This is a genomic window from Actinoplanes xinjiangensis, assembly GCF_003148685.1.
Lineage (GTDB): Bacteria > Actinomycetota > Actinomycetes > Mycobacteriales > Micromonosporaceae > Actinoplanes > Actinoplanes xinjiangensis.
Genome location: NZ_QGGR01000022.1, coordinates 110,435 through 161,459, shown reverse-complemented (window position 1 = coordinate 161,459; position 51,025 = coordinate 110,435). Strand labels below are relative to the sequence as shown.

The 51,025-nt window shown below is 70.7% G+C and carries 42 protein-coding genes (1 of these 42 only partly in view); 25 read left to right on the top strand and 17 right to left on the bottom strand.

Annotated features, from left to right (window positions below):
• Nucleotides 1–428: 428 nt before the first annotated feature.
• Nucleotides 429–1,121, top strand: coding sequence for an HAD family hydrolase (locus BC793_RS36105; RefSeq protein ID WP_146246610.1), 693 nt, complete (start codon nucleotides 429–431; stop codon nucleotides 1,119–1,121).
• Nucleotides 1,122–1,203: 82 nt separating this feature from the next.
• Here BC793_RS36105 and BC793_RS36100 read toward each other — a convergent pair whose 3' ends face one another.
• Nucleotides 1,204–1,665 (bottom strand): hypothetical protein, encoded by a 462-nt coding sequence (locus BC793_RS36100; protein ID WP_109600838.1) that lies wholly within the window; start codon nucleotides 1,663–1,665, stop codon nucleotides 1,204–1,206.
• A gap of 64 nt (nucleotides 1,666–1,729) precedes the next feature.
• Here BC793_RS36100 and BC793_RS36095 point away from each other — a divergent pair, with 64 nt between their 5' ends.
• Entirely contained in the window at nucleotides 1,730–2,707 is a 978-nt protein-coding gene (locus tag BC793_RS36095) for a helix-turn-helix transcriptional regulator (protein ID WP_109600803.1), read from the top strand.
• A 283-nt stretch (nucleotides 2,708–2,990) separates the two neighbouring features.
• On the top strand, nucleotides 2,991–3,887 hold the full coding sequence (locus BC793_RS36090) for an alpha/beta hydrolase family protein (RefSeq protein ID WP_203896466.1): 897 nt from the start codon (nucleotides 2,991–2,993) through the stop codon (nucleotides 3,885–3,887).
• A gap of 23 nt (nucleotides 3,888–3,910) precedes the next feature.
• Here the strand turns inward: BC793_RS36090 and BC793_RS36085 are convergent, their stop codons facing one another.
• A complete protein-coding gene (locus BC793_RS36085) occupies nucleotides 3,911–4,462 on the bottom strand; it encodes a QsdR family transcriptional regulator (protein ID WP_146246609.1) in 552 nt (183 codons plus the stop codon).
• A gap of 203 nt (nucleotides 4,463–4,665) precedes the next feature.
• Nucleotides 4,666–5,190 (bottom strand): twin-arginine translocation signal domain-containing protein, encoded by a 525-nt coding sequence (locus BC793_RS36080; protein WP_109600799.1) that lies wholly within the window; start codon nucleotides 5,188–5,190, stop codon nucleotides 4,666–4,668.
• Between the two features lie 224 nt (nucleotides 5,191–5,414).
• Between BC793_RS36080 and BC793_RS36075 the strand changes: the two genes are divergently transcribed.
• Genes BC793_RS36075 through BC793_RS36065 form a run of 3 tightly spaced genes read left to right on the top strand, consistent with a single transcriptional unit; the run spans nucleotide 5,415 to nucleotide 18,381 of the window.
• Nucleotides 5,415–16,976 (top strand): LamG-like jellyroll fold domain-containing protein, encoded by an 11,562-nt coding sequence (locus BC793_RS36075; protein WP_146246608.1) that lies wholly within the window; start codon nucleotides 5,415–5,417, stop codon nucleotides 16,974–16,976.
• Nucleotides 16,960–17,463 carry an SUKH-3 domain-containing protein gene (locus BC793_RS36070; protein ID WP_109600795.1) on the top strand — a complete coding sequence of 168 codons (504 nt, stop codon included), beginning with the start codon at nucleotides 16,960–16,962 and terminating at the stop codon, nucleotides 17,461–17,463. The genes BC793_RS36075 and BC793_RS36070 overlap by 17 nt, the downstream gene beginning before the upstream one ends.
• Nucleotides 17,464–17,508: 45 nt before the next feature.
• Entirely contained in the window at nucleotides 17,509–18,381 is an 873-nt protein-coding gene (locus BC793_RS36065; RefSeq protein ID WP_109600793.1) for a TIGR03620 family F420-dependent LLM class oxidoreductase, read from the top strand.
• Here the strand turns inward: BC793_RS36065 and BC793_RS36060 are convergent.
• The gene (locus BC793_RS36060; RefSeq protein WP_109600791.1) at nucleotides 18,302–19,300 is read right to left on the bottom strand and encodes an N-acetylglucosamine kinase; all 999 of its coding nucleotides are present in this window, start codon (nucleotides 19,298–19,300) and stop codon (nucleotides 18,302–18,304) included. The two genes, BC793_RS36065 and BC793_RS36060, sit on opposite strands and share 80 nt — an antisense overlap.
• Before the next feature lie 105 nt (nucleotides 19,301–19,405).
• On the opposite strand from BC793_RS36060, the gene BC793_RS36055 reads away from it, so the two are divergent.
• From BC793_RS36055 to BC793_RS36040, 4 genes are read left to right on the top strand one after another with little or no spacing between them, the layout of a single operon-like run.
• The gene (locus BC793_RS36055; protein WP_109600789.1) at nucleotides 19,406–20,698 is read left to right on the top strand and encodes a type 2 periplasmic-binding domain-containing protein; all 1,293 of its coding nucleotides are present in this window, start codon (nucleotides 19,406–19,408) and stop codon (nucleotides 20,696–20,698) included.
• Nucleotides 20,695–21,645, top strand: coding sequence for a carbohydrate ABC transporter permease (locus BC793_RS36050; RefSeq protein WP_203896468.1), 951 nt, complete (start codon nucleotides 20,695–20,697; stop codon nucleotides 21,643–21,645). Before BC793_RS36055 ends, BC793_RS36050 begins: the two co-directional genes overlap by 4 nt.
• Nucleotides 21,642–22,448: a carbohydrate ABC transporter permease gene (locus BC793_RS36045; protein WP_239170449.1), complete on the top strand. Its 807-nt coding sequence runs from the start codon at nucleotides 21,642–21,644 to the stop codon at nucleotides 22,446–22,448. The genes BC793_RS36050 and BC793_RS36045 overlap by 4 nt, the downstream gene beginning before the upstream one ends.
• A 9-nt stretch (nucleotides 22,449–22,457) precedes the next feature.
• Nucleotides 22,458–24,086, top strand: coding sequence for a beta-N-acetylhexosaminidase (locus BC793_RS36040; protein WP_109600787.1), 1,629 nt, complete (start codon nucleotides 22,458–22,460; stop codon nucleotides 24,084–24,086).
• Nucleotides 24,087–24,572: 486 nt separating this feature from the next.
• Here BC793_RS36040 and BC793_RS51850 read toward each other — a convergent pair whose 3' ends face one another.
• Together BC793_RS51850 and BC793_RS36025 are read right to left on the bottom strand one after the other, a co-directional pair.
• The gene (locus BC793_RS51850) at nucleotides 24,573–27,695 is read right to left on the bottom strand and encodes an ABC transporter permease (RefSeq protein WP_239170450.1); all 3,123 of its coding nucleotides are present in this window, start codon (nucleotides 27,693–27,695) and stop codon (nucleotides 24,573–24,575) included.
• Nucleotides 27,689–28,426 (bottom strand): ABC transporter ATP-binding protein, encoded by a 738-nt coding sequence (locus BC793_RS36025; RefSeq protein ID WP_109600785.1) that lies wholly within the window; start codon nucleotides 28,424–28,426, stop codon nucleotides 27,689–27,691. The genes BC793_RS51850 and BC793_RS36025 overlap by 7 nt, the downstream gene beginning before the upstream one ends.
• 90 nt (nucleotides 28,427–28,516) lie before the next feature.
• Between BC793_RS36025 and BC793_RS36020 the strand changes: the two genes are divergently transcribed.
• From BC793_RS36020 to BC793_RS36005, 4 genes are all read left to right on the top strand, one after another.
• A complete protein-coding gene (locus BC793_RS36020; protein ID WP_109600783.1) occupies nucleotides 28,517–29,746 on the top strand; it encodes a sensor histidine kinase in 1,230 nt (409 codons plus the stop codon).
• Complete coding sequence (locus BC793_RS36015; protein ID WP_109600781.1) at nucleotides 29,728–30,378, top strand: LuxR C-terminal-related transcriptional regulator; 651 nt, start codon at nucleotides 29,728–29,730, stop codon at nucleotides 30,376–30,378. Before BC793_RS36020 ends, BC793_RS36015 begins: the two co-directional genes overlap by 19 nt.
• A gap of 50 nt (nucleotides 30,379–30,428) precedes the next feature.
• The gene (locus BC793_RS36010; protein ID WP_109600779.1) at nucleotides 30,429–31,385 is read left to right on the top strand and encodes an ABC transporter substrate-binding protein; all 957 of its coding nucleotides are present in this window, start codon (nucleotides 30,429–30,431) and stop codon (nucleotides 31,383–31,385) included.
• 134 nt (nucleotides 31,386–31,519) lie between these two features.
• A complete protein-coding gene (locus BC793_RS36005) occupies nucleotides 31,520–32,383 on the top strand; it encodes an intradiol ring-cleavage dioxygenase (protein ID WP_109600777.1) in 864 nt (287 codons plus the stop codon).
• Nucleotides 32,384–32,400: 17 nt separating this feature from the next.
• Here BC793_RS36005 and BC793_RS36000 read toward each other — a convergent pair whose 3' ends face one another.
• Nucleotides 32,401–33,549 (bottom strand): FAD-dependent monooxygenase, encoded by a 1,149-nt coding sequence (locus BC793_RS36000; protein ID WP_109600775.1) that lies wholly within the window; start codon nucleotides 33,547–33,549, stop codon nucleotides 32,401–32,403.
• Between the two features lie 60 nt (nucleotides 33,550–33,609).
• On the opposite strand from BC793_RS36000, the gene BC793_RS35995 reads away from it, so the two are divergent.
• Together BC793_RS35995 and BC793_RS35990 are read left to right on the top strand one after the other, a co-directional pair.
• A complete protein-coding gene (locus BC793_RS35995) occupies nucleotides 33,610–33,996 on the top strand; it encodes a nuclear transport factor 2 family protein (RefSeq protein WP_109600773.1) in 387 nt (128 codons plus the stop codon).
• 11 nt (nucleotides 33,997–34,007) lie between these two features.
• On the top strand, nucleotides 34,008–35,249 hold the full coding sequence (locus BC793_RS35990; protein ID WP_109600771.1) for a metal-dependent hydrolase: 1,242 nt from the start codon (nucleotides 34,008–34,010) through the stop codon (nucleotides 35,247–35,249).
• A 99-nt stretch (nucleotides 35,250–35,348) separates the two neighbouring features.
• On the opposite strand, the gene BC793_RS35985 is transcribed toward BC793_RS35990, so the two are convergent.
• The 3 genes from BC793_RS35985 to BC793_RS35975 form a co-directional block, all read right to left on the bottom strand.
• On the bottom strand, nucleotides 35,349–36,512 hold the full coding sequence (locus BC793_RS35985) for a glycosyl hydrolase (RefSeq protein WP_109600769.1): 1,164 nt from the start codon (nucleotides 36,510–36,512) through the stop codon (nucleotides 35,349–35,351).
• 193 nt (nucleotides 36,513–36,705) lie between these two features.
• Nucleotides 36,706–37,419: an anti-sigma factor gene (locus tag BC793_RS35980; protein ID WP_109600767.1), complete on the bottom strand. Its 714-nt coding sequence runs from the start codon at nucleotides 37,417–37,419 to the stop codon at nucleotides 36,706–36,708.
• Nucleotides 37,373–37,951 carry an RNA polymerase sigma factor gene (locus BC793_RS35975; RefSeq protein WP_109600765.1) on the bottom strand — a complete coding sequence of 193 codons (579 nt, stop codon included), beginning with the start codon at nucleotides 37,949–37,951 and terminating at the stop codon, nucleotides 37,373–37,375. The genes BC793_RS35980 and BC793_RS35975 overlap by 47 nt, the downstream gene beginning before the upstream one ends.
• 156 nt (nucleotides 37,952–38,107) lie before the next feature.
• On the opposite strand from BC793_RS35975, the gene BC793_RS35970 reads away from it, so the two are divergent.
• Together BC793_RS35970 and BC793_RS35965 are read left to right on the top strand one after the other, a co-directional pair.
• Nucleotides 38,108–38,953, top strand: coding sequence for a DUF4397 domain-containing protein (locus BC793_RS35970; RefSeq protein WP_109600763.1), 846 nt, complete (start codon nucleotides 38,108–38,110; stop codon nucleotides 38,951–38,953).
• Entirely contained in the window at nucleotides 38,950–39,645 is a 696-nt protein-coding gene (locus tag BC793_RS35965; protein WP_109600761.1) for a class F sortase, read from the top strand. The genes BC793_RS35970 and BC793_RS35965 overlap by 4 nt, the downstream gene beginning before the upstream one ends.
• A 153-nt stretch (nucleotides 39,646–39,798) precedes the next feature.
• On the opposite strand, the gene BC793_RS35960 is transcribed toward BC793_RS35965, so the two are convergent.
• Genes BC793_RS35960 through BC793_RS35945 form a run of 4 tightly spaced genes read right to left on the bottom strand, consistent with a single transcriptional unit; the run spans nucleotide 39,799 to nucleotide 42,322 of the window.
• Complete coding sequence (locus BC793_RS35960) at nucleotides 39,799–40,287, bottom strand: MarR family winged helix-turn-helix transcriptional regulator (RefSeq protein ID WP_239170451.1); 489 nt, start codon at nucleotides 40,285–40,287, stop codon at nucleotides 39,799–39,801.
• Between the two features lie 24 nt (nucleotides 40,288–40,311).
• On the bottom strand, nucleotides 40,312–41,202 hold the full coding sequence (locus tag BC793_RS35955; RefSeq protein ID WP_109600759.1) for a dioxygenase family protein: 891 nt from the start codon (nucleotides 41,200–41,202) through the stop codon (nucleotides 40,312–40,314).
• Nucleotides 41,199–41,678: a cytidine/deoxycytidylate deaminase family protein gene (locus tag BC793_RS35950; protein ID WP_109600757.1), complete on the bottom strand. Its 480-nt coding sequence runs from the start codon at nucleotides 41,676–41,678 to the stop codon at nucleotides 41,199–41,201. Before BC793_RS35950 ends, BC793_RS35955 begins: the two co-directional genes overlap by 4 nt.
• Nucleotides 41,675–42,322 (bottom strand): GTP cyclohydrolase II, encoded by a 648-nt coding sequence (locus BC793_RS35945; protein WP_109600755.1) that lies wholly within the window; start codon nucleotides 42,320–42,322, stop codon nucleotides 41,675–41,677. Before BC793_RS35945 ends, BC793_RS35950 begins: the two co-directional genes overlap by 4 nt.
• Nucleotides 42,323–42,567: 245 nt before the next feature.
• Between BC793_RS35945 and BC793_RS35940 the strand changes: the two genes are divergently transcribed.
• The 3 genes from BC793_RS35940 to BC793_RS35930 are packed head-to-tail and all read left to right on the top strand — an operon-like array spanning nucleotide 42,568 to nucleotide 43,678.
• Nucleotides 42,568–42,891: an ArsR/SmtB family transcription factor gene (locus tag BC793_RS35940; protein ID WP_109600753.1), complete on the top strand. Its 324-nt coding sequence runs from the start codon at nucleotides 42,568–42,570 to the stop codon at nucleotides 42,889–42,891.
• The gene (locus tag BC793_RS35935; protein WP_109600752.1) at nucleotides 42,888–43,325 is read left to right on the top strand and encodes an SRPBCC family protein; all 438 of its coding nucleotides are present in this window, start codon (nucleotides 42,888–42,890) and stop codon (nucleotides 43,323–43,325) included. Before BC793_RS35940 ends, BC793_RS35935 begins: the two co-directional genes overlap by 4 nt.
• Complete coding sequence (locus BC793_RS35930; protein ID WP_109600750.1) at nucleotides 43,322–43,678, top strand: nuclear transport factor 2 family protein; 357 nt, start codon at nucleotides 43,322–43,324, stop codon at nucleotides 43,676–43,678. Before BC793_RS35935 ends, BC793_RS35930 begins: the two co-directional genes overlap by 4 nt.
• A gap of 11 nt (nucleotides 43,679–43,689) precedes the next feature.
• On the opposite strand, the gene BC793_RS35925 is transcribed toward BC793_RS35930, so the two are convergent.
• From BC793_RS35925 to BC793_RS35915, 3 genes are read right to left on the bottom strand one after another with little or no spacing between them, the layout of a single operon-like run.
• Nucleotides 43,690–44,490 (bottom strand): hypothetical protein, encoded by an 801-nt coding sequence (locus BC793_RS35925; RefSeq protein ID WP_109600748.1) that lies wholly within the window; start codon nucleotides 44,488–44,490, stop codon nucleotides 43,690–43,692.
• Nucleotides 44,487–45,089, bottom strand: a complete 603-nt coding sequence (locus BC793_RS35920) for a nitroreductase family protein (protein ID WP_109600746.1) — start codon at nucleotides 45,087–45,089, stop codon at nucleotides 44,487–44,489. The genes BC793_RS35925 and BC793_RS35920 overlap by 4 nt, the downstream gene beginning before the upstream one ends.
• A 56-nt stretch (nucleotides 45,090–45,145) precedes the next feature.
• Nucleotides 45,146–45,811, bottom strand: coding sequence for a response regulator transcription factor (locus tag BC793_RS35915; RefSeq protein ID WP_109600828.1), 666 nt, complete (start codon nucleotides 45,809–45,811; stop codon nucleotides 45,146–45,148).
• A 27-nt stretch (nucleotides 45,812–45,838) separates the two neighbouring features.
• Here BC793_RS35915 and BC793_RS35910 point away from each other — a divergent pair, with 27 nt between their 5' ends.
• From BC793_RS35910 to BC793_RS35895, 4 genes are all read left to right on the top strand, one after another.
• A complete protein-coding gene (locus BC793_RS35910) occupies nucleotides 45,839–46,411 on the top strand; it encodes a hypothetical protein (protein WP_146246606.1) in 573 nt (190 codons plus the stop codon).
• A gap of 196 nt (nucleotides 46,412–46,607) precedes the next feature.
• On the top strand, nucleotides 46,608–49,493 hold the full coding sequence (locus tag BC793_RS35905) for a M28 family peptidase (RefSeq protein WP_109600742.1): 2,886 nt from the start codon (nucleotides 46,608–46,610) through the stop codon (nucleotides 49,491–49,493).
• Nucleotides 49,494–49,561: 68 nt separating this feature from the next.
• Nucleotides 49,562–50,917: a sensor histidine kinase gene (locus tag BC793_RS35900; protein WP_146246605.1), complete on the top strand. Its 1,356-nt coding sequence runs from the start codon at nucleotides 49,562–49,564 to the stop codon at nucleotides 50,915–50,917.
• 84 nt (nucleotides 50,918–51,001) lie between these two features.
• A protein-coding gene (locus BC793_RS35895; RefSeq protein ID WP_239170452.1) for a S8 family peptidase crosses the window boundary here: on the top strand, nucleotides 51,002–51,025 show its 5' end (the start). 1,161 nt of this gene lie beyond the right edge of the window; the window shows 24 of its 1,185 coding nt (coding positions 1–24); the start codon lies at nucleotides 51,002–51,004; the stop codon falls past the right edge of the window.

Genomic DNA, 51,025 nt, shown 5'->3' with positions numbered 1-51,025 from the left:
CCTGAACGCCTTCCAAACCGCCTTCGAAGGCCGGCTCGACCCGGTCATCCACTGAACAGTTCGCAACCCAGATCAGCCGTTCTCTTTACAGACCCTTGTTTCGGCGCGCTTGAGGCAGCGGTGGTGACCAGCCGGAAAGCCCCGGCTGGCTGTCACCGTTGTTTCGGCGGGCTTGAGGCAGCGGTGGGGACCAGCCCGAAACCCTCGGCTGGTTGTCACCGTTGTTTCGGCGGGTTCGAGGCAGCGGTGGGAGCCAGCCGGAGAGGCCCGGCTGGTTGTCACCGTTGTTTCGGTGGGTTTGAGGCAGCGGTGGGGGCCAGCCGGGGGTGCCTTCTTCGTGACTCTGGGCGGTGTGTGGGTGCGGTCGGTGGGGGAGAGGGGGGCGGGAAGTGGTTTTTTCATGATCACGGTTGGGTCAGGATGGGGGTGTGGATCGACGGGTATGGGTGCGGGTGCGCCCGCAGGTGGCACGGGCGGTCGCGAACGCCCGGCACGTTCTGCTCGACTTCGACGGCGTGTGTTTCGCCATGCCGGAGCTGTGCCGTCCGCGGGCGGTGCTCGACGCGATGCGGCCGCAGCCGCGGCACCGGATCGGGATTCCGGCGTACAGCGTCGCGCACGTGCTGGCGCATCTGGCCGTCCACCAGCCGGAACTGGCTGACGCGGCGGAGTCGGTGGCGTCGATCGCGGAACTGGATGCGGCGATCACCGCGCCGATGACCCGGGGCCTGCCCGAGGCGCTCGGCGCCTGCGCGGACGGTGGGCGCCGGGTGTGGGCGGTCGGCGAGTTCGACGAGGACGCGATGCGGGCGGGGCTTCGCGCCCACGGGGTGGGGCACCGGGTGGCGGTGGTGGCCGGACGGCAGGGGCTGGACGCGGACACGTTCGGGACGGTGGACGTGGCCGCTCGCGCTGCCCGGCTGCTCGGTGTGGATCCGGCGCTGTGCCTGCTGGTGAGCGGGCAGTGGGGCGTGTTGCGGGCCGCTCGGGAGTCGGGGATGGCCCTGCTGGGGGTGGTCTGCGGGCATGACAACCGCAAGTGGCTCAGTGACGGTGTTCCGGTGGTCGCCAACCTGGAGCGGCTCGCGCACGCGTTGTCCGCAGGCGGCGAGCATGGGTAGCCGTACCGGATGAGGGGTTGCCGCCGCCGGAAGGGAGGCCCGGCGGCGGCCGGCGATGCTGCGGTGACGCCCGCCGGGTGCCTCAGGCGGGTGACGCCGACCTGGTGAACTCCATGATCCAGTTGGATTCCCAGGTCTCGCCGCCGTCGATGGAGAACAGCTGTTCCCAGCGGGCGGTGTCGGCCGTGATGCCGGACCATACGAAATGTACGCGGATCGGGCGGCCCTGCCAGGTGTCGTCGCCGTAGAAGTCGCCGCGGCCGTCGGTGAAGCGCCCGACGACCGGGGGATCCAGCCGGCCGGTCCGGCTGCCGGCCCAGTACAGCGACCACTGCTCGCTGTCCGGGTCGAACAGCCGCAGCGTGAAGCCGCGCCAGCCCTGCGTCGGGAACACGATCTCGTCGCAGTTGCCGCCGCCGGCGAACACCGGGCGGCTGACCGACGTCGCGGGAAACGTCTCCCAGTCGTCGGTGCCGTCGAACATGCTGGTCCGGCGCCGGTTGACGACCGTCCACGAGCCGATGAAGAAGTCGAAGTCGTTCATGACGGTGATCATCGGAGGCTACCCCTGACATCTTCTGTCAGGGGGCGGCTGGCAGTCTGGGGCGATGCGTGCCAGCCGTCTGCTCTCGCTCATGCTGCTGCTGCAGAGCCGCGGCCGGATGAGTGCCGCCCAGCTCGCGACGGAACTCGGGGTCACCGCGCGGACCGTCTACCGCGACGTCGACGCGCTCGCCGCTGCCGGGGTGCCGATCTACGCCGAGCACGGCCCGGCCGGGGGGTACGAGTTGATGGCCGGCTTCCGGACGCGGCTGACCGGGTTCACCGCCGGGGAGGCGGAGTCGTTGCTGTTCACCGGCATGGACGGCCCGGCCGCCGACCTCGGCTTCGGTGGCCAGGTGGCGGCGGCGCAGCTCAAGCTCATGGCGGCGCTGCCGGTGGCCTACCGGGACGCTTCGATGCGGATCCGTGAGCGGTTCCACCTGGACGCGCCCGGCTGGTATCGCGAACCCGACGACGTGCCGCACCTGCACGCCGCCGCCCGGGCGCTGTGGCAGGACCGGGCCGTCGAGGTCGACTACCGGCGCTGGTCGCCGCGGCCGGGTGTGGTCCGCCGCCGTCTGCATCCGCTCGGTCTCGTCCTCAAGGCCGGTGTCTGGTATCTGGTGGCCGCCGGGGCCGGGCCGCCGCGCACCTACCGGGTCTCGTCGATCACCGGCCTGCGTACCCTCGACGAGCCGGTGACCCGGCCGGCCGGGTTCGACCTCGCCGGGTTCTGGCGCGGTCACGTCGACCGCTACGAGCAGGCCGCCGACGCCGCCGTCGCGCAGGTCCGGCTGACCGCGGCGGGGCTCGGCAGGCTCCCGGACGTGCTCGGCCCGAAGGCGTCGCGGCTGGCGCTGCGCACCTGCACCGGGCCCGACGCCGACGGCTGGCACCACGCCGTCATCCCGCTGGAGAGTGTGCCGCACGCCGCCGCGTCACTGTTGCAGCTCGGCGCGGAGGCCCGGGCGGTCGGCCCGCCCGAGTTGGTCGACCACCTGCGCGAGACGATCGGCGCGATGGCCGGCCTCTACGCCGGCTGACCGGAGACGGCGCGGCTGACCGAAGGCGCCGACTGACCGAAAGCGGTGCCGGCTGACCGAAAGCGGTGCCGGCTGACCGGAGGCGGTGCCGGTTGACCGGAGGCGGCGCCACGCCGCAGTGGTGATCTTGTATGTCACATATTCGAGGTCGTCATAATGGGAGCGCGACCATTTGTCGGCGTGCTTTGTAAGACGGCCGTCTCACAACCTCATCGGCCTATTGAGAACCGTATTCCGCGCCTTCAAGAATCGCTTGTCCGATCTGATCGACAAGGGAGACGCTTTGTCCTCGAGCACTGTGAAGAAGCGCGGCCGGATCGTTGTCGGCGCCTTGGCCGCCGTCGCGCTCAGCGTCGCCGGCATCACCCTGGTCCCGTCGGCGAACGCCGCGACCGTGGCGTTCCCGAAGGGCCCCACCCCCACCAACAGCAGCATCGAAGCGGTTCGAGGCCCGTTCACCACCGCCCAGACCAGCGTGTCGCGTCTGGCCGCCAGCGGATTCGGTGGCGGCGACATCTACTACCCGACCGACACCAGCGCCGGCACCTACGGCGCGGTCGTGATCGCCCCCGGTTACACCGCCTCCAAGTCCAGCATGGCCTGGCTCGCCCCGCGGCTCGCCTCGCAGGGTTTCGTGGTGTTCAACATCGACACCCTGACCACGTCCGACCAGCCCGACAGCCGTGGCCGTCAGCTGCTGGCCGCCGCCGACTACCTCACCGGCCGCAGCAGCGTGCGCACCCGCGTCGATGCCACCCGGGTCGCGGTCGTCGGCCACTCGATGGGCGGCGGCGGCACCCTGGAGGCGTCGCGCAGCCGGCCGTCGCTGCAGGCCGCGATCCCGCTGACCCCGTGGAACCTGACCAAGTCGTGGAGCGGCAACACCGTCCCGACCCTGGTCGTCGGTGCCGACGGTGACTCCGTGGCGTCCGTGACCACGCACGCGCAGCCGTTCTACCAGAGCCTTCCGGCCAGCCCCGGCAAGGCGTACCTGGAGCTGAACAACGCCACCCACTTCGCGCCGAACAGTGCCAACACCACGATCGCGAAGTACAGCATCGCCTGGCTGAAGCTGTTCGTCGACAACGACACCCGCTACCGGCAGTTCGTCTGCCCCGGCCCGGGTGCCGGGCTGGCCGTCCAGGAGTACCGCAGCAGCTGCGCGAACTTCACGATCTGACGGCTCGGGCCCTGCTGTTCGGCTCAACCGGGCAGCAGGGCCCGCAACGCCGGTTCGGCCAGGTCGAAATCCATCTCCGGTACGCCGAGGACCGGGCTGTACACCACCGCCTCCATCAGGCGCACATACAGGAAAGCCCGCTGCCGCATCTCCGCCGGATCGCCGCTGACCTGCGATTCCTCGAAGATCTCCAGCTGCGCCTCGATCGCCCGGTGATGCACGTCGGTGCCGTTGGTCAGCAGCACCCGGGCCGCCGTCTGCGGTTCCTCGGCGACGAACTGTTTGAGCTGCTGCGCCCCGGACACCATCTCGGCGAACAACCGTGACACGGCGATCACCCGGTCCGCGCCGGTCCCGGCGGCCTCCTGTGACGCCTCGGCCAGGAAGATCCGCCCGATCGCCCAGAACACCTCACCGAGAAGCGCATCGCGGCTGCCGGTCATCCGATAAAGGGTGGCCCGGCTGATCGCCATTTCCGTGGCCAGTAGTTCCATGTCGATCGTCGAATGTCTCAGGTAATGCATGGCCGCGCCACGCAGCAGGACATCGGGATCGATGACACGCCGAGCTGGCAATGCGAACTCCCAAATGAGCGGGAGAGGAAATGCTATCCACGTATGCGCGGGCCGCCAACCGGCGTGTGTCGCCGCCGGATTCCGTGACGTGACGCCGGGTGCCCGATTCCTGCCCGGCTCGTCCCCGGCGTACGTCTTGACGGGGGCCGTCAGCCGGATTCGCCGGTGACCGAACCGCCGTCGATTCCGGCCGTTCGGGTCGCCTATCCGGCGTCGTCGGCCAGGGTGTCGAGGTGCTCCTGGATCGTCTTCTGCAGCGCCTCGGGTGCGCCGGCGTCGAGGACCTGGATGTTGTCGGCCGTGGTGCCGCCGCCGACGGTGAGGAACCGGATGTCGCGGTGCCCGCCGGCGCTGCGGGTGACCGCCTCGATCGGTGCCGGTCCGACCGCGAGGATCGCGCCGCACCCGCCGCCGGTCATCGACGCCAGATGCGCGGCCGCGTTCTCCGCCGTCTGCGGTCCCATCACCTGAAGGTTCTGCACGCGGACCAGGCTCTTGACCGAGGCGGCCTGCATCGCCTTCCACACCGGCCGGGCCGGATCGGCCGTGACGCCCTGCTCGTCGGTCAGCAGGCAGGCCGTGGCGTCCAGGTACTCCCGCTGGCGCGGCGGCTCCGGCCACAGCGCCCACGTCAGCAGACCGGCGACGACCGCCACGCCGACACCGGCGGTGACCAGGACGGATCGCCGGGAGGTCGGGATCCATCGGGGGAGTTGCTTGGTGGACATCGGCGGAGGTTAAGCGGGTACGGGGCCCGAGAGCAACATCCGAGGTGGTCACACCCCCGGTAAACGTCATTGTGACGTACTGCACACTTCCCGTTCACCTGCGGTTTCTTGATCACGAGGCTTCCGGGGCGGCGCATCGACTTATTGAAGATCTTGTGCGGGCGTTCCTCCGTGCCTCATGCTTCGCCGCACCTTGGAACATGCTGTGAGAAACGGGGCTCACCATGCGGCGGCGGATTGCTGTCTTCACTGCTCTTGCCGTCGGGATGTCGTTGGGCATCCCACCCGAGGTGATCCCCGAGGGCGGGGGCTGGCCGGTGTCCGGTCTGCTGTCGCCGCTGCGGCAGGCACCCGGCTTCGCCGCCGTGGCCGGCCTGCCCGAACTCGACCCGGGCAACGGTGCCGCCGACGGTGAGCACTATGTGGACGCCGACCAGACGCGTGCCGACGGCGGCGCCGGCAAGGCACCCGGCCGGGGGACCGGGGTCACCGACCCCGAGCTGCCGGCCCCGCCGTCGGGCAAGGCGGGCACCACCCCGAAGAAGGGCGGTGACGCCGACAGCTTCGACCCGAAGACCAGCAAGCGGGTCGCCGCCCGGTCGACGGCCACCTACGACGAGTTCCAGAACCTCGACGGCTCCTACACCCGGCGGCTGTACGACACCCGGGTCAACTTCAAGGCCGCCGACGGCACGTACCAGCCGATCGACACCCGGCTCAACCTCGTCGGGGACCGGCTGGAGGCCGGCGCCAACTCGATCGAGGTCACCCTCGGCACGACCGGCACCGACGAGCCCGCCCCCGCGACCGCGCCGACCGCACCGACCGCGCCGGCGGCCGGCAGCCTGAAGGTCGAGTCGGCCGACGAGGCACTGGCCGCGGTGACCACCGCCGCCGGGCACACCCTGGCCTACGACCTGGCCGGCGCCGCCGACGTCACCGCCGACGTCCACGGCTCCGTGGCGACGTACCCGGAGATCCTGCCGCTCACCGACCTCGAACTGGAGTCGACCAAGAACGGCCTCAAGGAGACCATCGTTCTGGAGTCGCCCGCGGCCGGCAACGAGTGGGTGTTCCCGCTGCGGCTGGAGGGCCTCACGCCGAAGGCCAAGGCCGACGGCTCGATCGACCTGCTCGACGCCTCCGGCAGGACGGCGATGCGGATCCCGCCGGGTTACATGGAGGACTCCAAGGTCGACCCGGCCTCCGGCGACACCGCCCAGTCGTCGGACGTCGACTACGAGCTGATCACCGTCGACGGCGGCCCGGCACTGAAGGTGACCGCCGACAAGGCGTGGCTGCAGGACCCGGCCCGTCAGTACCCGGTGCGGGTCGACCCGTCGGTGACGACCCAGACCTACAACACCGGCGACGTCTACGTCGACAACAGCTCCAGCACCGTCGACCAGAACGACGAGGACCTGCCGGTCGGGACCTGGAACGGCACCAGCGCGGCCCGCTCGTTCATGCACTTCGACGAGTTCGACAACGACGGCCTGCTCAACACCCAGATCAAGTCGGCGAAGCTGAAGCTGTACCACACCTGGTCGTACAACTGCGTCGACTTCGAGCCGTTCTACGTCCGGCGTATCACCACCGCCTGGACCGTCGCGTCGCTGGAGAACAACGCCGGCCTGGCCGCCGGACCCAAGTACTCCGCACCGATCGGCACCGGCCTGATCACCAACAACGCGCCGGCCTGCAACAACCAGGCCTCCGACCCGAACGTCGGGGCGTGGCGGACGGTGACGCTCAACCCGGCCACCTTCAACGGCTGGTCGCTGGGCACCATGAAGAACTTCGGTCTGGCGCTGACCGCGTCGGAGAGCAACGCCAAGGCGTTCAAGCGGTTCACCTCCCGCAACGAGGCGGCCTACGCCCCGTACCTGGAGATCGTCTACGACGACAACGAGGCGCCGCAGGTCGACGAGATGTACCCCGGCTACGGTCAGGCCGCGACCACGCTGACGCCGACCCTGATCGCCGACGCGCACGACCCGGACAACTGGCCGACCGCGATGACGACCATGTTCCGGATCTACCCCAAGACCGGCACCACCCCCCTGGCCACCTCCGGCTGGACCACCAGGAAGACCTGGACCGTGCCCACCGGCGTCCTGAAGTGGGGCGAGTCCTACTTCTGGGAGGTGCAGGTCTCCGACACCAAGGCCGGCAACGGCGACAGTCTGTTCAAACACCTCCTGGTGACACCCGTGCCGCAGCCCGCGGCCACCGGGGCGCTGTCGCAGAACGCCGACAAGGGCTTCGACGCGGTCAGCGGCAACTACACCACCTCGGCCCGCGACGCGATGGTCAACACCGCCGGTCCGCCGCTGGAGATCAACCGGCTGTACAACAGCTCCGACCCGCGCACCGACCAGGCGTTCGGCGCCGGATGGTCCAGCGTCGTGGACACCAAGCTGGTCGAGAAGTTCGCCACCATCGGCGGCAGATCCGTGGTCAACACCGTCGTCGTGACCTACCCGACCGGCCGTGAACTGGCCTTCGGTCACAACCTCGACACCGACACCAACCCGCTCAACGACACCTACGCCTCACCGGCCGGGCGCACCACCACGCTGAGCGCCATCACCGTCGGCGCTGTCACGGGCTACCGCCTCGCCGAGAAGGACGGCACCACCTACGAGTTCCTGCAGCCGCTGGCCACCGGCAAACTGGGCCTGTCGACGATCAAGGACCTCGCCGGGCGGGAACAGACCTTCACGTACACCGACAACCTGGTCTCCACCATCACGTCGCAGTCCTCCGGCCGCGCGCTCGACCTGTACTGGACCTCGACCACCCCGAAGCGGGTCAACTACGTCGCCACCGACCCGGTCGTCCCCGGCGACTGGGACACCGCCAACACCTGGTGGTACGACTACACCGACGGCCGGCTGACCAAGGTGTGCCCGCCGACCAACTGGGGCGAGTGCCACACCTACGAGTACAACGCGTCGGCGTCGCAGCACCCGGCCGCGGTCGCCAACGCCAAGGCCCTGTCCTACTGGCGGCTCAACGAGACCGGCGGCACCACGGCCGCGAGCACCGTGCTGGACAACGGCGGCCGGGACAACGGCACCTACACCGGTGTCACCCTCGGCCAGCCCGGCCCGCTGACCGGTTCCGGATCGACGGCCGCCGCGTTCAACGGCACCAGCTCGCAGGTGTCGGTGCCGGTCAGCACCACCAGCGACACCTCGTACCAGTCGGTCAGCATGTGGTTCAAGACGTCCGGCGGCTCCGGCGTCCTCTACGGCCAGTCGTGGGACCCGATCACCAGCGCCACCACCACCGCGGCGTACAACCCGACGCTCTACCTCGGCACCGACGGCCGCCTGATGGGTGGCTTCCCGAAGGCGACCAAACCGGGTACCGCGCTCGGCAGCATCCAGTCGCAGAAACAGGGCGGCTGCATCACCGCCCCGGACTTCGAGGTCCAGGAGTTCTTCTCCGCCTACCTCGACGACTGCTCGAGCGGCGCCAACCAGCAGTGGACCTACACGGCGGCCAAGGAACTGCGGGTCACCGTCGGCGGCGCCACCCGATGCATGGCCCTCGACAACGCCGACGTCGGCAAGGGCGTCGACGTGGTCATCGAGAACTGCAACGCGCAGGACTACCAGAAGTGGGACCTCAACGGCGACGGCCAGCTCGTCAACATCTACGCCGGATCCTGCGTCCACTTCCCGCAGCGCGAGGGGGCGGGCAGCGTACACCCGCTGTTCTTCTACGCCGTGGAGATCTGGCCGTGTGACAAGAAGCTCCGCGCCGAGCAGGGCTTCTTCCCCCGCAACGGGCAGCTGCCGCTGGAGACCACGGCGAGCGTGGCCGACGGCAACTGGCACCACGTCGTGCTGTCCGCCGGCGGCAACAAGCAGGAACTGTTCCTCGACGGCAACCAGGTCGACTCCGAGACCGGTGTCACCCTCCAGGACCTGACCGCCGCCAAGTCGTACATCGGCGCCGGCTTCCTCGGCGGCGGCCGGCCCAACCAGCCGCACGGCAACGCCCGAAGTGTGGTGGGCACCCGCGACTACTTCACCGGCTCCATCGCCGAGGTCGCGCTCTGGGACACCGCGACCGACCCGGCGACCGTCAAGGAACTGCGGGCCTCCGGCCTGGCCGCCACCAAACCGATGACCAGGGCGCTGCGCCCGTCCGGCGACCCGAGCGCCACCATCGCCTACCACCCCGCCAACGGCCGGGTCAGCCAGGTGATCGACGGCAACGGCGCGACCTGGACCCCGAAGGCCCCGACCGTCACCGGTACCAGCAAGGTGTACGAGAGCGCCGTCCTCGGTGGGGCACCGACCAACTACTGGCGGATGGCCGAGGGCGCCGGGCGCAGCGACGCGGTCAACGAGGTCAACGGCAACACCGCCACCTACAACGCGGTCGGACTCGGCACCGAAGCCGGCCCGCTCGGCGCCGCCGCGGGCAGGGCCGCCACCTTCAACGGCACCACCGCGTACGTCAAACTGCCGGCCGGCACCGCCCCGGCCAAGGCCAACTCGGTGTCGATGTGGTTCAAGACCACCGCCGCCCGTACGGTCCTGCTCGGTGAGGCGGACGCCTGGACCGCCACCGCCAACCAGGTCGCCCAGCCGACCCTCTGGATCACCGCCGACGGCAAACTGCGCGGACTGGCGCCGTCGCGGACCACCACCGGCCCGGTCAACTCGATCGGCTCCGCCGGCAAGTGCATGGACGTGCCCAACAGCAACAGCGCCGACGGCACCAACATCCAGCTGTACACCTGCAACGGCAGCGCCGCGCAGAACTGGACGTTCGTCCCCACCGACGCCGCCAGCACCCTGAACTCGACGTTCTACGTCAAGGCCTTCGGCAAGTGCCTCACGCCGTACGGCGGCAGCGGCAACAGCGGCACCAAGCTGACCCTGTGGACCTGTAACGGCAACGAGTCGCAGAAGTGGTTCGCCGACGCCGGTGGCCTGACCAACAGCCACGGCTGGAGCACATGCCTGGACAACCCGGGCAACTCCAAGACCAACGGCACCATCCTGCAGCTGTACACCTGCAACGCCAGCCCCGCGCAGACGTGGCTGCCGTCGCTGACCAGCAAGGCCAAGGTCAACGACGGCAAGTGGCACCACGTGGTGCTCGCCACCGACGGCTTCACCCAGACGCTGTACGTCGACGGCACCAAGGCCCAGTCGTCGACCGGCACCGCCGAACTGGTGCCCGACCAGATCCCCACCCGCACCCTCGGCAGCGGGTACGCCAACGGCTGGATGAACAACTGGTTCTACATCGACAACAACAAGACCAGCTACTACACCGGCAGCCTCGCCGAGGTCGCCTTCTACCAGTCGGTGATCGACGAAGCGCAGGCGTCGTACCAGTTCAAGGCGCGTGACGCCGTCACCCAGTCGGCCTCCGGGCAGGTCAACTACACCGTCCAGGGGCCGGGAGGCGACGAGACCACCGTCGTGCACGACCTGATGTACGGCCGCAAGGTCGCCGACGTCGACGCCCTGCGGAACACCACCCGGTACGGCTACAGCGGCAAGGGCTTCCTGCGCTCGGTGACCGACCCGCTGGGCAACATGGTCATCAACGAACACGACGTACGCGGCAACGTCGTGGCCGTCAGCACCTGCCAGGACCGGTCGGCGAACCTGTGCTCGACCGCCTACACCTCCTACTACCCGGACGCCACCACCGAGAACCCGCCGGCCCACGCGTGGAACGACCGGCCCACCGCGCTGCGTGCCGCCGGGTCGGCGTCGGCCGGCGACAACACCTACCTGACGACGTACGCGTACGACGCCAAGGGCAACCGGATCAGCGAGACCGACCCGCTGGGCCGCAAGACGCTGGTCTCCTACACCGACGGCGGCACCGCCGGCGGATTCAACGGCGGCACCGCACCCGCCGGCCTGCCGTGGCGGGTGATCAAGCCCGGCGGCAGCATGCAGATCATCCGCTACCTGCCCAGCGGCGACGTCGCCGAGACGGTCGACCCGGCCGGTCAGATCATGCGCTACGAGTACGACGGCCTCGGCCGCGTCACCCGGGAGATCGAGATCCTCGACGCGGCCAAGGGCACCGTCGGCTCCACCACCAGCTACACCCATGACCGCCTGGACCGGGTGGTCACGGTCGCCGACACCGCGATCACCAACGCGGTCACCGGCGCCGTGCACACCCCGCTGACCACGGTGGACTACAACGTCGACGGTCTGGTCACCGCCGAGACCGTCGCCGACCTCACCGGCGGCGACGCGTCGCGCAAGGTGAGCTACGAATACGACGCGTTCGGTCGCCGTGACGCCGAGATCGACCAGAACGGCAACCGCCTGGAGATCGGCTACGACGCCTACGGCCGGGTCAACCGCCAGAAACACTCCGACGACAGTGTCGTACGCACCGACTACGACGCCAACGGCAACGAGTTGCGCACCGTCGTGGAGGGCTGGACCGGCGACCCGAACGCACCGAAGGCGCCGACCGACCTCGTGTTCCGTTCGCTGAAGTACGACGCGGCCGGCCGGGTGGCCTCGGAGACCGACGCCCTCAACGTCGAGACCGCCTACACCTACACCGACAACAACCTGCTGGTCTCGGTGACCCGCAAAGACACCACCGGCAAGTCGTTCGTGCTGGAACGCAACACCTACGACGCGACCGGCAACGTGACCACCCAGGTCACCAACAACGGGCTGACCACCACCAGACGCGAGTACGACAAGGCCGGGCGCAGCACCACCGCCACCCTCGACCCGGCCGGCCTCAACCGCAGCACCGCCTACGAGTACTCGCCCGAGGACGAGATCGTCCGCACCACCGTCAAGCAGGGCACCACGATCCTCGGCCGGTCCGACTCCACCTACGACCGGGTGGGCCGGGTCCGTCAGCAGACCTCCTACCTGACCGACGGCAGCACGCCGGCCGTCCGCTGGAAACTCGACGAGACCACCGGCACCACCACCGCCGACGCGGCGGGCAACAACATCGGCGTCCTGGGCGCCGGCGTCACCCGCTCCACCGAGCGTGGCGGCTCCGCATCGTTCAACGGCACCGCCGCCGGCATCTCGGGCCGTGCGCCGGTCGACACCACCCGCCCGTACACCCTGGGGGTCTGGGCGAAGCTGGCCGCCGAGGACGCCGACCGGCACGTCGCGGTGATCCCCGGTGACCTCGGCTCGTCGGCGCTGAAGCTCTACTACCAGCAGCAGACCGACTCCTGGCAGTACACGATGTCGGTCCGCAAGGACAACGGCGACACCGCCTGGGTCAGCAGTGCCGCCCCCAGCGGCACCGGCACCCTGGGCGCCTGGACCCACCTCGCGGTCACCGTCGACACCGTCAACCGGCGGGCCCAGCTCTACATCAACGGCGTCGCCGCCGGCGCGGCGGTCACCACCACCGAGCACCTCAACAACCGGGCCACCGGCCTGCGCCTGGGCTCCGAGACCGATGCGTCGGGCTTCTTCTCCGGGCAGATCGACGACCTCCAGATCTACCAGGACCTGCTGGACAGCACCGCGATCAGCACGGTGATGAACTCCACCACCGTCCCGTCCGCCGACGCGAAGGTCAGCCGGGTCACCTACGGGCTGACCGCCGACGGCTCGGTCACCTCGGTGACCGACCCGCGCGGGTCGACCGCCCACATGACCCTCGACGAGATCGGCCGGGCCGTGGTCACCACCACGCCCGCGGTCGGCACCGTCACCGGCGAGAACAACCCGGTCACGTCCGTCGCCACCAGCCGCGTCGGCTTCAACACCTTCGGCGAGGCCGTCGAGCAGCAGGACCCCCTCGGCAATGTGTCCGTGTCCCGCTACGACGGACTCGGTCAGATCGTCGAGAACCAGCTGCCCGACTACACCGCGCCCGGATCCAGCACCCCGATCAAGGCCAAGACCACCGTCGAGTACGACGAGGTCGGCCAGATCCTCGCCACCACCGACCCGCTCGGCGCGCGGACCACGTACCTCTACGACCAGCTCGGCCGGAACGTGCGGGTCACCGCCCCGGACGGCGGGGAGACCCGGTACGTCTACAACCTCGACGGCGACCTGCTCGAACACACCGACCCGAACGGCGCCACCGTCCGCGAGGAGTTCGACTATCTGGGCCGGACCGAGAAGTCCACCCAGATCGTCCGCGGCACGTCCGCGTCGGCGCAGCACGTGACCACCTACAAGTACGGCACCGCCGGTGAATACCCGTGGCCGACCAGCGTGGTCTCGCCCACCGGCGTGACCGGGAACATCAAGTACAACATCGCCGGCGAGCAGATCGAGATCGCCGACAGCCTCGGCAACACGACCAGGACGGCGTACGACGGGGCCGGCCGGCCGGTGCGGACCACCGCCCCGGACGGTTCGTTCACCAACGTGGCGTACGACCTCGGCGGCCGGATGATCCGTTCGGCGGACTACGCGCCGGGCGGCACGACGGCGCTGCGGACCCGTGCCCAGCACTACGACGTCGCCGGCAACACCGTCGGCATCACCGACGCCCGGGGCACCTACAAGTACTTCGAGTACGACGCGGTCGGTCAGCTCGTGATGCAGCGCGAGCCGATCAGCTCCTCCGACGCGATCGTCACGAGGTTCGGCTACGACCGCAACGGCAACCAGACCCGGTTCACCGACGGCCGCGGCAACAACTTCATCACCACCTACAACTCGTGGAACCTGCCCGAGTCGCAGATCGAACCGGCGACGACGGCCACCCCGAACCCGGCCGACCGCACCTTCACCACCGCCTACGACGCGGGCGGCCGGATGACCCGGCTCGACTCGCCGGGCGGGGTGTCGGTCACCTCCACCTACGACACGATGGGCCGGTTGGAGAAGAGCTCCGGCACCGGCGCCCAGGTCGCGACGGCGGACAAGACCTTCACCTACGACAAGGCCGGGCGTCTGACCTCGTTCACCGGGTCGGCCGGGACGAACACCGTCGCCTACGACGACCGGGGTCTGATCACCGCGATCAGCGGCGTCTCCGGCAACTCGGCCTACGAGTACAACGCCGACGGGTCGCTGACCAAGCGGGTCGACGGCGCCGGGACGACCACCTACCAGTACGACCCCCTGGGCCGTCCGGCGAACGTGCAGAACACCACCGCCGGCGTGAACATGACCTACGGGTACAACAACCTGTCGCAGGTCGAGACGATCGCCTACGGCGGAAACACCCGCACCCTCAGGTACGACACCCTCAAACGCCTGTCGTCGGATGAGCTGAAGACCTCGGCCGGGGCGAGCGTCGGCAAGATCGCCTACGAGTGGAACGCCAACGACAGCCTCACCAAGAAGACGACCACCGGCTTCAACGGGGCGTCGACCAACACCTACACCTACGACCTCGCCGACCGGATGGTCGGCTGGGACAACGGCGTCACCCCGGCGGTGTACGCGTACGACAAGTCCGGTAACCGGGTCCAGGCCGGTACCAAGACGTTCACCTACGACCAGCGCAACCAGCTGACCGTCGACTCCGACGGCACCACCTACCAGTACACCGCCCGCGGCACTCTGGCCGCCACGATCCAGAACGGCCAGACGGTCGAGACGACCACCGACGCGTTCAACCAGGTCGTCTCGCAGGGCGGCAAGAGCGGTGGCCGCAGCACCTACACCTACGACGGTCTCGGCCGGGTCATCCAGCCGAACCTGACCTACACCGGTGTCGGCAACGACGTGGCCGCCGACGGCAGCTCCGTCTACGTCCGCGACATCGCCGACCAACTCGTCGGGGTCTCCTCCTCGGCAGGCAACCGGTACGCCTGGACCGACGCCCACACCGACGTGGTCGGCGAGTTCACCGCCACCGGCGCCGCGCTCACCGGGTCGGTGTCCTACGACCCGTGGGGCAAGGTGCTCGCCTCCGGCGGCATGACCGGCCGACTGGGCTACCAGCAGGAATGGACCGACCAGACCACCGGCAAGGTCAACATGTGGTCGCGCTGGTACGACCCGGAGACCGGCGCCTTCGACAGCCGCGACACGGCCACCAACAGCCCGACACCGACGTCCGGATCAGCGAACCGGTTCGCGTACGCCGAGGGCGACCCGATGTCGAACACCGACACCACGGGCAACGCCGTCGACGGCAAGTGCGGCGAGTACGACTACGCCTGCGCGCTGAAGAAGTACCAGGCCGAACTCGCGGTCTACACGAAGCTGATGGAGCAGCGCGACCGCGACATGCAGGCGGCAGGCTCCGAGATCGCCCGCCAGGAGGCCGAATACCAGCGGTCCGAGCGGGAGAGCAACATCCCGGTCGTCGACATCCTGATGCAGGTCGCCGGCGACATGATCCTCGACATGATCGGGTACAACTCGATCGTCGGGTGTATCGCCGGCAGCCTGATGGACTGCGTCGACCTGGCGATCAGTGTGCTCGGGCCCGGCAAGGTCTGGCAGTTGGGCCGCTCCCTGTACCGGGCCCTCGACCGTGCCTTCGGCGCCTACCGCACGTGGAAGCGGATCGTCGAAGCCGCCCGCTCGGCGATGCAGACGGCCCGCAGTCTGGTCACCCAGGCGCGTAAGCACCTGAGCGACCTGATGTCGAAGAAGATCCCGAAACCCAAGCCGCCGAAGAAGAAGAAAAAGCCGCCGACAAAGAAGAAGAAGGCGGAGAAACAGCGCAAGGAAGCCAAGGCCGAGAAGAAGCCCGCCCCGTCGAAGCAGGCGAAGAAGCAGGAGCCGAGGAAGTCTCCGAAAAAGAGCGACAACGACAAGCCGAAAAAGGGCGGCAAGGCCAACAAGGACCCGAAGAGCCCGACCGGGAAGAAGGACAACTCCCCGAAGAAGAACAAGAAGTCCCAGGACGAGGAGAACGAGGCTCCGGACCAGCCGGAGACCTGCCCGACGCACAGCTTCGACCCGGCGACCCGGGTGCTGATGGCCGACGGCACGACCCGGCCGATCTCCGAGATCAACCTCGGTGACGAGGTCCGGGCCAAGGACCCGGCGACCGGTGAGGAAGGCGCGCGGCCGGTCACCCTGCTGCACTCCAACCGCGACGTCGAGCTGACCGACGTCACCGTCTCCGACCAGCCGCTGGTCACCGCCGGCAAGACGGTGAACGAGGGCAAGGGCGACCGCAGCACCCGCGGCCCGACCGGGACCGCCCTGCTGGAGACGACGGCACACCACCCGTTCTGGGACGCCACCACCGGCGCCTGGGTCAACGCGGCCGAACTGGTCGCGGGCGAATCCACGCTGGTCGGCCCGGACGGCCAGATCCAGTACGTCATCGAGGTCCGGAACCACACCGGCGCCAAGGTGATGCGCGACCTCACCGTCGACGACATCCACACCTACTACGTCGTCGCCGGTCGCCAGCCGGTCCTCGTTCACAACAACGATCCCGGATTCATCAATCTCGGGATCGAGCCGGGAGAGCAGTGTTCCCTCGATCAGCGCGACCTGCATCTGCTCGCTGAAAAGGAACGCAACAATCTAGGAGTGAAATTCGCGGCGGAGTACACCTCACCGTCAGGAAAGGTGTACCGCGACGTGAACGGCGCGGTTCCGAGCTCCAAGATCCATGGCATGCTGGCGCAGCATCTCAATAACGCACAGCACCTGAAGGGTTGTGCCGAGGTACGCTGTCTCGCTGAGGCTTTCGATAAGGAAGGGCCGAAGGGAATTCAGAAGGGGGTCATGAAGGTGATCATTTCCAAGAACAACAGCATGCCTACATCGAACCCTGTGACCCACGGCAATCCGGCTCGTCCCTGCGGTAACTGTAGAACTCTATTGGATGGTCTGAACATCAACTATGTCATGCCGAAGTGATGAGTTCGGCGCCGATCTGAAGGCCACGCTGAGCGTGGCCGGGTGGGCGCCGGACCGTAGGGTGGACGTCACTCCATGGGTCGTCCCCATGGAGCGTGAAGGCTACCGCGTTCACGATCTGGCGCGGGATGTCCTCTCCTCGCTGGGTGGACTCTCGGTTGATCCCGTAAAAAGGGAGGGCCCCAATTTCGTCAATGACGAGCCGTTCAACTTCGATCCGTTTCTGGCGGCTTCCGGCCAGCTGGAGATTGTCACACGTCTCGAGCAACTGCTGGGCGGCAGCTACTCGCCACTTGGTGAGTGGACCAACTACCTGAGCGTCTACATCGAATCGCGCGGGAGGGTAGTCATGGTCGGAGGCGGATACATATGGGAACTCGGCCGAAATCTGGAGGAGGCATTGCGGCTGGCATTGTTCGCAGAGCGGCGGCTCGTGTGTCTTCATTCTGAGCCTGAGGTCGAGCCGTGGCCTGATGCTGAAATCTGAGCGGCCTGCTCGGCGCGAGATGTCCGGATGAGCGAGTATCGAACCATGAATGAAATGGGACGGTATGGGCTGTGGGCTCCGGCGCGGATCTGGCCGGAGACCGGTGACGGCATCGCTGCGGTGGCGCGGGAGGTCGAAGGGCTCGGGTTCGGGGCCTTCTGGGTGGGCGGCAGCCCGAGCGACGACCTGGCCCTGGTCGACGCGATCCTCGGCGCCACCAGCACGCTCGTCGTCGGTACCAGCATCGTCGACATCTGGACCAGTGACGGGGACCGGCTCGCGGCGTCGCACCGGCGGATCCGTGAAGCCTTCCCCGGGCGGTTCTACCTCGGGGTCGGCTCCGGTCATGCGCCGACCGCCGCAGCCCGCGGGCAGGCCTACGTCCGGCCGCTGAGCCGGCTGAAGGAGCTGCTCACCGGCGCGCTGGCGAGCGTGCCGAAGGACGAGCGGATGATCGCCGCCCTCGGGCCGAAGACCCTGGAGGCGGCGGGGGAGCTGACCGCCGGCGCGCTGCCCTATCTGATGCCGCCGGCGCACACGGCCGAGGCGCGCCGGATTCTCGGGGACGGGCCTCTGCTCGTACCGGAACAGAAGGTCTTCCTCGGCACCGACGCCGATGTGGCGCGCCGGGCCGGGCGCCGCGCTCTGAAGCCGTATCTCGGCCTGCCGAACTACACCCGGCAGCTCGCCGCCTACGGCCTGGCCGAGGCCGACCTCGCCGACGAGGGCAGTGACCGGTTCATCGACTCGGCCCTGGTCTGGGGCGAGGACACCACCGTCCGCGCCGGGGTCGACGCGCACCTCGACGCCGGCGGCGACCATGTGGCGGTCCAGGTGCTCACCGAGGCCGGTTCGCCGCGCGAGCTGCCGCTCGCCGCATGGCGTCGTCTGGCCGGGCTGCTCGGCCTGACGTCCTGAGGCGGGCCGACAGGGGCGTGGCCGCGAAGGGGGCCGCACCCACCAGAAGCTGATGCAGGCGGTCCGGCGGCAGGGGGCTGAGCGGCCGGGCCGCCAGCCACGCGGCGCCCGCCGCCGGGTCCAGACCGACGCGCGCCTGCCGGCCACCGGCCTCCACGACCGTCAACACCCCCTGCTGTACGGGAGTCTCGCCGGCCAGCAGACCCCCGGCGAGCACGACCGGACCGTCCTGACCCAGGTCGTCGAGGGTCCGCAGCAGGCAGGTCACGGCCGCGTCGACGATGGTGCGAGCGTCCGGGTCGCCGTCGTGGGCGGCCGCGCAGACCAGCGGCGCGAGGCCGTCGATCTCGGTGAACGGCAGCGCCTGCGCCCAGTACACCAGGTCGTCGGCGCTGCCCACCCCGGCGTGGGCGGCGACGCGGGCGGCGAACGGGCCGGCCCAGTTGCGGACGGCGAAACGGATCGCCTGCAGCCCCAGCCAGCGCCCGGACCCCTCATCGCCGAGTAGCCAGCCCAGGCCGTCGCTGGTGCGTACCACCTCGTGATCGCGGACCGCGGCGGCGATGGCGCCCGTGCCGGCGATGAGCACCGCACCGGTCGCGGCCGGTGAGCCCGCCGCGAAGGCGGTGACGGCGTCGCCGACGACGGCGACCGGGCCGCCGATCCGCAGCGCGGCGGCGAACGGGCCGGTGCCGGCGGGCCCGGCGATGCCGAGGGTCGCGGCGGCGACGAGGGTGGGGGAGTGTTCGCCGAGCGCCTGCCGGACGGCGGAGGCGACCTGCGTGGCGGCCTGGTGCGGGCCGTGGGAGAGCGGGTTGCCGGGCCCGGCCAGCCCGCGGCCGACGATCTGCCCGTCGAGGGTCGCCACGACCGCCCGCGAGCGGGTCCCGCCCGCATCGACGCCCACCACCAGCTTCATGGCGAAATGGAAACATAGCCAACAGTTATTGACTAGCCCTGCGCGCGGTCGTAATTTTCATCGACAACGGGAAGCCGTGAAAAACATGACCGCCAAGGAGCGCGCATGTCACATAACCGAACCACCATCACCGCCGCACTCGGCGCCGCCCTGCTGGCGCTGACCGCCTGTAGCGGCGGGACCGGCACCACGAGCGACCCCAAGGATCAGACCCTCACCGTGTGGGTGATGGACGGCGACTACACCGACGTCACCCTCCAGGCGATCAACAGCCGGTTCACCGCGGCCACCGGCGCCACGGTGGACCTGCAGATCCAGCAGTGGGAGGGCATCACCACCAAGATCAGTACGGCGCTGTCCACCAGCGGCACCCCCGACGTGCTGGACCTCGGCAACACCCAGGTGCCCGGCTTCGCCGCCAACGGTGGCCTGCTCGACCTCACCGCGCACAAGGCCGACCTGCAGCAGGGCCGCACCTGGCTGGCCGGCCTGGAGAACCCGGCCACCGTCGACGGCGCCCTCTACGGCGTGCCGGGCTTCGCCGGTGCCCGCGCCGTCATCTACCACAAGACGACCTGGGCCGCCGCCGGTGTCACCACCGTGCCCAAGACCTACCCGGAACTGACCGGCGCGCTCGACAAGATCAAGGCCAAGAACCCGGCCGCCGACTTCGCCCCGTTCTACCTCCCCGGCCAGTACTGGTTCGCCGGGCTCCAGTTCCTCTGGGACGCCGGCGGCGAGATCGCCACGGCCGAGGGCAAGACCTGGAAGGGTGGCTTCTCCACACCGGCCGGGCAGAAGGGCCTGACCGAGTTCAAGACGTTCCAGAACACCTACTCCACCGCGGCGTCGCGGACCCTGGACACCATCACCCCCGACCAGACCCAGCTGTTCGCCGACGGCAAGACCTCCGCGATCCTGGCCACCAGCGGCTCGATCGGCCTGATCCAGAAGGCCAACCCGCAGATAAAGGCCGACGACCTGGGCACCTTCCCGTTCCCCGGCACGTCCGGCAGACCCCAGCCGGTCATGCTCGGCGGCTCCGACTGGGGCATCGCCGCCAAGAGCGACGCCCACGACCTGGCCCTGCAATGGGTGAAGATCGCCGCAAGCCCGGCGGTGCAGGACGAGTTCGTGTACGGCAAGGACGGCTGGATCCCGAACAGCGCCGAAGGCATCCAGGCCGCCCAGGCCAAGGGGCTCACCGAACAGCAGCAGGGCTTCTTCGGCGGTGCCCTGTCGTCCAAGGCCACCCCGGCCGCCGCGCAATGGTCCACCATCGAGGGCGACCGCAGCATCAACCAGCTGTTCGCCGCCGTCGCCTCCGGCGCCAAGACCCCCGAAGCCGCGGGTACGGAGTTCGACGCCCACCTCGCGACCACCCTCGCGGGACAGTGAAGACCGCCACCGCCCCGCGCCACGTGCACGCCGCACCGACCGCCCCGCCGGCCGCGCGCTCGCGCCGCCGGCGGGACCCGGCGCCGTACCTGCTGCTCAGCCCCGCCGCCCTGGTCCTCGCCGTGGTCACCCTCGCACCGATCGGGTTCCTCGTCTTCACCTCCTTCACCGACTGGAACCAGCGCACCCTGTTCACCGGCACCTACGGATTCGTCGGCGCCGACCAGTACACGACCCTGCTGGGCAACCCCGCCTTCTGGTGGTCGCTGCTGCGCACCGTGCTGTTCACCACGGCGATGGTGGCCGGCAGCGTACTCATCGGCATGGGCGTCTCCCACCTGCTCACCCGCCTCGGCCGCGGCTGGCGGTACACGGTGACCGTCGTCCTGATCGTGGCCTGGGCGATGCCGAACGTGGCGGCGTCACTGGTCTGGAACTGGCTGTTCCAGCCCGGATACGGCGTGGTCAACTGGATGCTCGGCGTCTTCGGCGACACCGCCGGCCTGAACTGGGCGCAGGACCCGGTGCTCGCCTACGTGGTGATCTGGCTGCTCATCGTCTGGCAGGCGGTGCCGTTCATCGCCCTCACCCTCAACGCCGCCGAGACGCAGGTACCGCACGAGTACCAGGAGGCGGCCCGGCTCGACGGCGCCAGTGAGATCGCCGTCTACCGGATCGTCACGCTGCGGTTCCTGCGGCCCACCCTGCTGCTGATCACCATCCTGTCGGTGATCTGGGACTACAACGTGTTCAACCAGATCTGGCTGATCTCCCGCGGCGGTCCCGGCGACGCCACCGCGACACTGGGCGTCTACACGTACAAGACGGCGTTCGTCGGTTTCAAGATCGGCAACGGCGCGGCGATCTCGGTGGTCACCACCCTGCTGCTGCTCGCCCTGACCGCCGTCTACATCCGCAACCTGCTCAAAGCGGGGGAGGACCTGTGAAGAACACGATCGCCGCCGTCTTCTGCCTGGTGTGGATCTTCCCCGTCTACTGGATGGTCAACACCGCCTTCAAACCGCGGCCCGAGGTCATGACACCCGACCCGCACTTCTGGCCGCACCACCCGACACTCGGCAACTTCACCGCCGCCGTCACCCAGCCGCAGTTCCTCACCAACCTGGGCAACAGCGTCATCGTCGTCACCGTCACCGTGCTCGCGTCCATCGTGCTCGGCATCTTCGCCGCCGCCGCACTGTCCCGGTTCCGGTTCCCCGGCCGCCGCGCGATCATGGTCGTCATCCTTGCGGTCCAGATGCTGCCAGCCACCGCCATGCTGATCCCGCTGTTCACCATGTTCAACAGCCTCGACCTGCTCGGCACCTACAGCGCGCTGATCCTCGCGTACGTCGCCACCGTCCTGCCGTTCTCGATCTGGGTGATGCGCGGCTTCTTCGTCGCCGTGCCCGCCGAGATCGAGGAAGCCGCCCAGATCGACGGCGCCGGCACCTGGCGGATCCTGATCAGTGTCCTGTTCCCGCTGGTCGCGCCCGGAGTCATCGCCACCGGCATCTTCGCGTTCATCGCCGCCTGGAACGACTACCTCATCGCCTACACGTTCATGCAGGACGAAGCCCGCTACACCCTGCCGGTGTGGCTCGCCTCGTTCACCAACCCGCACACCGGCACCGACTTCGGCGCCCAGATGGCCGCGTCCGTCATCTTCGCCGCCCCCGTCGTCGTGTTCTTCCTGATCATCCAGCGCAACCTGGTCGCCGGCATGTCCGCCGGCGCCGTGAAGGGCTAGGTTCCCGCCTTGCTGACCCGCGCCCCCCTGACCCCGCGCCCGTTGTCGCTCACCCCCGGTCACGGTGAACTCCTGCTCGACGAACGCACCACCGTCGGTGCCTCCGCCCCGCTCGACGGCGTTCTCCACTGGCTGCAGTCAGCGCTGCGCCCACCCACCGGGCTGCCGCTGCCACGCTCCTCCGCCGGGGCCACCATCACCCTCGCCCTCGACGAGGACCTCGGTCCTGAATCGTTTCGCCTGCGGGTCACCCCCGACGGCGCGACGATCACCGGCGGCGGGCCGGCCGGCGTCTTCTGGGGCTGCCAGGCACTGCTGCAACTACTGCCACCGGCGGTGCACCGCAAAGCCCCCACGGCCGGCCACCGCTGGGCGATCCCCGCCCTGCAGATGTACGACACCCCGCGTTTCGCCTGGCGCGGGCTCATGCTCGACGTCGCCCGCCACTTCATGCCCAAACACGACGTCCTGCGCATCATCGACCTGATGGCCCTGCACCGGCTCAACACCCTGCACCTGCACCTCACCGACGACCAGGGGTGGCGCGTCGAGATCCGGCGGTATCCACGGCTGACCGACGTCGGGGCGTGGCGGCACGAGAGCCAGGTCGGCGCGGTCAGCGGCGCACCGGCCGACGGGCGGCCGCACGGCGGTTTCTACACCCGGGACGACATCCGGGAGATCGTCGCCTACGCGGGACAACGGTTCATCACCGTCGTCCCGGAGATCGAGACACCCGGTCACGTCCAGGCCGCGCTGGCCGCCTACCCGTCGCTCGGGGTCACCGGCGCGCCCCAGCAGGTGTGGACACGGTGGGGCGTCAACCGCAACATCCTCAACGCCGAGGAATCCACCGTCGACTTCTTCACCGGGGTCCTCGACGAGATCATGGAACTGTTCCCGTCGGCACACATCGGCGTCGGCGGCGACGAATGCCCCAAGGACCAGTGGCGCGACGATCCGCGGACCCGGCAGCGGATGGCCGAACTCGGGCTCACCACCGAACAACAGCTGCAGGGCTGGTTCGTGCGCCGCCTCGGCGACCACCTCGCCGCGGCCGGCCGGCGACCGTTCGGCTGGGACGAGATCCTCGAAGGCGACCTGCCCGCCGGCACCACCATCGCCTCGTGGCGCGGCAGCACCGGAGCCGTCACCGCGGCCCGCCGCGGATTCGACGTGGTGTCCTGCCCCGACGACAAGGTCTACCTCGACTACCGGCAGTCCGAATCGCCCACCGAACCCATCCCGGTGTCGATCCCGCTCACCCTGCGCGACGTCTACGGCTTCGACCCGGTGCCGCCGGAACTCACCGCCGCCGAGGCCCGCCACGTCCTCGGCGGCCAGGCCACCATGTGGACCGAACACGCCGACTCGCCCCGCACCGTCGACTACCTGCTGTTCCCCCGCCTGTGCGCGGTCGCCGAAGCCCTGTGGAGCCCGCCCGGCGGCGACTTCCCCGACTTCGAACGCCGCCTCACCCACCACCTGCGGCGACTCGACGCGTTCGGCGTCGAATACCGGCACCCGTCCGGCCCGCGCCCGTGGCAGCAGCGTCCGGGCGTCCCGGGCCGCCCCGCCACCCGCGAACAGCGCGCCGAACACATCGCCCGCCTGGTAGCCACCATCACCACCACCTGAACGCCCACACCCGCGCCGGGGTTGCCGGCCCCGGCCACCCACCGGCGTGCCCGCCCCCTCTCGTGCCTACCGGCGCCCGCCAACCTTCCCCGGCTGGCTGTCACCGCTGTCTCAGGACCCTCGAGACAGCGGTGACAGCCAGCCGAGCTGGAGTGGCTGGTCGTCACCGCTGTCTCGGCCCGCTTGAGACAGCGGTGGTAGCCAGCCGGACTGTGGTGGCTGGTCGTCACCGCTGTCTCGGAGCGGTTGAGGCAGCGGTGGGGGCCAGCCGGACGTCATCCGCCATTGGGTAGGCCCCCGCGTGCGGTCGGCGTTGGCAGTCCTTGCCCGCACGGACGGCAGGGTGCCCGCCGCGGGCGCTGCGGGTCCCGCTGTGGTTGGCTGCGGGTGCTGGTTCTCGGGCGCAGCATGCGCCGGCGGACAGCCAGGACGCCGGTCGTCGCTGTTGGGTCTAGCTGTCGCCGGACCGGGGTGGCGGGCAGGTCGTCACTCGTGCGTGCCTGCCAGTTCGGCCGGGCGGGTTCGCAGCGCGCCGATCGCCGGAAGGACGGCCGCGACGACGGCGACGACCGCGCACGCAGCCAGCGTCGCGGCGACACTGAGCCAGGGCACGACGATCGCGGACCATACCGAGAGGACCGCCAGGGCCGTCCAGATGCCGAGCAGGTTCATGGCCGTCACGATCAGACCCAGGACCGTGCCGACCAACACGACGGTCAATGCCTCGGCAGCGACCAACAGCAGGACCTGCCGTTTCGTCGCGCCGGCCAGACGGAGCACCGCCAGTTCCCGGGTTCGGTCGGAGGTGGCCATCACCATCGTGTTCGCGACGGCGATACCGGTGTACAGCAGGGCGATCCCCAGCACCACGATGTAGCCCACCCGCGTCTCCCGGCTGCTGACCGGCAGTTGCTCCGCCAGCCACTGATCGCGGGTCAGAAGCTGCACTCCCGCCGACGTCAGCGGATCGTGGAGGGCGGGCCCGTGCCCGTGAGCGATGGCGCCTGGTTCCCCGGATGGTTCGAGCTCACCAGACGCGGTGTTCGGGCCGCCGTCCGCTCCGGTTGGCAGGGATGGCGCGAGGGCGCCGGGGGCGGTGGGCCGCCGGGGCCCGGCTTCGGCCGACCGCGACGGTCCGCGGGGATTGGCTGAGGCCGACCGCGACGGTCCGCGGGGGCTGGCTTCGGCCGATGGGGACGGTCCGCGGGCGCCGGGGGCGGTGGCCGGAGCGGGATCGGCTTCGGCCGCAGGGGATGGGTTGAGCAGGTTGCGGACGGTGGTTTCGGCGGCTCGGGTGTCGGTGCCCGGTAGCCATGACAGTTCGAGGAGGTCTGGGGGTGCCCCACCGGCGTTGCGGGTGGTCACGTAGACGCCGTTGCTGCCGGTTCCGGTGGCCAGGACCGCCACGATGCGCAGGGAGCGTGGGTTGCCGTCGCCGAGCCACACGTCGACCCGGTCGCCGACGCCGTGGGTGGCCCATTCCTCGTTGACGATGATGCCGTCGTCGTCGAGGTCGCCGATGTCGCCCGCGGTGACCGGCAGGCGGCGGACGGCGGTCAGGGACTGCGGATCCACCGCCAGCGCCTGCGAGCGGACCAGGGCCACGCCGTCCTCGACGGTGTAGACGGCGGTGGCGGCGCTGGTCATCACCTGGGCGCCCGGAACCGCGCGGACGGCGGCCACCGTGCGGTCGTCGAGGGCGCCGGGAATGATCAGGTCCGCGGTCGTCCGGGTGCGCAACTCCTCAGCCTTGGCCTCGCTGATCGTCGCGGTGGTGCCGAGCAGTGAACCGGCCAGTGCCACGGTGATCAGAACCGGTGCCGCAACCGCGGCGGTGCGGCGGAGGCCGGCGCTCGCGTTCTCGCGGATCAGCATTCCGGTGGCGCCGCTCATCCGGGCCGGCAACCAGGCGACCAGTCGGGCCAGCGGGCCGGCCAGCACCGGGGCCAGCAGTGCGACAGCGGTGATCAGCAGCATCGGCTGAGTGGTGTACGTCTTACGGTGCAGGGCCTCGCCCGGATCGGTCAGCAGCCGCCAGCAGCACAGGCCCAGCCCGATCGCCAGGATCCCGATCCCGAAGATCCACCGGCCCGCGGTCATGGCCCGGCTGTCGACGGACGCCTCCCGCAGCGCCTCGGTCGGCCGGATCCGCCCCGCCCGGACCGTCGCGACCGTCACCCCGGCGAGCGCGACCAGCAGGCCGGTCCAGAACGCCACATGGTACGGCCACCGGTGGTCGCCGATCGTGAACCAGGCGGGTGCCAGCCGCTCGTCGACCAGCAACCGGGCCAGCCACGGTGCTCCCCGGGACCCGAGGACACATCCGGCCGCCGACGCGACGGCGCCGACGACCACCGCCTCGGCGAAGACCATCCGCCGGATCTGCCGCGGGGTCGCGCCCGCCGTGCGTAGCAGACCGATCTCGCGGCGCCGCTGGGCGACCGCGAACGCGAACGTGGACGCCACCACGAACACCGACACGAACGTGGTCACCCCGCCCGCGCTACCGAGCAGCGCGTTCATCGCCACCAGCGCGTCACTGTCCCGGTCCGGCTCGGGATCGGCGCGCCGCCGGTCGTCGCCGGTCAGCACCTGAACCCCGGGGAAGTCACTGACGATCGCCCGCACCGCATCGGGTGCGGCATCCACCACCAGGTTGTCGATCCGTGGGGAGAGGGCGGCGGCCGTGCCGTCGGTGAAGAACACGGCCCGTTCGAACGGCACCTGCGCCAGTACCCCGGCCACCGTGTAGTCGCCGCTGCCGGCGGGTGTCCGCAGCCGGATCGTCCGGCCGACGGCCGCCCGGTCCGCGACCAGCACGATCTCGTCGTGCCGGCGCGGCTCACGCCCGGCCACGACCCGGTGACCACCGAAACGGGCAATGGACCAGGGGTGCCCGACCACATCGCCCTCGGCCCCAGTCCCTACCCGGAGCGAAGGCTCGGCCTGCGCCGACACGGGCGGCGCGGGCCGCGATGGCGGCACGGGCCGCGATGGCGGCGAGGGCGACGCGGATGGCGCGGTCCGCGTGGGCGGCGAGGATGGCGCGATCTCCATGGGCCGCGAGGATGACGCGGTTCGTGCGGCCGGCGAGGATGGCGCGAATCGCGTGGGCGGCGAGGATGATGCGTCTTGTGCGGGCGGTGAGGATCGCGCGGTCAGCGTGGGCGGCGAGGCGTGCCTGGTCGGCGAGGATGACGCGTCTTGTGCGGGCGGTGAGGATCGCGCGGTCTGCGTGGACGGCAAGGTCGGCGTGAGCGCTTCGGCTGGCGAGAGGGCCGAGGGGTCGACGTGGACCGGGAATGAGCGGTCGGCGATCGCCGGGGCCACTCTGGACAGCTCGGTGGCGAGGGCCGGGGGTACCGCCAGCGGCTGGGCGAGCGGCTTGACCCGGTCACCGCTGCGGGTGGGGACGCGCAGCTCGTCGGCGCCGCGGACCACGACCGGGGCGCCGGCCAGACGGGCGGGCTGCTGAGGTGGGGCATCGAAGGTGGAGGCCAGCGCCAGGCCCATCGTGGCGATCAGGGCGACACCCAGAGCGAGCGCGACGAACGTGCCGACCAGGGTCACCCATCGGGCCCGCAGGCTGCTCAACGTCACGGTCAGCACGCCGGAGCCTCCATCCGGGTCATCCGGGCGGCGACCGTCTCGGCCGACGGGGCGTCCAGCGTGCCGTGCAGCCGGCCGTCGGCCAGGAACACCACCCGGTCGGCGTAGGCGGCGGCGACCGGGTCGTGGGTGACCATCACGATCGTCTGGCCGCCGTCGTCGACCAGGGCTCGCAGCATCCGCAGCACGTCGCGGCCGGTCGCCGAGTCGAGGGCGCCGGTCGGCTCGTCACCGAACAGCACCTCGGGGCGGGTGATCAGGGCCCGGGCGATCGCGACCCGCTGCTGCTGGCCGCCGGACATCTCCGGTGGCCGGTGCCGGACCCGGTCGGCCAGACCGACCCGGGCCAGCGCCGCACGCACCTCACCGCGGCGGGGACGGCGCCCGGACAGGCGCAGTGGCAACGCCACATTCTGCTCGGCGGTCAGGGTGGGCAGCAGGTTGAAGGACTGGAAGACGAAACCGATGCGGTCGCGGCGCAGCAGGGTCAGCCGGGTCTCGTCGAGGGCGGTCAGATCGGTGTCACCCAGCAGCACCGCACCGGAGGTCGGCCGGTCGAGCCCGGCGGCGCACTGCAGCAGGGTCGACTTGCCGGACCCGGACGGCCCCATGACGGCGGTGAAGGTGCCCTCGGTGAAGGAGAGCGAGAGGTCGTGCAGGGCCGTCACCGCGGCGTCGCCGGAGCCGAACCTCCGGACGACACGGTGCAGGCGGATCGCGTCACGGGTCATGCGTCAACCCTGTCGCCCGCCGGTGCCGGCCACAGCCCCCCAGGATTGCCTCTTCACGGTAGTGCTGGCTATACCATTTACAGTGGCCGGATGCGCGCACGAGACGTCCCCGGAGCGGCCGTCTACCTGCTCGGAAACGCCGTCACCGGCCTGCTCACGCTGCTGGTCTCGGTGCTGCTGTTCGCCGCCGGGGGAGTCCTCGCGGTCGTCGTGGTGGGCCTGCCGCTGCTGGCCGGGCTGGGCCTGATCGGGCTTCCGGTGGCCGCGATCGAGCGGCGTCTGCAGCGCCTGATCGACGGTCGGCCGCTCCCGCACCGGCATCGGGTGCCACCCGAGCCGGGACTGGCCTCCTGGCTGCGGACCCGCTACACCGAAGCCGGCACCTGGCGCGAGCTGGGGTTCGCCGGGCTGTTGATGACCGTGTTGTGGCCGGTCGACCTGCTCGCCGTCATCCTCGGCGTGACGGTGCCGCCGGCGCTGGTCGCCACTCCGGTGCTGTTCGGCACGATCGGCGACGCGGAGCAGGTCAACGTGCTCAAGGCGTACCCGGTCACGTCGTGGACGGAGGCGTTCCTCTCCGCCGCGGCCGGGCTGGTCGCCGTGGCGGCCTGTGCCGGCGGGCTGGTGCTGCTGGCCCGGGTGCGGGCGGCGCTGGCCCGGGCGATTCTCACCCCGCGTCACGACCTCGACGAGACCGTCGTCGAGTTGACCCGCTCCCGGGTCCGGCTCGTCGACGCCTTCGAGGCCGAGCGCACCCGGATCGAACGGGATCTGCACGACGGCGCCCAGCAGCGCCTGGTGGCTCTGACCGTGATGCTGGGACTGGCCCGGCTGGACGCCGGCGGTCCGCTCGCCGATCAGCTGTCACGCGCCCATGACCAGGCCGGGCTCGCCCTCGTCGAGTTACGGGAGCTGATCCGTGGCATCCATCCGCCGGTCCTCACCGACTTCGGGCTGGAGGCGGCCGTCGCTGATCTCGCCGACCGCTGTCCCGTACCCGTCGATGTCGCTTTCGACGTGCCGCAGCGGTTCTCTGCGGCGGTGGAGTCGGCCGCCTATTTCGTCGTCTCGGAGGCACTGGCCAACCTGGCCAGGCACTCCGGCGCCGACCGCGGCACGATCACCGGCCGGTACGCCGCCCGGACGCTGACCGTCGAGATCGGTGACAACGGGCGCGGCGGCGCCGACATCGGGGCGGGAACGGGACTGCTCGGCCTCGCCGACCGGGTGTCGGTGGTCGGTGGCAGACTGTCGCTGTCCAGCCCGCCGGGTGGCCCGACCCGACTGATCGTGGAGATTCCGTGCCAGGCTTGCGGGTAGTGCTCGCCGAGGACAGTGTCCTGCTCCGCGACGGCCTCGCCGGGCTGCTGGCCCGGTTCGGGCACGAGGTGGTCGCCGCGGTCGGTGACAGCGACGGGCTTCGGGACGCCGTCGCCGCGTACGAGCCGGACGTGGTCGTCACCGACGTGCGGATGCCGCCCGGCTTCAAGGACGAGGGCCTGCGCACCGCTCTGGAGCTGCGCCGCGGACGCCCACGGCTGCCGGTGCTCGTGCTCAGTCAGTATGTCGAGACCCGCTACGCGACCGAGCTGCTGGACGCCGGCGACGGCACCCACCTCGGCTACCTGCTCAAGGACCGGATCGGGCACGTCAGCGAGTTTGTCGACGCGCTGGGCCGGGTCGTGGCCGGCGGCACCGTCGTCGACCCCGAGGTGGTCCGGCAGATGCTGCGCCGCCACCGTGATCCTCTCGCCGCGCTGACCGCCCGTGAACGCGAGGTGCTGGCCCTGGTCGCCGAGGGTCGCTCCAATCTGGCCATCGCTGGCGAACTCACCGTCGCCGAAGCGTCGGTGGCCAAGCACATCCGCAACATCCTGCAGAAACTCGGCCTGCCGCAGACCGAGGAGACCCACCGCCGGGTCCTGGCTGTCCTGACCTTCCTGCGTTCGTGAACGGCGCGCCATGGGATAGGTTCCTGGCGATGTTCTGACGAGGGGGCGGCATGCGATATCCGCGCGGAGTGATCGCGGTGGCGGCGATCCTGGCGGTCACCACCGCCGGCTGCGCAAACGGCAAGTCGGCCCCGACGACCTCGGACGGCCTGCGTACGGTCCGGGTGTCCACGATCGGCGTCTCGGAGGCGGCCGCCATGGTCCTCGGTGTCCGGCAGGGCTTCTTCGAGGACGCCGGCCTGGACGTGCGGGTCGTTCCCGCCGAAGCGCCGGCCGTCATCCCGTCCCTGCTGTCCGGCGACGCCGAGATCGGTTTTCTCAGCGCACCTGCCGTGCTGCTGGCCCGTTCCAACGGTGCACCGGTGGTGGCCGTGTCGAACACGTCGGCGAACCCGGCCGACCCGGCGGAGAACACCGTCCAGCTCCAGGTCGCCGCGGACAGCCCGATCCGGGTGCCGAAGCAGCTGGAAGGCCGCACGGTCGCCGTCGACACCCTGTTCCAGCTACCGCATTTGTCCATCCTCAACGCCTTGACCAGCAAGGGCGTCAACGTCGCGAAGGTGAGGTTCACCGAGCTGCCGTTCCCGGCGATGACCGAGGCGCTCAAGGCCGGCCGGGTCGACGCGATCCTGTCGGCCGATCCGTTCGTCACCGTCGGCCTGGCCGCCGGCGCCCGCAACCTGCTGTCCGGCAGCACCGGCCAGCCCGCGGGTGTGCCGCAGTCGGTGTTCCTGGCGGCGGAGCAGCTCACGACCTCCGAGCGGGCCACCGTCGACCGTTTCCGGGCCGCGCTGACCAGAGCCTGCGAGTACGCCCAGTTGCATCCGGACGAGCTGCGGGCGGTCCTGCCCACCTACACGAAGGTCGCCCCCGACCTGGCCGTCAAGATCAGACTGCCCGTCTACACCACCGCGGCGGCACCGGCCGGCTGGCAGCACTGGGCCGACGTCCTCACCCGGCAACGTGTCGCGAAGAAGGCGGTCAGGCCGGACGGCGCCTACCTGTGACCGTCCGCAAAGGGCCGGCCGGCGTGCCGGAGGTGCCGATCGACCTGCCGCGCCCCCGTGACGAGGTGGAGACCCAGGGCGCTGCCGCTGTTCCAGGATCACTAGCGTGAGGTGCACCGGAGGGGTTGACGAACATGGAGCTGTTCAGCGAGGAACGCTCGGCCGACGTGGTCGCCGCCAGTTTCGCCGCCACCACCGACCCACGGCTACGGGACGTCCTCACCTCCCTGGTGCGGCACCTGCACGCCTTCGTCAAGGACGTCGAACTCACCGAGGGGGAGTGGGCGGCCGCGATCGACTTCCTCACCCGGACCGGGCAGATGTGCGACGGCGTACGCCAGGAGTTCATCCTGCTCTCCGACGTGCTCGGGGTGTCCATGCTGGTCGAGACGATCAACCACCGGACCGGCGGCACCTCGACGGAGTCCACCGTGCTCGGCCCCTTCCACGTCACGGCCTCACCGGTGCGCGCCCTCGGCGACGACATCAGCCTCGACCACAAGGGCACCCCGTGCCTGGTGTCCGGGCAGGTCACCGGGGCCGGCGGGCGGCCGCTGCCCGGTGCGGTCCTGGACGTGTGGCAGGCCGGCGAGGACGGCTTCTACGACGTGCAGCAGCCCGGCGTCCAGCCGCCCGGCAACCTGCGCGGCCTGTTCACCGCCGACGACCAGGGCCGGTACCGGTTCCGGTCGGTGGTGCCCCGCCACTACCCGATCCCGTCGGACGGCCCGGTCGGCGAGTTGCTGGCCGCCACCGGACGGCACGCCAACCGGCCCGCCCACCTGCATTTCATCGTGTCGGCGCCCGGGCACCAGTCGGTCACCACCCACGTGTTCGTCGCCGGCTCGCCCTATCTGGATTCCGATGCCGTCTTCGGCGTCAAGGACAGCCTGATCCGTGCCGTGCCCGAGGTGGACGACCCGGAACTCGCGGCCGGGATCGGGCTCGCCAACCCGTTCCAGGCCCTGACCTTCGACATCGCCCTCCGCGAGGCCTGACAACCCGTCCGGTGGGGTCAGGTCGCCTCCGCGTCGTACCCGTAGATCCAGCCGTTGGCGACCAGCGGATCGCGCTGCGCGAACGTCTCGTCCCGCTGGTGTTGCGCCGGTCCGTCCGGTAGATGGTTGGTCTCCGACCGGGCGTGACTGACCTGCTGCAACCGGGTGGTGCGCGGAATCCGCAGCGCCTCGTACTCGCGCAGAGCCGCCTGCGGATCGTGGTGCCCGGCGAGGCAGCGGGCCAGCACCGCGGCGTCCTCGATCGCCTGCGCGGCGCCCTGGGCGTAGAACGGGAACATCGGATGGGCGGCGTCACCGAGCAGCGTCGTCGCACCCTGCGACCAGCGCGGCAGCGGTGGCCGGTCGAGCAGCGCCCACCGGCCCAGTGTGGCCGCCGACTCGATCAGGCCGGTCAGCCGCGGATCCCAGCCGGCGAACTCGGCCCGCAACTCGCCGACCGTCGCGGTGGCCGTCCACGACTCCACGGTGTAGTCCCCGGCCGGCGCGACCGCGACCAGATTGACCAGCCCGCCCGCGGCGACCGGATAGTGCACCAGGTGGCGGCCGGGACCGATCCACAGCGTCTGCGCCGGGCGGCGCGCGAAATCAGGGGCGATCCGGGACGGTACGAGAGCGCGAAAGGCACACAGCCCGGAGTACGTGGCCGGGGTCGCGCCGAACAGGGCCGCCCGCACGATCGAGTGGATCCCGTCGGCGCCGATCACCACGTCAGCCTCGACGGTGTGCCCGCCGGCGAACCGCAGCCGCCCGCCGTCGACGGCGACACACCGGTGACCCAGCCGGACGTCGTCCACCTGCGACACCAGCGCGCGCAGCAGATCGGCCCGGTGGATCGTCCAGGTGTGCTCACCGTACAGATCGGCGCATGCGGTGGAGAGGTCCTCCGACGACAGCACGGTGCCGTCCTGCCAGCGGCGGAACTCCCAGCCGACGTCCAGGCGCAGCACGTGCCCCTCCAGCCGGTCGAACACGCCGAGCCGCCGGAGCAGGCGGGCCGCGTTCGGCGTCACCAGCAGACCCGCCCCGACCTGGGTCAGGGCCGCGGCCTGCTCGTACACGGTGCAGGGCAGCCCCGCACGGCGCAGGAAGGCGGCCGTCGCGAGACCACCGATCCCCCCACCGAGGATCGCGATTCGAACCGTCACACCACCGGATCCTAGTTATGGTTGCCGATGGACCACGCTGTTGATCTTCAAGGAGGACGTATGCACCCGTTCCGTCAGGCGGTCGAGGCCCGGGACACCGACGCGATCGAGGGGCTGCTGGCCGACGACGTCGTGTTCACCAGCCCGGTCGCGTTCAAGCCGTACCCCGGCAAGGCTCTCACCGCCGCGATCCTGCGCGGCGCGATGCGGGTCTTCGAGAATTTCCGGTACGTCCGGGAGATCGCCGACGGCCGCAACCATGCGCTGGTCTTCGAGGCCGAGATCGACGGCAAGGCCCTGACCGGCTGCGACTTCCTGCACCTCGACGAGGACGGCAGGATCGACGACATCATGGTGATGGTGCGCCCACTCTCCGGCGCGAACGCCCTGGCCGAGGCGATGGCCGCCCAGTTCCCCCGGATCCAGCAGGAGGCGTCGCGTCAGTAGGATCTCCGGACGTGGACAACCTGACGCACACGCTGATCAGCGTCCTGGTCGCGGAGACTGTCCACCGGTCGCTGCCGCCGTCGACGGTGCTCGGGGACCGCGGCCGGCGGGCCGTGGCGATCACCGTGATGGCGGTCGGCGGCAACCTGCCCGACGCCGACGTCATCTACACCACGTGGGCCGGCAGCACCCTGGACTACCTGCTGCACCATCGCGGCCACACCCACACCGTCCCGGGCGCGCTCGGCTTGTCCCTGCTGCTGTTCGTGGCGGTGCGGCTGTGGTGGCGGCGCCGCGGGATCACACCGTCGGCGGCCGACTCCTGGTTCCTGGCCGGGCTGTCGGTGCTGGCGACCCTGCTGCACATCGGGCTCGACTTCACCAACAGTTACGGGGTCCACCCGTTCTGGCCGGTCGACGACCACTGGTATTACGGCGACTCGGTGTTCATCGTCGAGCCGCTGCTGTGGGCCTGCGCCGCCACGTTGCTGTTCGTGCTGCCGAGCCGGATCGGGCGGGTCCTGATCGCGGTGGTGCTGGCGGCCGGCCTCGGGCTGAGCTGGTTCACCGGGTTCGTACCCCTGGCGTTCGCCGCCCTGCTGACCGTCCTCGTCGCCGGCCTCGCGGCGCTGAGCCGATTCGCTCCCGCGAGGGTGGCGCTCGGCGCCGGCATCGCCGCCTGGCTGGCGCTGACCGCCACCTTCGTCGTCACCACCCGGACCGCGGAGAGCCGCATCGAGGCGCTGCTGGCCGACCGGTTCCCGCAGGCCCGCACCCTCGACGTGGTGCTGACCCCGATGCCGGCCGACCCGGTGTGCCGGGAGTTGCTGGCCGTGCAGACGACCGCCGACCAGTACCTCCTGCGCCGGGGCTTCCATTCGCTGGCGCCCGGCTGGATCCCGGCCGCCCGGTGCGCGCAGCTGTTCCCGTCCGGCGCCGAACGGACCGCGCCGCTCGTGCCCGTCACCGTGCCCTCGACCGACGAGATCGTCTGGGACGGCGAACTGGCGATCCCGGTGAGCCTGCTGCCGTCGCTGGCCGGTGACTACTGCGCGGTCGCCGCGCTGATGCAGTTCGCCCGCGCACCGTGGGCCGTGCAACAGGGCGACGCGTGGGTGGTCGGTGATCTGCGCTACGACCGCGAGGCCGAACTCGGCATGGCCGAGGTACGGGTCGGCCCGTCCCAGGACGAGTGCCCGCAACTGCCCGCGCCATGGATCCCGCCCCGCGAGGACGTGCTGACCGGCGAGTGACCGGTTCGTCAGGAGGTCGGTCGGACCGGCCGCCGGGAGGGGGAGTGGGGCCGCTGCACCGCTGTCGGTGAGGTGAGCCGACCCCACTCTCGTCGCGGGTCAGCAGCGGCCGAGGTCCTGCCACTGCTCGGTCCAGCCGGGCTCCGAACCCTGCGTCCAGTACCGGGCCTTCCACAGGTGCACGCCGTCACCCGACTTCGGGCCGGACGGGTCGCCGTACCTGCTCTTCTCGTGTCTGACCGTGTTGCCGGCGGTGTAGACCGAGCCGAACTGCCAGTTCGGGGCGCTCGAGCAGTTGCCGGCCGGCGTCGACGGCGAGGGTGGCGGTGAGTTCGGTGTCGACGGGCCGGTGCACGGGCCGGAGGTGGCTACCGTGTCGGTGAAGCGGGTCCCGGCGGTCCGGTACGACGCGGTCTGCGAGCCCACCTGCGCCGGGCTGAGCACCTGGTTCTTGGCGAACAGCACCCAGTCGACCTGCTCGATGTAGGTGGACAGGCCGCCGGTGTGGGTGGCGGTGTCGATGAACCACAGGTTCCAGTTGATGGTCATCGTCTGGCGGGGGAAGAACTTGCCGCCGTGGTCGCCGACCTGGACACCGTCGATGAAGTAGACGACGTGGCCGTCGGCGACCTGCGCGACCAGGTCGTGCCAGCCGTCCAGGCTCGACCGCTGTTCGGAGTGCAGGTTGTCGGCATACCACGGCTCGTTGCGGTAGGTGTACCAGGTGGTCTGGTAGTTGATCGGCCCGGTCTCGCCCCAGCCGCCGTTCGGGAGGTACTCGGAGATGTCGAGTTCGCTGTAGGTGGGGTCGAGGTCGCCGTTGAGCGGGCTGATCGTGAAGAACGTCTGGTTGATGTGGTCGCCGTCGTTGCCGCTGACCGGTGCGTCGGTGAACCGGACCCGGCTGGCGTAGGTGCCCTCCAGGTAGCGCTTCTGTGTGGAGTAGAGCTCGGCGTGGCTGGTCCCGGCGGCGGTGCCGTCGGTGGAGGCGGTCAGTTGCAGCACCTTCTGCCCGGCGTTCGTGGGGAAGGTGATCGCGTTCGGCGACCAGTTGGCCCCGGGTACCCCGGGTCCGCCCTGGTAGCTGCGCGGTGTCCAGCCGTTGGCGGTGAGGGCCGGGTCCGCTGAGGAGGTGTAGTGGAAGTCGTCGAACAGGTAGCCGCAATCGGCGGCGGCTGCGGTGCCGACGTTCACAGCGACCACGCCGACGGCCGCCAGGACCGTTGCCGCGGCGCCGCCGAACAGGCGTTTACCGATGGACATGGGCCGGGTCCTCCCGGGGGAAGGGATGGGCGGGCCGCCGCCCCCGGCCGGCGTCGCGTGACCATCCTTTTCATTAAAGCTTGTTATCGATGAAAATTACGACCGTCACGACAGCAAGTCAATAATGAATTTCGATATGACAGCGGAGGCAGTGACCGTCCGGTCACCGCCTCCGCTCCCGCCCCCTGATGGGTCAGCTCGTCAACGTCCCCCGCAACAGGCTGTTGCCGGAATGGGTGGCGTTGCCGTCGTGCGGCTCGTCACTGACGTCGACCAGCCGGAACCGGTTCAGATCGGTGCCCGGCGGCACCGGGAGCACCACCCGCGGCCGATCGGACAGGTTGCCCAGCGCCACCATCTTCGTCGGATCGTCCGGGTCGAGCAGCCACACCTCATGGAATCCGGTGGTCAGCGGCAGGTTGCTGACGTCGATCTCCATTTCCCCGTCGGCCAGCACCCGCACGCTGCCCCGCGCGTCCGCCGACACCGTCGGCAACGGCGACAGGGTGGCCCGGGCGGTCACCGTCTCCGTCCTGCGCCCGTCGAGCACACGGTCGATCGTCACGGTGCCGGCGATCGCGAGGACCGCGGCCGCCGCGGCGGCGATCAACGGCGCCCACCGGCGAGACGGCTTGCGGTGGATGCGGCGCTCGGCGAGGTCGGTGACCGGCGCCTCCCTCACCCGGGTACGGCCGATGTCGCTCTCTATCGCTCGCCAGAGGCGTTCCGGTGGCGGCGGCAGATCGTGGACGTCCTGGCACTCAGCCCCCAACCCGGCCACCTCCCGGAACTCGTCGAGGTCACGCCGGCAGCCGGCACACTGCGCCAGGTGATCCGACTCGGTCAACTCCTCCTGCTCCTCAGAGAGCGCGAGAAGGACCAGCCGATCGGGATCCAAATGCTGCACCGTCCACCTCCCAACGACGTCGCAGGCTGGCCATTCCACGCCGGATATGGCTCTTGACCGTACCGAGGGGCAACCCGGTCACGGCCGATATCTGTGGATGGGTCAGGTCGTCGTAGAACGCCAGCTCCAGCGTGCGGCGTTGTTCCTCCGGCAACCGGCCCAGCTCGTCGGCGACGACCAGCCGGTCGACGATCCGCTCCGGGGTCTCCCGGTCGTCCGACGGGGCGAGCTGGGTTCGTACCGTCTCGGTGGCGCGGTCGTCGCGGGCCGCCGACCGCAACCGGTCCACCACCTTGCGCCGCGCGATGCCGAGCAGCCAGCTCAGCAGAGTGCCGCGCTGCGGGTCGTAGCCGTCGCGGCCGGTCCACGCCGCCACGAACGTCACCTGCGTCACGTCCTCGGCGTCGGCCCGGTTGCCCAGCAGCCGCTGAGCCAGATACAGCACCGCAGCGCCGTGCCGCTCGTACGCCGTACGCAATGCCTTCTCGTCGCCGGCGCGTAACCGCTCGGCGAGTTCGTCGTCGGAGCTCATCGACCTCCCTTCCGCGCATGTGTTCTCCCCAGTTCTTCGCTCGGCGACGCCTCCGTGGATGCACCGATATTTTTCTTCCTCCACCGCATCCACGGCCGGCCGGGCGAGCGAAGGAACGGGCGTACCGAATCCACGACGATCGCTTGAGGAGCACCGATGCGTACATCGCACCTTCGCCGCACGGCCACGGTGGGAGCCGTGACCATGATCGCGTTCGGCGCCGCCGGGACCTTCGCCGCCCTGCCCGCGCAGGCCGCGGCCGACTCGCAGGTGTCGGTCGTGCACGGCATCCCGGCGCAGCCGGTGGACGTCTACGTCAACGGCGAGAAGACCATCCCGGACTTCCAGCCGGGCAAGGTCGCCGGCCCGCTGACCCTGCCGGCCGGGCAGTACGACATCGCGCTGACCAAGCCCGGCGACGCGATCGGCGACGCGCTGCTGACCGTCGACGACGCCGAGATCCCCGGCGGCGCGAACCTCAGCCTGGTCGCGCACCTGAGCGCGGACGGCAAACCGGGGCTGACGCCGTTCGTCAACGACACCGGCAAGCTCGCCGCCGGCAAGGCCCGCCTGATCGTGCGGCACACGGCGGCGGCACCGGCCGTGGACGTGCGCGCCGGTGGCCAGCCGGTCTTCGAGGGCCTCACCAACCCGAAGGAGGCGAAGGCCGACGTCGACGCCGGATCCGTCGAGGCCGACGTGGTGCTGGCCGGCACGCAGACCCGGGTGCTCGGCCCGGCCGACCTCGACCTCAAGGAGGGCACCGCGACCATCGTGTACGCGATCGGGTCGGCCGAGGACAAGACACTGGACATCGTCGCGCAGACCGTCGACGGGCTGCACTCGGCCCCGGGCGGCGTGCCCAGCGGTGACGGCGGCCGCGCCGACCAGGGTGTGTCGCTGCCCTGGTACGGCGTCGGCGGTGTCGGCATCCTGCTGGCCCTGTTCGGTCTGGCCCGGCTGACCGGGATCGGCCGGGCGAGGCCGTCGACCGGGCGATGAGCGGTCGGCGTCACGACGGCACGCCCCGGCGCAGGCCGGGGCGTGCCCTGCTCACCATGGCCGCCGGAGCGGCACTGACCACGGCGTTCACCGTCGTGGCCTGCCGCTCCGAACCCGCGCCCGACTTCGGTGCCCCGCCGGTGACCACCTCGGCGTCCCCGGCGCCGCCGGCCGGTGGTCCGGCATCCCCGGCCGTCCCGCGGGTGCCGATCAGCGACGGTGGCCTGCCGTCGGCCGCTGAGGCACCGCCGACCCGGCTGCGCGTACCGGAACTCGGCGTGGACGCGGCCGTCGACGCCGTCGGCATCGATCCGGCGACCGGCGACTTCGCGGTCCCGCCCAGCGTCGACCGGGTCGGCTGGTACCGGTTCGGGCCCGGCTCCACCGCGCGGGCCGGATCGATCGTGATCGCCGGGCACGTGGACGGCGCGGACGAGGGGGAGGGGGCGTTCTTCCGGCTCGGTGACCTCGACTCCGGAGACCTGGTGACCCTCACCGGCCCCGGCGGCCGGACCCGGACGTTCACGGTGACCGCCCGGGAGCGCCACCGCAAGACCACCGTGCCACTGGAGCGGTACTTCGCCCGCGACGGCCGGGTTCGCCTCACCCTGATCACCTGCGGCGGGCCGTTCGATCCCGCGACCCGCCACTACCGCGACAACGTGGTGGTCACCGCCGTGCCCCGTACCTAGATCCGGCTGGTCCTCACCGCTGTTTCAGCGCTCTGGAGACAGCGGTGACGACCAGCCGTACCTGGCCCGGCTGGCTCTCACCGCTGTTTCAGCGGCCTGGAGACAGCGGTGAGGACCAGCCGTACCTGGACTTGGCCGGCTCTCGCCGCTGTCTCAGCAGCCTGGAGACAGCGGTGAGGACCAGCCGGCGGTGAGTGTCGGCAGGAGCTTGGCGGTGATGTCGCGCAGGCGGGCCACGTCGTCGTCGGTGAGATGGTCGAAGACCAGGCGGCGGACCTCCGCCACGTGACCGGGGGCCGCCGCCGCGAGCACCGCGAAACCGGCGTCGGTCAGGTGGGCGATCTGGCCGCGCCGGTCGGTCGGGCAGGCCCGGCGTGCCACCCAGCCGCGCTGTTCCAGGGTGGAGACCGCGTGCGAGAGCCGGGTCGTGGTGGTGCCGGCCATCCGGGCCAGTTCGGTCATCCGCATCGCCCGCTCGGGACGGGTGCTCAGCGCCGACAGGATGTGGTAGTGGGTGTGCGGAAGGCCGGCCTCCTCGCGCAGCTGCTGGTCGAGCGCGGTGGGCATCACCATCATGATCTGGGCGAGGTTCAGCCACGCGCCCATCTCGGTGTCGTTGAGCCACTGCGGTTCGTCGGTCACGACGCCATCCTCGAAAAGTGCTGGTCAGACGATGTGGAAGGAGCGTTTGGCCAGGCCGATGGAGAACCCGTCGATCGCGGTGGTGACCGCTGCCGCCGGGTCGCCGGCCGCGCCGAGGGTGATGAACAACGGCGTGAAGTGCTCGACGGTCGGATGCGCGTACGGCATACCCGGCGCCCGGTCCCGGAACCCGGCCAGTTCGTCGACGTCGCCGCGGGCCAGGGCGTCGGCGGCCCAGGCGTCGAAGTCGGCCGACCAGGCCGGCACCTCGCCCGCCAGCATCGCCCGGGTGAGGAACCGCAGCCCGTGCGTCATGAATCCGGAGCCGACCACCAGGACACCCTGCTCCCGCAGCGGCCTCAGCCGTTCCCCGAGCTGGAGCAGGGTGGTCGCGTCGTGGGTCGGGATGCTCAGTTGCAGCACCGGGATGTCGGCCTCCGGATACATCACCTTCAGCGGCACCCACGCGCCGTGATCCAGCCCGCGCCGGGAGTTCTCGTGCACGGTCTGCGGTATCAGTGCCGTCACCTGACGGGCCAGGTCACCGGCGTCCGGGGTGTCGTAGCGCATCCGGTAGTAGAGCGGCGCGAACCCGCCGAAGTCGTAGACCAGCTCGGTGCCGGCGCTGCCGGACAGCGCCAGCGGTGCGGACTCCCAGTGGGCGCTGACGATGAGGATCGCCGTGGGCCGCGGCAGGTCCCGTGCCCACGTGTGCAGCTCGGTCATCCAGGCCGGGTCCTCGAAGGTCGGCGGGGCTCCGTGGCTGAGGTAGAGGGCCGGGATCGGGCCGTCGGCGGGCGTCCACGCCCGGTGCGGGCGGGCCGTGTCACCGGCGGCGACGCGCCGCAGATGCTGCCGGAACGGGTGCGCCTCGGGGATCAGCGCGTCGGCGAGGGCGGTACGGCCGGGGCTCATCCGATGATCTCCAGCTGGGCGGCGGTGGGCCGCAGGACGTGACTGTTGACGGCCCGGACCTGGTCGGCGAGGTCGGACAGCTCGACGACCTCGACGCCGTGCCGGCGCAGGGTCTCGACGCCGTCGCAGTCGGCGAACAGGATCGGTTCGCGCCATGCCAGGGCTACCCGCCCGACACCGGCGTCGAGGATGAGCTGCGTGCACGTGGCTGGCCGGGACCGGCGGGCGGTGCACGGCTCCAGCGACGTGTAGAGGGTGGCGGCCGACAGGTCGAGGCCGGGCAGGCCGGCGAGCCGGGCCAGGGCCTCCTCCTCGGCGTGGTGGTGCGGGTGCGTCTCGCCGGTGTAGCCGGTGGACAGCACGGCACCGTCGCCGTCGATGATCACGGCGCCGACGGCGTAGCGGTCGGGTACCGCCGGGGCCAGCCGGGACACCCGGATCGCCTCGCTGAGCCAGAAACGGTCGGCGGCGGTCATGAGGCGAGCGCCGTCAGCGGCAGGTCGAGGGTGTGCGCGGTGTGGTCGCGTTTGGTGGTCAGGTAGCGGGCGTTCGCGGCGGACAGGTGCACACCGGTCGGGATCCGGTCGGTCACCCGCACGCCGAGGGCACCGAGCTGGGTGGCCTTGTCGGGATTGTTGCTGAGCAGCCGGACCCGCGGCGCGCCGAGGGTGAGCAGCATCTGCGCGGCGGCGGTGTAGTCGCGTTCGTCCTCGCCGTGGCCGAGCGCCAGGTTGGCCTGGTAGGTGTCGAGGCCGGTGTCCTGGAGCGCGTAGGCGTCGAGCTTCGCGTACAGCCCGATGCCTCGGCCCTCCTGGCGCAGGTAGAGCAGGAAACCACCGGCGGTCGTGATCCGCTCGGCGGCCTCACGCAGCTGTGGGCCGCAGTCGCAGCGCTCACTGCCGAACACGTCGCCGGTCAGGCACTCGCTGTGCGGCCGGACCAGGGGCGCCGGTCCGCCGTCGGCCGCGACCGCCACCGCGGCACGCCAGTCACCGAGCCCTAGTGCCAGGTGCTCGCGGCCGTCGGCGAGGCCGGTGAAGGTGAACACCCGTGCCGACGTCGTGTACCCGTCGGGGAACCGTAACGGCACCGTCACCTGCGTACGAATCTGTGCCGTCATCGCGTACCCCCAAGGTTGTTGAACTTTCATGGACCAGCATCGTCCGAGAATGTTGAAAGATCAATAAACTTGGCGGTGGCGAGTATCACTTCCGCTTCGTCGGCGTCCCCCCGGTGTCCGCACCAGCTCATCATCGGCCGCCTGGCACTCGTGGATGAGGGGGCGTCCGCGAATTCCGGAGGGCGATCGGGCGTCATCAACAAACATATGCTTGTGAAAGCGAACGTTTGTATTACGGTGGGGGCATGCCCGAACTCGACACCGCCTTCGCCGCGCTCGGTGATCCCGTGCGCCGGGCCCTGGTGACACGCCTGTCCCGCGGCGACGCCACGGTCGGTGAGCTGGCCGAGCCCTTCGGCCTCACCCAGCAGGCGATCTCCCATCACATCGGGGTCCTGCGCCGCAGCGGCCTGATCGAGCAGCGGCGCGAAGGCACCCGGCGCCCCTGCCGGCTACGGGTCGACCGGCTGTCCCAGCTGGGCACCTGGATCGACGAGCAGCGGCAGGCCTGGGACGACCGGCTCGACACCCTCGACCGGCACCTCACCGACGGCGAGACGCCACGGTGAGCCGGGCCGAGCTGCGCGGCGACGAGCTGATCGCCCGGCGGGTCCTCACCGCCCCACCCGGGCGGGTCTGGGCCGCCTTCACCGAGCCGGCCGGGGTCGCCGCCTTCTGGGGTGGGTCGCACGCGACCGTCCCGCCGGACTCGGTCGCCATCGACCTGCGACCCGGGGGAGAGTTCACCCTCGACACCCGTGCACCGGACGGCGCCACCCGGCGGCTCCGGTTCGTGTATGTGAGCATCACCGCACCGCACGAGCTGATCTTCGACGAGCCGGTCACCGGCCTCCGCACGACCGTGACCCTGCGGCCCGCCGGGACCGGCACCGACCTGACCGTCCACCAGCGCAGGCTCCCCGCCGAACTGCGGACCGCGCAGGCCGCCGACGGGCTCGCCTCGATCCTCGACGCCCTCGACACCCACCTGGAGAAACCATGACCCGGACCGGCCGGCAGCACCTCGTCGAGGACTACTTCGTGGGATTCCGGACCAGTGACCATCCACGGATCCTCGCGACCCTCACCGACGACGTGGTCTGGGTCATCCACGGCCACCGGACCACCCACGGCAAGGCCGAGTTCGACGGCGAGATCGAGAACCCGGCCTTCACCGGAAGCCCCGACCTCGACGTCCAACGGGTCATCCAGGACGGGCCGGTCGTCGTCACCACGGGGGAGGGCCGCGGCGTCAGCGTCGAGCACGGCCCGTTCCGCTTCGCCTTCAGCGACCTGTTCACCTTCCGCGACGGCCTGATCGCGCGCGTCGACTCGTATGTCGTACCGCTGCCGTAGCGGACGCGGCGTCAGCAGCCGGTGGTGTGCTGCACGGTGACGGCCGTGCCGTCGTCGGACACCGCGATCACCATCGACGTCGGCCCGTCCCGGTAGGCGACCTGATTGGCGTCGCCGGCGGTGAACTTGCGGGCCCCGGCCGGGATCGTGGCGTCCAGCCGCGCCGTCAACCGGCCCGGGCTCACCGGCCCGCTGACCGCCGACACCGTGACGATGGATCCGGCCCGGCACGGCAGGCTCTGCCCGGTACGCGAGACCGGCCGGGTGCCGATCGCCGTCAGCACCGCGGTGACCGCGGTGTCGCCCGGCGTGGTGTCACCGACCGTACCGGCCGGGGCGGTGCCCAGACTGCACCCGCTACGGGCGGTCACGGCCAGCCAGCCTGAACTCAACCGCCGGACCGCCAGGCGGATGGTGCCGATGTCGGCTTGAAGGGCGCGGACCCCGGCCACGGCGGTGGCCCGGCGGGTGGCGTAACGACCGGCCAGCCCCTGCTCGATCGTGGTGATCAGGGAATCCTCGGCGCCCGGATCGGTGTAGAGGTCGGCCCGCGCGGTGAACACACGGCCCTGCCGGAGGAACCCGAGCGGGCATTCGGCGGCCGCCACCACCGCACTGACCGTGACCGCCGCCTCCTGACCGGCAGCGACGACGGCGTCCGCGACGGCGGTGCTCATCTCGGCGACGACGTCGTCGACGCGGGGTTGCCGGTCGCCGTCCCACCGCCACCACACCGCACCACCGGCCGCCGTCAGCAGCAGCACGACGACCACCGCGACGGCGATCAGGCGGCCTCTCCGGGAAAGCTTCATCGCAGCCAGGACACCAGGTCGTCCAGCGGTTTGCGGCGTTTCGCCAGCTTCGCCACCGGCACTCCGGGATCGTCAGCCGGGTATCCGACGGTGATCACCCCGGCCAGGGCGACGTCGTCGGGCAGCTGCGCCACCGCGGACAGCGCCGCCAGCTCGTCCGGGAACGCGGGACTGTAGAAACCGCTGGCCAGGCCCTCGTTCGCGGCGGCCAGTTGCAGCAGCGCGAACAGGGCACCGGAGTCGAACCACCAGAACGGCACCGGCCAGGGGATCTCCTCCGCGCCGGACTCCAGCTTGTCGGCCTCGGTGTACCGCTCGTGGTAGGACGCCTCCCGGATGCCGAGCACCAGCTGGACCGGCGCCTGCGAGATCCACGGCGGGAAGCCCTTCTCCAGATACCAGGGCTCGGCGACCGCGGCCAGCTCGGCCCGCTTCGCCGGATCGGTGACCACCACGAGGCGGTGGCCCTGGCTGAAACCGGCGCTCGGAGCCCGGTGCACCACCTTGACCACGCGTTCGAGGACCTCGTCGGGAACCGGGTCCGGCCGGTAGTTGCGAACCATCCGCCGCCCGCGCAGGACCTGACTGAATTCGGCCATCCGGTGACGTTAGCCAATCGGCGGCGCGTGCGGGAACCGCGTACGGGCGAACCCGGTCACTGCCCCGGAGCGGACAGACGGATCCCCACCCCGCGTACGGTGTGCAGATACCGTGGCTGGGCGGCGCGTTCGCCGAGCTTGCGCCGCAGCCACGTCACGTGCACGTCGACGGTCTCCAGCGACCGGCTCTCCGCCCACACCTCGCCGAGCAGCTGCTGCCGCGAGACCACCGTGCCGGCCCGCTCCATCAGGTACGCGAGCAGGTCGAACTCCAGCCGCGACAGTTGCAGCGGCGTACCGTCGAGCGAGGCCGTGCGCGCCTGCGGATCCAGGGTCAGCCCGCCCACCACGATGCCGGCGGCCGTGGTCCCGCGGCCCCGGCGCAGCATGGCCGCGATCCGCGCCTCGATCTGCTCGGCCGAGTACGGCTTGACCACGTAGTCGTCCGCGCCGGCCCGCAGCAGGCGGATCATCTCGCTCTCCGCCTCCCGGGCGGTGGCCACCACGATCGGCACCTGCGAGGTCAGCCGGATCCGGCTCAGCACGGCCGCACCGTCGAGGTCGGGCAGCCCGAGGTCGAGCACCACGACGTCCGGTTCGCGGGCGGCGACCTCGCGCAGACCGTCGAGGGCGGTGGCACACAGCCGCACCTCATGGCCGGTCGCGGTGAGTAACCGGCCGATTGCTTCCCGGACGTCGACGTCGTCCTCGATCACCAGCACCTGGGGCATTGCGCCAGCGTATCGGTCATGCAGAATGTGCCGATGCGCCGGAGCTGGAGATATCTCGCTGGATGGCTCGCTGTGACGGTCACCGCCGTCACCGTGTCCTGGTTCGGGGTGCGGCTCGGAGTGGCGCCCGCGCTCACCGACGAGCCACCGGTCGCGATCGACGTCAACCGACGCTACACCGAGATCCGGTTCGGGCTCGACGAGACCGTCCCGCCGACCACGGCGCCACCGAGCCCGTCGGCGAGTCCGTCCAAGGCGCGGCCCTCCCGCAGACCCACTCCCAGCCGTACGGCCGCCCGCCCGTCCGTCACCCCCACGACCGCCGCACCGCCCAGCGCGTCACCGTCGGTGGTCGACCGGCGGCCCCGGTACCGGGTGAGCGCCGACGGCGGCGCGATCATCGTGGCCTACTCGGCGACCCGGGTGGACGTCATCGACGCCGAACCGCGGAGCGGATACGTGGCGAGCGCGGCCCGGCGCAGCGACACCGTCGTGGTGGCACGGCTGACCGGACCGGGGCACACCTCGGTGATCACCGCCTTCTGGAGCGGCGGCCCGGCGGCGCAAGTCATCGAGGAGTACGGATCCTGATACCGGCTCGCGCATCGATCGGCGTCGGCATGTCGTTACCGGTCCGATAGCGTTCCTTCCGGTGCTCTTAAGGCTGGCGCGGCGAGACTCTCGCGGCACACAGAGATCGACAACAGCCTTGGGAGGATCGTCAGTGAGGCGTTCCCGCAGCAGAAGAGCGTTACGCGTCACCGCGCTGAGCAGCGCCACACTGGTCATGCTCGGTCTGGGAGCGGCGTACACCGCCGGTTACTCGGGGGTCGGCGAGGTTCCGGAGCCGGACTTCTCCGACGGCGGCGCGGTCAGCTCCGCGGCCGCGGCCGACCAGTACGTGACCGGTACGTCCACCGGGTTCGTCAAGGACCCGGACGCCAGGTACACCCGCCAGTCGGTGATCACCACGCCGCGCGGCCTGAACTACGTCAGCTACGCCCGTACGTACAAGAACCTCCCGGTTTTCGTCGGCGGTGACGTGGTCGTGGTGACCGACGCCAAGGGCACCGTGAAGGGCGGCACCGCGGGCGCCGAGGTGGAGGTCGCCACCACACCGAAGGTGACCGCCGCCAAGGCGAAGAAGGTGTCGCTGCTCATCCACCCGGGCGACGTCGCCGGTGAGCCGAAACTCGGCGTCATCGCCGGCGACGGCAAGGACCGCCTGGTCTGGGAGGTCGTCATCGAGAGCCGGCCGGGTGCCGAGGCGAGCCGCGCGCACGCCTACGTCGACGCGCGGACCGGTGAGTACGCCGGATCATGGGACGAGATCACCGGTGGCACCGGGCAGGGTCACTACGGCGGTCAGGTCACCATCGGCACCACCACCGGGTCCGGTGGGTTCGAGATGCGCGACCCGTCACGCGGCGGCATGCGGGTGCTCAACGACCGGACCGGCCAGGTCCTCACCGACGCCGACGACAAGTGGGGCAACGGCACCGGCAGCGACCCGACCACGGGCGGCGTCGACACCCAGTACGCCGGCGGCGTCATGTGGGACATGCTGAAGACGAAGTTCAACCGCAACGGCATCGACGGCAAGGGCGGCACCGCCTCCATGTTCGTCGGCCTGGCCGAGGTCAACGCCTTCTACAGCTGCGCCGGCACCGGCGACGCGAACCGCGACCAGACCAAGTACGGCCGGACCAGCGACGGCGCCCGCCAGGTCAACTCGGTCGACGTGGTCGCCCACGAGCTCGGCCACGGCGTCTTCTGCCACACCCCGGGCGGCAGCCGCGGCACCACCAACGAGACCGGCGGCCTGAACGAGGCGACCGGCGACATCTTCGGCACCCTGGCCGAGCACTTCGCCGCGAACCCGAACGACCCGGCCGACTACCTGGTCGGCGAGGAGGTCAACCTCTCCGGCCGCGGCCCGATCCGCAACATGCACACCCCGTCGGCGGTCGGCGACCCCAACTGCTGGTCGTCGTCGATCCCGACCACCGAGGTGCACTCGGCCGCCGGACCGCTCAACCACTGGTTCTACCTGGCCGCCGAGGGTTCCGCCCCGGCCGGCAAACCGGCCAGCGCCACCTGCAACGGCAGCAGGGTCACCGGCATCGGGCTGTGGCCGGCGGGCGAGATCTTCTACCACGCGCTGCTGCGCAAGACCTCCGGCTGGACGTACACCAAGGCCCGTAAGGCGACCCTGGACGCGGCCCGCGAGCTGCACCCGAACAGCTGCACCGAGTTCAACGTGGTCAAGGCCGCCTGGGACGCCGTCAGCGTGCCTTCCCAGGGCGACCCGACCTGCACGGTGACCGCCCCGCAGCCGGTACCGTCGGCCACCACCCCTTCACCGTCGGCTCCGGCGTCGCCGTCGACGGCCCCGAGCCCGTCCGCGCCGGGCACGTCCGCCCCGGCTCCGTCCGCGCCGAACCCGACCGCCACCGCCGTGCAGACGGTCGACATCGACGCCGCCGCTCTGCGCGCCGACATCAACGAGTTCGCCCGCATCGCGCAGGCCAACAACGGCAACCGGGCGCACGGATCGGCCGGCTACAAAGCCTCGCTCGACTACCTCAAGCAGCGCCTGGACGTGGCCGGATACACCACCCGCGTCCAGCAGTTCACCCACGCCGGCAAGACGGGTTACAACCTGATCGCCGATCTGCCCGGGCGTGGCGACCCCAACCGGGTCGTCATGCTCGGGGCGCACCTGGACAGCGTCACCCAGGGTGCGGGCGTCAACGACAACGCCTCCGGCTCGGCCGGCATCCTCGAGGTCGCCCTGGCCTACGCCGCCTCCGGCGCCAACGGTGACAAGGGCATCCGATTCGGCTGGTGGGGCGCCGAGGAGGCCGGCCTGGTCGGCTCCAAGGCGTACGTGTCCTCGCTGGCCACGGGTGAGCGGGCGAAGATCACCGGGTACCTGAACTTCGACATGATCGGCTCGCCGAACCCCGGCTACTTCGTCTACGGCGACGACACCAGGGGCACCGCGATCGCCGCCGCGCTGAAGGCCGGCTTCGCCGCCGAGGGCATCGAGCCGGACTCCACCGACATCAAGGGCCGCTCCGACCACGCCTCCTTCAAGGCCGCGGGCATCCCGACCGGTGGTACCGCCAGCCTCAGCCTGGCACCGGCGATGACCGCGGCCGAGGCCGCCAAGTGGGACGGTGAGGCGGGCAAGCCGTACGACCCGTGCTACCACTCCAGCTGTGACGGGGCCGGCAACGTGGACCACGACGCCCTGGACGCGCACACCGACGTCGCCGCGTACGCCGCCTGGGCCCTGACCGGGGTGAAGGCACCCGCCGAGCCCACCTCGACCCGGGTGGAGAACCCCGCCGACTTCGCGATCAAGGACCGTTCCGCGATCGAGTCGCCGATCACCGTGCAGCGCTCCGGCCAGGCGCCGGCCACGCTCAAGGTCGACGTCGACATCCGGCACGGTTTCCGCGGTGACCTGGAGATCGACGTGATCGCCCCGGACGGCACCGCCTACCGGATCAAGAAGTCCAGCCGCTTCGACAGTGCCGACGACGTCAAGGTCGGCCAGACCGTCGACGCCTCCGCCGAGCAGGCGGCCGGCACCTGGAAGCTGCGGGTCCGCGACCTGTACTCCGGTGACACCGGAACGCTGAACTCCTGGGCCCTGACGTTCTGATCAGCGCTCGCCGGGCGTGCCCCTGCCTATGGTGGGGCACGCCCGGTCCGGCTATGGTCGGCGGTCCGATGAGACGAAGCTACGTACTGGTCGCCCTCGCCGTCACCACCCTGGTGGCGCTGGCGTTCGTCATCCCCCTGGCCCTGCTCGTGCACAGCGCCGTGCAGGACCGTGCCATGCGCGAGGCCGAACGCCAGGCCCTCGGCCTGTCCGCCGTCGTGGTCGTCGCCACCGACCGTGAGCTGGTCCTCACCTCGATCATGAGCACCCGGGCCGGTCAGCGCGGCGAACTCGCCGCCCACCTGCCCGCCCTCGGCACCGTCGGGGTCAGCCGGGCCGGCGACGGCGCGGTCGCCCAGGTCCGGCAGCGGGAGACCGCCGGCACGATCGGCATCGACGGCGGCCGCGTCTACCTGCGCCCGGTCGCCCTGCCGCAGGGCCTGATCGCCGTCATCGAGGTCTTCGTCCCCGAGACGTCCCTGCGCGCCGGCGTCGGCACCGCCGTCTTGGTGCTGCTGGTCGAGGCGATCGTCCTGGTCGGGCTCTGCATGTTCCTCGCCGACCGGCTGGCGGCCCGCGTGGTGCGCGCCACCCGCGATCTGGCACGCACCGCCACCAGCCTCGGGGGAGGTCAACTCCATGCCCGGGTACGCCCCAGCGGCCCCCGCGAGATCGAGGAGGTGGGGTCGGCCCTGAACCTGCTCGCCGACCGGTTCCTGGAGCTGCTCGCCAAGGAGCGGGCGCTGGCGGCGAACCTGTCGCACCGCCTGCGGGTGCCGCTCACCGCCCTGCGCCTCAACGCCGAGGGACTGCCCGCCGGCGACGACCGCGACCGCCAGCTGCGTGTCGTCGACCGCCTCGAACACGAGATCAGCGCTGTGATCAGCGAAGCCGGCCGTCCGCTGGCGGCCCGGCCCCGCCTGCACTGCGATCTGGGGGCGGTGGTCGCCGACCGTACCGAATTCTGGGGCGCCCTCGCCGAGGATCAGGGCCGTCCCTGGCAGGCCGATCCGCCGCCGGACGGGATCACCGTGCCGGCCGCCTGGTCGCGGGTCACCGAGGCCCTGGACGTGCTGCTCGGCAACGTCTTCCACCACACCGCCGAGGACGCCGCCTGCCGGGTCCGCGTGGTCCGCGAGGCGGAGTCGGCCACCGTGATCGTCGACGACGCCGGGCCCGGATTCGCCGACCCGGAGGCCGCTCTGGCCCGCGGCGCGAGCGGTGCCGACTCCACCGGCCTGGGCCTGGACATCGCCCAGCGCCTGGCCGCCGACACCGGCGGCTCCTTCACCGTGACCCGCAACGAGTGGGGCGGGGCGCGGGTCGGTCTCACCCTGGGCATCGTCTCCGGCGACACCGCCGCGGCCGTGCCGTCACGACGCCGGTGGTGGCGCACCCTCGGAGGCGCGCACGCCCAGCCGTGAAATTCGGAAGCATTCACAGTGCTCAATTTCACTGTTAGCTTCACGGGACGTGGTTGCGTGACCACCCAGAGTCGGGAGGTTCCCTTGCGCACAACCGTTCGACGCAGC

Excerpts from the sequence above, each read along its gene's own strand:
- BC793_RS36100 (WP_109600838.1), bottom strand. The coding sequence starts at position 1,665 with ATGAACGACTTCGACTTCTTCATCGGCTCGTGGACGGTCGTCAACCGG.
- BC793_RS36095 (WP_109600803.1), top strand. The coding sequence starts at position 1,730 with ATGCGTGCCAGCCGTCTGCTCTCGCTCATGCTGCTGCTGCAGAGCCGC.
- BC793_RS36080 (WP_109600799.1), bottom strand. The coding sequence starts at position 5,190 with ATGTCCACCAAGCAACTCCCCCGATGGATCCCGACCTCCCGGCGATCC.
- BC793_RS36075 (WP_146246608.1), top strand. The coding sequence starts at position 5,415 with ATGCGGCGGCGGATTGCTGTCTTCACTGCTCTTGCCGTCGGGATGTCG.
- BC793_RS36070 (WP_109600795.1), top strand. The coding sequence starts at position 16,960 with ATGTCATGCCGAAGTGATGAGTTCGGCGCCGATCTGAAGGCCACGCTG.
- BC793_RS36065 (WP_109600793.1), top strand. The coding sequence starts at position 17,509 with ATGAATGAAATGGGACGGTATGGGCTGTGGGCTCCGGCGCGGATCTGG.
- BC793_RS36060 (WP_109600791.1), bottom strand. The coding sequence starts at position 19,300 with ATGAAGCTGGTGGTGGGCGTCGATGCGGGCGGGACCCGCTCGCGGGCG.
- BC793_RS36055 (WP_109600789.1), top strand. The coding sequence starts at position 19,406 with ATGTCACATAACCGAACCACCATCACCGCCGCACTCGGCGCCGCCCTG.
- BC793_RS36025 (WP_109600785.1), bottom strand. The coding sequence starts at position 28,426 with ATGACCCGTGACGCGATCCGCCTGCACCGTGTCGTCCGGAGGTTCGGC.
- BC793_RS36020 (WP_109600783.1), top strand. The coding sequence starts at position 28,517 with ATGCGCGCACGAGACGTCCCCGGAGCGGCCGTCTACCTGCTCGGAAAC.
- BC793_RS36010 (WP_109600779.1), top strand. The coding sequence starts at position 30,429 with ATGCGATATCCGCGCGGAGTGATCGCGGTGGCGGCGATCCTGGCGGTC.
- BC793_RS36005 (WP_109600777.1), top strand. The coding sequence starts at position 31,520 with ATGGAGCTGTTCAGCGAGGAACGCTCGGCCGACGTGGTCGCCGCCAGT.
- BC793_RS35995 (WP_109600773.1), top strand. The coding sequence starts at position 33,610 with ATGCACCCGTTCCGTCAGGCGGTCGAGGCCCGGGACACCGACGCGATC.
- BC793_RS35985 (WP_109600769.1), bottom strand. The coding sequence starts at position 36,512 with ATGTCCATCGGTAAACGCCTGTTCGGCGGCGCCGCGGCAACGGTCCTG.
- BC793_RS35975 (WP_109600765.1), bottom strand. The coding sequence starts at position 37,951 with ATGAGCTCCGACGACGAACTCGCCGAGCGGTTACGCGCCGGCGACGAG.
- BC793_RS35970 (WP_109600763.1), top strand. The coding sequence starts at position 38,108 with ATGCGTACATCGCACCTTCGCCGCACGGCCACGGTGGGAGCCGTGACC.
- BC793_RS35965 (WP_109600761.1), top strand. The coding sequence starts at position 38,950 with ATGAGCGGTCGGCGTCACGACGGCACGCCCCGGCGCAGGCCGGGGCGT.
- BC793_RS35955 (WP_109600759.1), bottom strand. The coding sequence starts at position 41,202 with ATGAGCCCCGGCCGTACCGCCCTCGCCGACGCGCTGATCCCCGAGGCG.
- BC793_RS35950 (WP_109600757.1), bottom strand. The coding sequence starts at position 41,678 with ATGACCGCCGCCGACCGTTTCTGGCTCAGCGAGGCGATCCGGGTGTCC.
- BC793_RS35945 (WP_109600755.1), bottom strand. The coding sequence starts at position 42,322 with ATGACGGCACAGATTCGTACGCAGGTGACGGTGCCGTTACGGTTCCCC.
- BC793_RS35940 (WP_109600753.1), top strand. The coding sequence starts at position 42,568 with ATGCCCGAACTCGACACCGCCTTCGCCGCGCTCGGTGATCCCGTGCGC.
- BC793_RS35930 (WP_109600750.1), top strand. The coding sequence starts at position 43,322 with ATGACCCGGACCGGCCGGCAGCACCTCGTCGAGGACTACTTCGTGGGA.
- BC793_RS35925 (WP_109600748.1), bottom strand. The coding sequence starts at position 44,490 with ATGAAGCTTTCCCGGAGAGGCCGCCTGATCGCCGTCGCGGTGGTCGTC.
- BC793_RS35920 (WP_109600746.1), bottom strand. The coding sequence starts at position 45,089 with ATGGCCGAATTCAGTCAGGTCCTGCGCGGGCGGCGGATGGTTCGCAAC.
- BC793_RS35910 (WP_146246606.1), top strand. The coding sequence starts at position 45,839 with ATGCAGAATGTGCCGATGCGCCGGAGCTGGAGATATCTCGCTGGATGG.
- BC793_RS35905 (WP_109600742.1), top strand. The coding sequence starts at position 46,608 with ATGCTCGGTCTGGGAGCGGCGTACACCGCCGGTTACTCGGGGGTCGGC.
- BC793_RS35900 (WP_146246605.1), top strand. The coding sequence starts at position 49,562 with ATGAGACGAAGCTACGTACTGGTCGCCCTCGCCGTCACCACCCTGGTG.